Raw genomic sequence first — 56,732 nt, 5'->3', positions numbered from 1 at the left:
GGTGGCGATGGTCGCCGTGCCGATGCCGGCCCAGATCGCGTAGGCCGTGCCGACGGACACCGTCTTCAGGGTCTGGGCGAGCAGGGTGAAGGAGACGAGGTAGCCGAGCGCGGTCAGCAGGGAGGGCAGAAGCCTGCTGAAGCCTTCGCTGTACTTCATGGCGGTGGTGGCGGCCACCTCGGCCGCGATGGCTCCGGCGAGCAGCAGGTATCCCATGCGTACGAGCGTACACAGCGGTGTGTACGGGCGTACACAGCGCAGACCCCCGTCTCCTGTGGGACCTCTCAGCACGTCCGGCGGCGGTATCCCGATTCCCCCCGTGCCACCACGTCCAGGTCCCGCAGGACCACCGAAACGCGGTCGCCCCAGCCCTCGCAGGCCGCGTCGAAGCCGTCCGTCCGGTACTCGATGTCGAAGACGCGGTCGTCGTAGGCGTCCGCGTACACGTCGCACTCGTCGTACTGGCCGCACTCCTCGGCGACCGCGAAGTCGAAGCCGATACGACGCCCCTGTCCCGCCAATTCGGCGGCGTTCTTCTGGCCTATGGCGAGGCCGGCGGCGTGCGCCCGCGCGGTGATCAGCTTGCCGAAGGCGATGTTGTCGGCCGCGGTCAGCCGCCCCTCGGAGCGCTCGTGCGAGTCGAGGTTGTCCGCCTCCACGGCCTGGAAGCCGTCCTTCGCGCAGCCGTCGATCCACTCGCCGACGATCCGGGCGAGGCGTGCGCGCTTGCCCCGCGTGGAGATGTCCAGGACCAGCTCGTCCCAGTCGCGGTCGACGACCGGGTCGCCGTCGGCGTCGCGCAGCACCAGGTCCGGGTGATGCTCCTGCCACCAGTCGCCGGCGTCCGGCTGGGCCTGGAAGGCGTTGACGTAGCAGATGTTGTAGACGCCCTTCGCCGGCTCCGACGTACGGTCGCGGGACACCGCGCGCACTCCGGCCGGAGGGCGGTACGGACCGCCGATCTGGTAGTCGAACGCGAGACCCGGCTCGGGCGCCCGTACTTCGCGGGGCGCCGTCTCGCCGTCCCCGCGGCCGGAAGCACCGGACCCGCCGGGACCGCCGGACCCGCCGGAACCGGTGCAGCCGCTCAGGACCGTACCGAAGACACCGCACAGGGCCGCGGCCACCGTCAGCCGCCGCAGGGCGCGGGGGACGCGCTGGAACATGGTCGGGGCACTCCTGTCGTCACCGGGAGATGATCTCCCGCCATGATGCCGTGCGGGGCCGGAAGACGGGCACGGACAGGGTCGGCGATCATCCCGCTCACGCGTCAAGTCCCCTTTGAGGCAGGTGAGTTGCGTATGCGTGGGGAATGGGCGCAGAACTCGACACCGATCACTCCGAACAGTTACTCCGCAGCCCCCGTGTCCACTACTGTTCCACCGTTCACACACCTTTCCTGCACAGCCGCGGCCGTCGTCCTGGGACGCCGCTGGAGGAACACCCATGCCCGACAACGCATCCCGGCCCTCCCCGGACCGGCCGGTCTGGGAGGACGGCTGGACCCCGGACACGTCCCGGGCGCCGGGGACCCGCCGGCTGTGGCTGGCCGGCGCTCTGGCCGTGGCGACGATCGTCGCCTGTGCGACGGCGCTGACCGTGTCCGGCAAGGATTCTGACGCCGTGTCGGCCACACCGACGCCCTCACGCGTCGATGTCAGCGTCCCCGGACTCATCGGGTTCGCCACGCCCTCGCAGACTCCTCCCGCGGGGCGGAGCGGCATGGCCCCGGGGCAGTCGGAGAGCCCGGCACCCGGACGTACGGACACATCCCCCTCCGCGTCCACGCCGCCGACGTCCGGGTCGGCAGGGACCAGCCCGGCGGCCCGCCCCACCCACCGGCCGCCCGCCGACAGCGCCTGGCGCTCCGTCCGCGCGGTCAACTACCCCGACCGGCAGTGGCATGTGACCGGTGGTTCCGTGCGGCTCGACCCGGTCGGCTCCGGGCGGCGCTCCGACGTCGCCTTCCGGCTCGTCGCGGGCCTCGCCGACGCCTCCTGCCACTCCTTCGCCACGGCCGACGGGCGCTATCTGCGCCACCGGGACTTCGTGCTGCGCGAGGACCGCTCCGACGGCTCCGCCCTGTTCCGCCGGGACGCCACCTTCTGTCCCCGCTCCTCGCCGCACTCCGGTGCGGTCATGCTGGAGTCGGTGAACCACCCCGGCCGGTTCCTGCGGCACCGGGACTTCCGGCTGCGGCTGGACCCCTACCAGCGGGACGGGCTGTTCCTGGCCGACTCGGCGTTCCGGCTGGTCGACGCGCCGGCCGGCTGAGCCCGGACACACCTGTGGCCCCCGGCAGGGAGAGCCGGGGGCCACAGGTCCGTCGTACCGCGCGGTCTCAGACGTTGAAGCCGAGCGCGCGCAGCTGCTCGCGCCCGTCGTCCGTGATCTTGTCCGGACCCCACGGCGGCATCCAGACCCAGTTGATGCGCAGCTCGCTGACGAGGCCGTCCGTGGCGGACTTGGCCTGGTCCTCGATGACGTCCGTCAGCGGGCAGGCCGCCGAAGTCAGGGTCATGTCGAGGGTCGCGATGTTCGCGTCGTCGATGTGGATGCCGTAGATCAGGCCGAGGTTGACGACGTCGATACCCAGCTCGGGGTCGACGACGTCGTACAGCGCCTCGCGGACCTCTTCCTCCGAGGCCGGCTTCATCTCAACGGTCTCGCTCATGCCGTCTTCCTTTCGGCGTCGGCTCCGCCCAGGGCCTGGGCCGTCGCGTCCTTCCACGCCATCCAGCTGAGGAGGGCGCACTTCACCCGGGCCGGGTACTTGGAGACTCCGGCGAACGCCACCGCGTCCTCCAGCACGTCCTCCATCGCGTCGTCCGGCTCGATCTTCCCCTTGGACTGCATCAGCTCCAGGAAGGTCTCCTGGATCGTCCGCGCGTCGGAGAGGTCCTTGCCGACGAGGAGCTCGTTCAGTACGGACGCGCTCGCCTGGCTGATGGAGCAGCCCTGGCCCTCGTACGAGACGTCCTCGATGGTCGTGCCGTCGTACTTCACACGCAGGGTGATCTCGTCGCCGCACGTCGGGTTCACGTGGTGCACCTCGGCGTCGCCATCCCTCAGACCACGCCCGTGCGGGTTCTTGTAGTGGTCCAGGATGACTTCCTGGTACATCGAATCCAGCTTCATGCGATCGCTCGTCCCGTCCCGTCAGCCGAAGAAGTTCCGTACGTGCTCCAGGCCGTCCACCAGAGCGTCGATCTCGGCCGGCGTGGAGTACAGATAGAACGACGCTCGCGTGGTCGCAGGAATTCCGTACCGCAGGCACACGGGACGGGCGCAGTGGTGGCCTACCCGGACCGCGATGCCCTGCTCGTCGAGGACCTGGCCCACGTCGTGCGGGTGGATGTCGCCCAGCGTGAAGGAGATCGCGGCGCCGCGGTCCTCGGCCGTGGTGGGGCCGATGATCCGCAGGTCGGGGACCTCCAGCAGGCGCTTCACCGCGTACTCGGTGAGGGCCTGCTCATGGGCGAGGATCTTGTCCATGCCGATCGAGTTGAGGTAGTCGATCGCCGCGCCCAGGCCGATGGCCTGCGAGATCGGCGGGGTGCCGGCCTCGAACTTGTGCGGCGCCGGGGCGTACGTCGACGAGTGCATCGAGACGGTCTCGATCATCTCGCCGCCGCCGAGGAACGGGGGCAGGTCCTCCAGCAGCTCCTGGCGGCCCCACAGGACGCCGATGCCGGTCGGGCCGCACATCTTGTGGCCGGTGAAGGCCACGAAGTCGGCCTGGAGGGCCTGCACGTCCAGCGGCATGTGCGGGGCCGCCTGCGAGGCGTCGACGCAGACCAGCGCGCCGACCTCCTGCGCGCGGCGCACGATGGCCTCGACCGGGTTGTGGGTGCCGAGGATGTTCGACACCAGTACGAAGGAGACGATCTTCGTCTTCTCCGTGATCACCTGGTCGATGTTGGACAGGTCGAGACGGCCGTCGTCGGTCAGGCCGAACCACTTCAGCTTCGCGCCCGTACGCTGCGCGAGCAGCTGCCACGGCACGATGTTGGAGTGGTGCTCCATCTCCGTGATGACGATCTCGGTGTCGGCGTCCACGCGGTAGGGCTCGTCGGCCCAGCCCAGCATGTTCGCCACGAGGTTGAGCGACTCGGAGGCGTTCTTGGTGAAGATCACCTCGTCGCGCGAGGGCGCGTTGATGAACTCCGCGACCTTGTCCCGCGCGCCCTCGTACAGTGCCGTGGCCTCCTCGGCGAGGACGTGCACTCCACGGTGGACGTTGGCGTTGTGCTGCTCGTAGTACTCGGAGAGCACGTCGAGGACCTGGCGCGGCGTCTGCGAGGTCGCCGCGTTGTCCAGGTACACGAGCTTCCTGCCGTCGTGCAGGACGCGGTCCAGGATCGGGAAGTCCTTGCGCAGCGCCTCGGTGTCGAGGAGGCCCGGCAGCTGTGTCACGCGGATGCGCCACCCTTCACGTACTTGTCGTAGCCCTCGGCCTCCAGCTGGTCCGCGAGCTCGGCACCGCCGGACTCGGCGATGCGGCCGTTCGCGAACACGTGCACGTGGTCGGGCTTGATGTAGCGCAGGATGCGCGTGTAGTGGGTGATGAGGAGGGTGCCGACCTCGCCGGTCTCGCGGACGCGGTTGACGCCCTCGGAGACGACGCGCAGGGCGTCGACGTCCAGGCCGGAGTCGGTCTCGTCGAGGATCGCGACCTTCGGCTTGAGCAGCTCCAGCTGAAGGATCTCGTGGCGCTTCTTCTCACCGCCGGAGAAGCCCTCGTTGACGTTGCGCTCGGCGAAGGCCGGGTCCATGTTGAGGCGCTCCATGGCCTCGCGGACCTCCTTCACCCAGGTGCGCAGCTTGGGGGCCTCGCCGCGGACGGCGGTGGCGGAGGTGCGCAGGAAGTTGGAGACGGAGACGCCGGGGACCTCGACCGGGTACTGCATCGCGAGGAACAGGCCGGCGCGGGCGCGCTCGTCGACGGACATCTCCAGGACGTCCTCGCCGTCGAGGGTGACGGAGCCGGACGTGATGGTGTACTTCGGGTGCCCCGCGAGGGAGTAGGCGAGGGTCGACTTGCCCGAGCCGTTGGGGCCCATGATGGCGTGGGTCTCACCCTGCTTCACGGTGAGGTCGACACCCTTGAGGATTTCCTTCGTGCCGTTCTCGACCTCGACGGTGACGTGCAGGTCTCGGATTTCAAGCGTAGCCATGGGTGCCTCAGGACTCCTGGGTGAGGGAGACGAGCACGTCGTCCCCTTCGATCTTTACGGGGTATACGGGGACGGGGCGCGTCGCGGGAAGGCCGGACGGCTTGCCGGTGCGGAGGTCGAACGCGGAGCCGTGCAGCCAGCATTCGATCTGGCAGTCCTCCACCTCGCCCTCGGAGAGCGAGACGTTCGCGTGGGAGCAGATGTCGTTGATGGCGAACACCTCTCCCTCGGTACGGACGACCGAGACCGGCGTGCCGTCGAGTTCCACCCGCTTGGGGGTGTCCTCCTCCAGCTCGCTCAGCGCGCAGACGCGCACGAACACGGATGAGTCAGTCATCCGACCGACGCCTCCAGCTCCGTCTCGATCTTGGCGAGCAGGCGCTCCTCGATGTCCTCGACGCCGATCTGCTGGACGAGCTCGGCGAAGAAGCCGCGGACGACGAGGCGGCGGGCCTCGTGCTCCGGGATGCCGCGGGCCATCAGGTAGAAGAGCTGCTCGTCGTCGAAGCGGCCGGTCGCGGAGGCGTGGCCGGCGCCGACGATCTCACCGGTCTCGATCTCCAGGTTCGGCACGGAGTCGACGCGGGCGCCGTCGGTCAGAACCAGGTTGCGGTTCATCTCGTAGGTGTCCGTGCCCTCGGCCTTGGCCTCGATGAGGACGTCGCCGATCCATACGGCGTGGGCGTCCTCGCCCTGCAGCGCGCCCTTGTAGACGACGTTGGACTTGCAGTGCGGGGTGTTGTGGGTGACCAGGAGGCGGTGCTCCTGGTGCTGCCCGGCGTCGGTGAAGTACAGGCCGAACAGCTCGGCCTCGCCGCCGGGGCCGGCGTACTCGACGCGCGGGTTCAGCCGGACGACGTCGCCGCCGAAGGTGACGACGACCGACTTGAAGGAGGCGTCGCGGCCCACGAGGGCGTTGTGCTGGGCGACGTGCACGGCCTTGTCGTCCCAGTCCTGGACGGAGACGACGGTCAGCTTGGCGCCGTCGCCCAGGATGTAGTCGACGTTGGCGGCGAGCACGGCGTCACCGGTGTGGTCGATGACGACGACGGCCTCGGCGAAGGCGCCCAGTTCGATGATCTGGTGGCCGTAGCGGACCCCGCCCTCGCCGTGCACGGCGATGCGGATGGGCTCGGTGAGGACCGTCTCCTTGGGGACGGTGACCACGCCGGCCTGCTCGAAGGACGAGTACGCCTGGGCGGCGACGCGGTCCGCGGGCGTGCCCGCCCTGCCGAGCCGGGCGTCGTCGCGGCCGACGGTCTCGACGACGACGCCGTCGGGCGCCGAGACGGTGACCTTGACGCCCTCGCCGGCCGCGACGGCGGTGCCGTCGTGCAGGCCGCGCAGGCGCTCCAGCGGGGTGAACCGCCACTCCTCCTCACGGCCGTGCGGGACGGGGAAGTCCGCCACGTCGAAGGACGGGGGCGCGCTCATGCGCGAGACGACGGTCGACTCCGCGGCCACCGCGATCGAGCCGGCGGTGGTGCTGCCCACCGGGATGTTCTGGGCCTCAGCCATGGCTGTCGGTCTGCTCTCTTCCTACGTTTACGATCTTCGGCCCGCCGCTGGGGCGGGCCGCCTGCTGCCGGAGCGGAGGGCGGGTGTTAGCCGACCGCGCCTTCCATCTGCAGCTCGATCAGCCGGTTGAGCTCGAGGGCGTACTCCATCGGCAGCTCCTTGGCGATCGGCTCGACGAAGCCGCGCACGATCATCGCCATCGCCTCGTCCTCGCTCAGACCGCGGCTCATCAGGTAGAAGAGCTGGTCCTCGGAGACCTTGGAGACGGTCGCCTCGTGGCCCATGGAGACGTCGTCCTCGCGGACGTCGACGTACGGGTAGGTGTCCGACCGCGAGATCGTGTCGACGAGCAGCGCGTCGCAGAGCACGTTGGACTTCGCGCCCGGGGCGCCCTCGCCGATCTCGATGAGACCGCGGTAGGAGGTACGGCCGCCGCCGCGCGCCACCGACTTGGAGACGATGTTGGAGGACGTGTTCGGGGCCATGTGGACCATCTTGGCGCCGGCGTCCTGGTGCTGGCCCTCGCCCGCGAAGGCGATGGACAGGGTCTCGCCCTTGGCGTGCTCGCCCATCAGGTAGACGGCCGGGTACTTCATCGTCACCTTGGAGCCGATGTTGCCGTCGATCCACTCCATGGTGGCGCCCTCGTAGGCGACGGCGCGCTTGGTGACCAGGTTGTAGACGTTGTTCGACCAGTTCTGGATGGTCGTGTAGCGGCAGCGGGCGTTCTTCTTGACGATGATCTCGACGACCGCGGAGTGCAGCGAGTCCGACTTGTAGATCGGGGCGGTGCAGCCCTCGACGTAGTGCACGTAGGCACCCTCGTCGACGATGATCAGGGTCCGCTCGAACTGGCCCATGTTCTCGGTGTTGATCCGGAAGTAGGCCTGGAGCGGGATCTCGACGTGCACGCCCTTCGGCACGTAGATGAAGGAGCCGCCGGACCACACCGCGGTGTTCAGCGCGGCGAACTTGTTGTCGCCGGCCGGGATGACGGTGCCGAAGTACTCCTTGAAGAGCTCCGGGTGCTCCTTCAGGGCGGTGTCGGTGTCGAGGAAGATGACGCCCTGCTCCTCCAGGTCCTCGCGGATCTGGTGGTACACGACCTCCGACTCGTACTGGGCGGCGACACCGGCGACGAGGCGCTGCTTCTCGGCCTCCGGGATGCCCAGCTTGTCGTAGGTGTTCTTGATGTCCTCGGGGAGCTCCTCCCAGGACGCCGCCTGCTTCTCCGTGGAGCGCACGAAGTACTTGATGTTGTCGAAGTCGATGCCCGACAGGTCCGAGCCCCAGTTCGGCATGGGCTTCTTCTCGAAGAGCTTCAGACCCTTGAGGCGCAGCTTCGTCATCCACTCCGGCTCGGACTTCTTGCCGGAGATGTCGCGGACGACGTCCTCGTTCAGGCCGCGCTTCGCCGCGGCACCGGCCTCGTCGGAGTCGGCCCAGCCGTATTCGTAGTTGCCCAGGCCCTCGAGCTCAGGGTGGGCAGTCTCCGTGGGGAGAGTCATGCGGGGTTCCTCCCGGCCGTGCTTGCGGATGCGTGGTCAGTGGTGTGGGAAATCCTGGGGATGAACGTCGTGCAGACGCCGTCGCCGTGCGCGATGGTCGCCAGTCGCTGGACGTGGGTCCCGAGCAGCTCGGCGAAGATCTCCGTCTCCGCCTCGCACAGCTGCGGGAACTGCTCCGCGACATGGGCGACCGGGCAGTGGTGCTGGCAGAGCTGCTCGCCCTGCTGGGGGTGGGGCGCACTGCGCGCCGCCGCAGCGTACCCGTCGGCGCTGAGGGCCTTGGCCAGGGCCTCGGTGCGCGCGTCGGGTCCGGCCGCCTCGATCGCCTCGCGGTAGGCGCGCGCCTGGGCCTCGAGACGGGCGCGGGCGAAGGCGGCGACCGCCTCGCTCCCGCCCTCGCGCTCGGCGATCCACTTCAGGGCGTCCGCCGCGAGCTTGTCGTAGGACTGGTCGAAGGCGTCGCGGCCGCAGTCGGTGAGCGCGAAGACCTTGGCGGGCCGCCCGCGCGTGCGCGTGCCGTAGACCCGCTGTTCCCGGGCCTCCACGACGTCGTCGGCGACCAGTGCGTCGAGATGCCTACGCACGGCGGCCTGCGTGAGGCCCAGGCGGCCGGCCAGCTCGGCGACGGTCGACGGCCCGTGGTCCAGGATGGACCGCGCGACCCGGTTGCGCGTGGAGCGCTCACCGGTCGCGAGTTCCTCCTGAGGGGCCCCCGTGGGGGTCTCCCGAACCTCGCCGACGTTTTTCACAACGCCATTGTTGCGTAATTCCTCGAAGCCAGGCAAGCCGCCCCCCTCCGCGACGACGGTGCCCTACGTCACTTAGGTATACCTAATGTGACCTGCGGAAACGATCTTTGATCGATCAAACCGGTGGCGCCGGACGGGTCCGTCCGGAACACTCCCGGACCATGTCGACACCCCCTCCGACCGGCCCTCTTGTCACCCGCGACACGCTCGCGGCCCACGTGCGCGCCCTCGGCGTGCAACCGGGTGACACGCTCCTCGTGCACTCCTCGCTCAGCTCCCTCGGCTGGGTGTGCGGAGGCGCCGTCGCCGTCGTCCAGGGGCTGCTCGACGCCCTCGGCCCGGACGGCACGCTCGTGGTCCCCACCCAGACCGGCGACCTGTCCGACCCGGCCGTGTGGCACAACCCGCCGGTGCCGGAGGAGTGGTGGGAGACCATCCGGGCGACCATGCCCGCCTATGACCCCCGGACGACCCCCTCACGCGGCATGGGCGCCGTCCCGGAGGCCGTGCGGACCTGGCCCGGCGCCACGCGCAGCGCGCACCCCCAGACGTCCTTCGCCGCCCTCGGCGCCCGCGCGCGGGAGATCACCGACGGGCACGCGCAGGACTGCCGGCTCGGCGAGCACAGCCCGCTGGCCCGGCTGGAGGCGCTGCACGCGCGCGTGCTGCTGCTCGGCGCCGGCTACGGCACCTGCACCGGCTTCCACCTGGCCGAGTACCGGATCCCGTCCCCGCGGGTGCGGGTGGGACGGCCGGGGCCGAAGGGGTGGGAGGTGGTCACCGAGGTGTCGATCACCTCGGAGCGCTTCGACGAGCTCGGACACGACTTCGAACGGGACCGCCCGGTGCTGCGCGGCCGGGTCGGCGCGGCCGAGGCACGCCTGTTCCCGCTGCCGGACGCCGTGGCCTACGCGGTGCGGTGGCTGGAGACGCACCGGCCCCGCGCCGAGGAGATATGAGGCGGCGGTACGGGATGACGCGCACCCGGCCGTTCGGGGGACCCGCGGTCTCCCTAGACTCTTGAGCCATGCGAAACGAGCCCGTGGTCCAGGTCCACGCCCTGGTGAAGCGCTACGGCGGCAGAACCGCGGTGGACGGTCTCGACCTGGTGGCCCGGGCGGGCGTCACGGCCGTGCTCGGACCGAACGGCGCCGGCAAGACGACGACGGTGGAGACCTGCGAGGGCTACCGCAGACCGGACTCCGGCACGGTGCGCGTCCTCGGCCTCGACCCGGTGCGGCAGTCCGCCGCGCTGCGGCCCCGGATCGGGGTGATGCTCCAGTCCGGCGGTGTCTACTCCGGTGCGCGCGCGGACGAGATGCTGCGCCATGTCGCCAGACTGCACGCCCATCCCCTGGACGTGGACGCGCTCATCGAGCGCCTCGGCCTCGGCGGCTGCGGCCGGACCGCGTACCGCCGGCTCTCGGGCGGCCAGCAGCAGCGCCTCGCGCTCGCCATGGCCGTCGTCGGCCGGCCCGAGCTGGTCTTCCTCGACGAGCCGACCGCCGGACTCGACCCGCAGGCCCGCCGGGCCACCTGGGACCTGATCCGGGACCTGCGCGCCGACGGCGTCTCGGTGATCCTCACCACGCACTACATGGACGAGGCCGAACAGCTCGCCGACGACGTCGCCATCATCGACGCGGGCCGGGTCATCGCCCAGGGCTCCCCCGAGGAACTGTGCCGCGGCGGCGCCGAGAACACCCTGCGCTTCAGCGGGCGCCCCGGCCTCGACGTGGGCTCGCTGCTCAAGGCGCTGCCCGCCGACTGCACGGCCGCCGAGCTGACGCCCGGCTCCTACCGGGTGGTCGGCAAGGTCGACCCGCAGCTGCTCGCCACGGTGACGTCCTGGTGCGCGCAGCACGGGGTGATGCCGGACCGGATCTCGGTGGAGCGGCACACGCTGGAGGACGTCTTCCTGGAGCTGACCGGCAAGGAGCTGCGCTCATGACCACCACGAGCACCGGCACGTACGCCCCGAAGCCGGGCGCCGCGCCACTGGGGCGCATGATCGCCGCGCAGGCCGCGCTCGAGACGAAGATGCTGCTGCGCAACGGCGAACAGCTGCTGCTGACGGTTGTGATCCCGACCCTGCTGCTGGTGCTCTTCAGCTCGGTCGACATCGTGGACACCGGCGCGGGCGAGGCGGTCGACTTCCTCGCGCCCGGCATCCTGGCGCTCGCCGTACTGTCGACGGCGTTCACCGGGCAGGCCATCGCGACGGGTTTCGAGCGCCGGTACGGCGTGCTGAAGCGGCTGGCGTCCTCACCGCTGCCGCGCTGGGGCCTGATGACGGCGAAGACCCTTTCGGTGCTGGTCACCGAGGTCCTGCAGGTCGTCCTGCTGACGCTGATCGCCTTCGCGCTGGGCTGGTCGCCGCACGGCAACCCGGCGGCCGTGCTCCTGCTGCTGGTCCTCGGGACGGCCGCCTTCTCGGGGCTCGGGCTGCTGATGGCCGGGACGCTCAAGGCGGAGGCGACGCTGGCCGCCGCCAACCTGGTCTTCCTGCTGCTGCTGGTCGGCGGCGGGGTGATCGTGCCGCTGGACAAGTTCCCCGACGCGGCCCAGGACGTCCTCGCCCTGCTGCCCGTCTCCGCGCTCTCCGACGGGCTGCGGGACGTCCTCCAGCACGGCGCCGGGATGCCCTGGGGCGACGCGGCGATCCTCGCCGTGTGGGCGGTCGTGGGCCTCGCGGCGGCCGGCCGGTTCTTCCGCTGGGAGTAGCACGGATCACGCCGCGGGGCGGCCCCCTCGTGAAAGCGTGCACAAGCGGCGGCCTACGATGGTGCGCGTGCAGAACCTGACCCGCGCCGACGCCCAGGCCGCCGTGCGCAACCCGCTCGCCTTCATCGCCGCCCGCTGGACCCCGGACCCGAGGACCGTCCGGCGCGCGGCGCTCGCCGCGCTCGTGATGTCCGTGATCATCGTGGTCACGGGCGGGGCCGTGCGCCTCACCGGTTCCGGGCTCGGCTGCCCGACCTGGCCCAAGTGCACCGGGGACTCGCTCACCGCCACCCGCGAGATGGGCCTGCACGGCGCGATCGAGTTCGGCAACCGCCTGCTGACGTACGTGCTCTGCGCGGCGGTCGGCTGGGCGATCATCGCCGCCCGCTCGACCGAGCCGTACCGGCGCGACCTGACCCGGCTGGGCTGGGCGCAGTTCTGGATCGTGATGAGCAACGCCGTGCTCGGCGGCATCGTGGTCCTGGTCGGCCTGAACCCGTACACCGTCGCGGCCCACTTCGCGGTGTCGTCCGCGCTCATCGCGGTCGCCGTGGTGATGTGGCAGCGCACCCGTGAGGGGGACGCGGCGCCGCGCCCGCTGGTCGGCAAGGCCGTCCAGCAGCTGGTGTGGTTCCTGGTCGCGGCCTCGGTGCTGCTGATCCTGGTGGGCACGGTGGTCACCGGCGCGGGACCGCACGCGGGTGACTCCAGCGAGGTCGAGCGGATGCCGGTCGACTGGGAGACCGTGACGAAGCTGCACGCGGTGCTGGCCTGGATCGTCGTGACGCTGACCTTCGCGCTCTGGTTCGTGCTCAAGGCGGTCGACGCCCCGAAGGGGCCGCTGGACCGCACCCGCGACCTGTTCCTCGTGCTGCTGGCGCAGGGTGTCGTCGGCTACGTCCAGTACTTCACGGACCTCCCGGAGCTGCTGGTCGGCCTGCACATGCTGGGCTCGACCCTGGTGTGGATCGCGGTGGTGCGCGTGCTCCTCGCGCTGCGCGAGCGGCCGGAGGCGTCGGTGCCGGATCTGCCCGCTCAGCCGCTCGACGCCACCAGCGCGTCGATCGCCGGCCCCAGGTAGGCACGCGTCAGCCGGGCCCGCCGCGCCGCCCTGGCGCCGGACCGCGGCTTCGTCCGGCCGTAGCGGCGGCCGTGGACGTCGTCGACGACCTCGGCGGGCGCTCCCAGCCCGGGCAGCAGCTCCAGCGCCTCCCGTTTGGAGATGAGCCGTCCCTCGCGCGCGGTGACGCTCGCCCGCGCGAAGGTGATCAGCCCCAGGTCCACCCAGACGTCCCGGGTCCACAGCCGGGCGTCGGCCACGGCGGGCCGCCAGAAGTCCCGCTGGTCGCGCACGACGAACGCGGCCAGCTCGCGGTCCGGCACCGGCGGCAGCAGGGCGGTGGGTGCCTCGCCGTGCAGCACGCGCCCGAAGGTGTGCAGCTCCCGCCGGGTCACGGGGGTGACCGGCCGCCGGAACAGTTCCTCGTGCGCCCAGGTGAGATCGCGCCGGGCGGGCTCCTCCAGGGTGTCCGGCGTGAGGTAGGAGCAGTGCAGCAGCGGGGCGAGGGGCGCGGTCCGCAGCCGGGCGTGCAGCGTGGCCAGGCGCCAGATCGTGCGCGCGGTGAGCGGGCCGTCCAGGACGGCGATCAGGTCCAGGTCGCTGCGGCCCTCCTGGTAGTCGCCGCCGGCGAGCGAGCCGTGCGCCCAGACGGCGACGGGCCTCAGCGGTCCCAGGGCGGTGAGGAAACGGTCGAGCAGGGCGTCGGTCGGTGTCCCGTCGGTCGGCATCCCGTCAGTCTGGCCTCGGACGCACGGGGCGTACACCCCGGGTCCGCTCACTCCAGTCCGTAGACCCGGCGGGCGTTCCCCGACGACACCATCTCCGCGACCCGCTGGGCGTCGGCCGGTGACCAGGCGCCTTCGGCGACCCAGGTTCCGAGCACCCGGGCGAGGGACTCGCGGAACAGCTGTGCGCCGACGACGTGCAGTTCGGGCAGGCCCTGGGCGCCGCTGGAGAAGAGGATCTTGCCGAAGGGGGCCAGCTCCAGGATCTCGGCGAGGATCGTGGCCGCGCGGGCGCCGGTGCGCACGAGGGCGGCGCCGGAGTCGGCGTAGACGTGAGGGAAGACGCCGGCGAGATGGGCCGCGTGCCGGTGGTAGGGGTAGCCGTGCAGCAGGACCAGGTCCGTGCCGAGGCCCGCGGTGGCGCGGACGAAGTCCGTGAGGAGGACCGGGTCGGTGCGGTCGATGCGCAGGCCCGGCTGGCCCAGCCCGGCGTGCAGCTGGAGCGGCAGCCCGGAGGCCACCGCGATCCACAGCAGGTGCCGCAGGAGGACCGGGTCCGTCAGCTCGCCTCCGACGTCGCGGGCCGCGAGCCAGCGCCCGGCCGCGCCCCGCACCTCCCCCGGTCCCGGCGGCTCGGGCGCCAGCGCGAGGCCGTGCCGTACGCCGGCGACCGAGGTGAAGGCGACGGCGTGCGCGGCGGCGCCGTGCACGGACTCGGCGAGGTTGGCGAGGAAGGACTCGACGGTGCCGGAGGTGTCGGCGACCTGTTCGGCGAGGAGTTCGAGGCGGACGATCTCGCGGGCCTCGGCGGAGGCGGCGGAGGCCATCTCCGGGGGGCCGGTCAGGTCGCCGGGCAGGCCGGTGTCGACCAGGTAGGTCGTGATGCCGCTGCCCCGCAGCAGCCGCCGCCCGGCCTCCCAGACGCCGAGCTCACGGCGCCGGGCCAGATAGCGGGCGGGCGGGCAGTGCGGCTCGAGGCCGAGGAGCGGTGGGCACCAGCGCCGTACGGCGAAGCCGGTCTGGGTGTCGAAGAGCGTGGTGCCGGGGGCCGGCGGGCCTTCGGTGCGGGCCAGCTGGGCCTCGAAGGTGCCGAGGCCCAGTTCCGCTCTCAGTACGCCGTGGCAGTACTGGTCCACGAGAGACGGCGTGTCGATCATCCGGGCTCCCCGTGGGTGGACGCTGGCGTGCTCTACACGTCCTAACGGGTGAACCGGTGCCGAGGTGTTGGGGTGGAGAGGGCGGGCTCCTCAGCCGCCGATCTGGATGCCGGCCATCCGCTTCCACTCGTAGGGGCCCGTGGACACCTTCGCGGCGAACTCGCCGTCGAAGGACTCGTGCCGGGTGATCCCGGCCTTCTCGACGGCCTTCTCGGCGGTCTCGAAGGTGGGGGCCACCAGGTCGCCCCAGCCGCCGTCCTCGCCCACGAGGACGATGCGGGCGCCGCGCTCGCCGAGGTACGCGATCTGGGCCTCGGCACCGCCGTGTGACGTGGCGAAGGCGTTGATCCGGTGGGCGAGGCGGGTGACCTTGCGGTCGTCGGCCTGCTGCGTGTCGTCTGCCATGGCCAGGATGCTACCGACCAGTAGATCGCTTGGCGACGGGAGGGGTGCGTGAACTGCACCTCAGCGCGATCAGCGCGATCAGCGCAGGAAGGGGTCCAAGGCGACGGCCACGAAGAGCAGCGAGACATAGGTGATCGACCAGTGGAACAGGCGCATCTCCTTCAGCTTCGCGCCCGTCACCTCGGCCTTCGCGCGGTTCTGCAGCGCGTGCGCCTCCCACAGCCACCAGCCGCCCGCGGCGAGCGCGACCACCGTGTAGAACCAGCCCGTGTAGCCGAGCGGCGTCAGCAGCAGCGAGACCGCGACCATCACCCAGCTGTAGAGGACGATCTGCCTGGCGACGACCTTGTTGGAAGCCATGACGGGGAGCATCGGCACGCCCACGCGCGCGTAGTCCTCCTTCACCTTCATGGACAGCGGCCAGTAGTGCGGCGGCGTCCAGAAGAAGATGACCATGAAGAGGATCAGCGGGGCCCAGGACAGCGAGTTCGTGACCGCGGACCAGCCGATCAGCACCGGCATGCAGCCCGCGATGCCGCCCCACACGATGTTCTGCGAGGTACGGCGCTTGAGCAGCATCGTGTAGACGACGACGTAGAAGAGCAGCGCCCCGAGTGACAGCCAGGCCGACAGCCAGTTGACGGTGAGGCCGAACAGCAGCGTCGAGACGATCGCCAGGGTGATGCCGAAGGCGAGGCACTCGCGCGGGCTGACCATCCCGGTGACCAGGGGACGCTGGGAGGTGCGGTCCATCAGGGCGTCGATGTCGCGGTCGATGTACATGTTGAGCGCGTTTGCGCCGCCCGCGCTGAGGTAACCGCCCACACAGGTGAGGAGCACCAGACCGAGGTCGGGCACGCCGCGCTCGGCCAGGAACATCACCGGAACGGTGGTGATGAGCAGCAGCTCGATGATCCGCGGCTTGGTCAGCGCCACGAAAGCCGCGACCCGGGCCCCGATCGGCCGTCGGCTCGGGCTCTGGCTCGTCCCGACAATCCCCGCTGGACGGGATTCAACGGCCGTCACGCACACCCCTGACAGAGACATCCCAGCAAGCCCGACCGTGTGAAGTGGCGGTAAAGGCTCGCGCGTACCACGCCACTCTAGACGTTGCCCAGACCCGGACCATCGCGGGGGTCCGGTCGTGTTGGAGGTGTGGTCCGAAGGGCGCGTGGCGGCTCGATTGAGCACCCGGATGAGCGGCCGCGTATTCATGTGCCGAGCCCCGGAACGATGCGGCCGACAGGCACATCCCGAAGAGTCCCGGCAGTCTGGGATGAGTCGAAAAGACGCACGTACTTCCGGGGGTAGGCTCGACAACGGCCGGCCGACGCCGAGTACGCCGGCAGCCGGTGGGCGCGTGCCCGTGACGCCGGCAACCGACATGTGGAGAGGAGCCCTGACCCAGGGTGAGCACCAAGCCGACCACCACAGACCTCGAGTGGACCGAGCTGGACCAGCGGGCGGTGGACACCGCCCGCGTCCTGGCCGCAGATGCCGTACAGAAGGTCGGTAACGGCCATCCTGGTACGGCGATGAGCCTGGCGCCCGCCGCCTACACCCTCTTCCAGAAGGTGATGCGGCACGACCCGGCGGACGCCGACTGGGTCGGGCGGGACCGCTTCGTGCTGTCCGCCGGCCACTCGTCCCTGACCCTCTACACCCAGCTCTACCTGGCCGGTTTCGGCCTGGAGCTGGACGACCTCAAGGCGTTCCGGACGTGGGGTTCGAAGACCCCCGGCCACCCGGAGTACGGCCACACCACGGGTGTGGAGACGACGACCGGTCCGCTGGGCCAGGGTGTCGCCAACGCCGTCGGCATGGCCATGGCCGCCCGCTACGAGCGCGGTCTGTTCGACCCGGAGGCCGCCGCGGGCACCTCTCCGTTCGACCACTTCATCTTCTGCATCGCCGGTGACGGCTGCCTCCAGGAGGGCATCTCCGCGGAGGCGTCCTCGCTGGCCGCTCACCAGAAGCTCGGCAACCTGATCCTGCTGTGGGACGACAACCACATCTCGATCGAGGGCGACACCGAGACGGCCGTCTCCGAGGACACGGTCAGGCGCTACGAGGCGTACGGCTGGCACGTGCAGCGCGTGGCCCCGAAGCCGGACGGCGACCTGGACCCGAACGCGATCTACGACGCGATCGAGGAGGCGAAGAAGGTCACCGACCGCCCGTCCTTCATCGCGATGCGCTCGATCATCGCCTGGCCGGCCCCCAACGCGCAGAACACCGAGGCGGCGCACGGCTCGGCGCTCGGCGACGACGAGGTCGCGGCCACCAAGCGGGTCCTCGGCTTCGACCCGGAGAAGACCTTCGAGGTCTCCGACGAGGTCCTCGCGCACACCCGGGGCGCCCTGGAGCGCGGGCAGGCGGCCCGTGCCGTGTGGGAGAAGTCCTTCCAGCAGTGGCGGGACAACAACCCCGAGCGCGCCGCCGAGTACGACCGCGTCGCCAAGGGCGCGCTGCCCACCGGCTGGGAGGAGAAGATCCCGGTCTTCGAGCCCGGCAAGGGCCTCGCGACGCGTGCCGCGTCCGGCAAGGTGCTCCAGGCACTCGGCGCGGTCATCCCGGAGCTGTGGGGCGGCTCGGCCGACCTGGCGGGCTCGAACAACACGACGATCGACAAGACGTCGTCGTTCCTGCCCGAGGGCAACCCGCTCCCGGAGGCCAGCCCGTACGGCCGCACGATCCACTTCGGCATCCGCGAGCACTCCATGGCCGCGGAGATGAACGGCATCGCGCTGCACGGCAACACCCGCATCTACGGCGGCACCTTCCTGGTGTTCTCCGACTACATGCGCAACGCGGTGCGGCTGTCGGCCCTCATGCACCTGCCGGTGACGTACGTGTGGACGCACGACTCCATCGGTCTCGGCGAGGACGGCCCGACGCACCAGCCGGTCGAGCACCTCGCGTCGCTGCGTGCCATCCCCGGCCTGAACGTGGTCCGCCCGGCCGACGCCAACGAGACGGCGATCGCCTGGCGCGAGATCCTGCGGCGCTGGACGAAGGAGTACGGCAAGGGCGCCCCGCACGGGCTGGCGCTGACCCGGCAGGGTGTGCCGACGTACGAGGCCAACGAGGACACCGCGCGCGGCGGCTACGTGATGTTCGAGGCCGAAGGGCCCTCCGGGCAGAGCGCGGAGCCCGAGGTCGTCCTGATCGCCACCGGCTCCGAGGTGCATGTGGCGGTCGAGGCGCGCGAGCGACTCCAGGCCGACGGGGTGCCCACGCGCGTGGTCTCCATGCCGTCCGTGGAGTGGTTCGAGGAGCAGGACCAGGGGTACCGGGACAGCGTCCTGCCGCCGTCCGTGAAGGCGCGCGTCGCGGTCGAGGCGGGGGTGGGGCTCACCTGGCACAAGTACGTCGGGGACGCGGGACGCATCGTCTCCCTGGAGCACTTCGGTGCTTCGGCCGACGCCAAGGTCCTCTTCCAGGAGTACGGCTTCACCGCCGAGAACGTGGCGGCGGTCGCGCGGGAATCCCTCGCCGCGGTCCAGCGCTGACGCTCACATACGAGACGTAGGAGTTTGATTTTCCATGACAGACGCACTGAAGCGCCTCTCCGAGGAAGGCGTCGCGATCTGGCTGGACGACCTGTCGCGCCAGCGCATCACGTCCGGCAACCTCGCCGAGCTGATCGACCAGCAGCACGTCGTCGGTGTCACCACCAACCCGACGATCTTCCAGAAGGCCATCAGCGAGGGCCACGGCTACGACCAGCAGCTCGCCGACCTCGCCGCCCGCAAGGTGACGGTCGAAGAGGCGATCCGCATGATCACCACGGCGGACGTCCGGGACGCCGCCGACATCCTGCGCCCGGTCTTCGACGCCACGGACGGCCAGGACGGCCGGGTCTCCATCGAGGTCGACCCGCGGCTCGCGCACAACACGCACGCGACCGTCGCCGAGGCCAAGCAGCTGGCCTGGCTGGTGGACCGCCCGAACACGCTCATCAAGATCCCGGCCACCCGGGCCGGCATCCCGGCGATCACCGAGGTCATCGGCCTCGGCATCAGCGTCAACGTCACGCTGATCTTCTCGCTGGAGCGCTACCGCGAGGTCATGGACGCCTACCTCGCGGGTCTGGAGAAGGCGAAGGCCAAGGGCCTGGACCTGTCGCAGATCCGTTCGGTGGCGTCGTTCTTCGTGTCCCGCGTGGACAGCGAGGTCGACAAGCGCATCGACGCGCTCGGCACCGACGAGGCCAAGGCCCTGCGCGGCAAGGCCGCCATCGCCAACGCCCGGCTCGCCTACCAGGCGTACGAGGAGGTCTTCTCCTCCGACCGCTGGAGCGCGCTGGAGAAGGCGGGCGCCCGCAAGCAGCGTCCGCTGTGGGCGTCGACCGGTGTGAAGGACAAGGCCTACAAGCCGACCCTCTACGTCGACGACCTGGTGGCGCCGAACACGGTGAACACCATGCCCGAGGCCACCCTGCACGCGGTGGAGGAGAAGGGCCAGATCACCGGCGACACGGTCTCCGGCACGTACGAGCAGGCCCGTGCCGACCTCGACGCGGTCGAGCGGCTCGGCATCTCGTACGACGAGGTCGTGCAGCTGCTGGAGGACGAGGGCGTCGAGAAGTTCGAGGCGTCCTGGAACGACCTGCTCAAGTCGACCGAGGCGGAGCTGGAGCGCCTCGCCCCCTCGGAGGGCTGATCCCTTGCCACCCTTCAACGTCACTGAAGCGAACCCGCTTCGTGACGCCGCCGACCGACGGCTCCCGCGTATCGCGGGGCCGTCGGGCCTGGTGATCTTCGGCGTTACGGGCGATTTGTCACGTAAAAAGCTGATGCCCGCTGTGTACGACCTCGCGAACCGTGGACTGCTGCCGCCGGGCTTCTCGCTCGTCGGCTTCGCCCGCCGCGAGTGGGCGAACGAGGACTTCGCCCAGGAGGTCCACGACGCGGTCAAGGCCCATGCGCGCACCCCCTTCCGCGAGGAGGTCTGGCAGCAGCTCATCCAGGGCATGCGCTTCGTCCAGGGCACCTTCGACGACGACGACGCCTTCGAACGGCTGCGCGGCACCATCGAGGAGCTGGACAAGGCCCAGGGCACGGGCGGCAACTTCGCCTTCTACCTGTCGGTGCCGCCCCGCTCCTTCCCGGTGGTCATCCAGCAGCTGAAGAAGCACGGGCTCGCCGACCAGACGGGCGGCTCCTGGCGCCGCGCGGTCATCGAGAAGCCGTTCGGACACGACCTGACCTCCGCCGAGGAGCTCAACAAGGTCGTGCACGAGGTGTTCGCCCCGGACCAGGTCTTCCGCATCGACCACTACCTGGGCAAGGAGACCGTCCAGAACATCCTGGCGCTCCGCTTCGCCAACACGATGTTCGAGCCGATCTGGAACCGGTCCTTCGTGGACCACGTGCAGATCACCATGGCCGAGGACATCGGCATCGGCGGCCGGGCCGGCTACTACGACGGCATCGGCGCCGCTCGCGACGTCATCCAGAACCACCTGCTGCAGCTGATGGCGCTCACCGCCATGGAGGAGCCCGCCTCCTTCGACGCGGACGCGCTCGCCGCCGAGAAGACCAAGGTGCTCGGCGCCGTCCGGCTGCCGAAGGACCTGGGCCGCGACACGGTGTTCGCGCAGTACGCGGAGGGCTGGCAGGGCGGCGAGAAGGCGGTCGGCTACCTCCAGGAGGAGGGCATCGACCCCAAGTCGAAGACCGACACGTACGCCGCGGTCAAGCTGTCGGTCGACAACCGCCGCTGGGCGGGCGTCCCCTTCTACCTGCGCACCGGCAAGCGGCTCGGCCGGCGCGTCACGGAGATCGCGGTCGTCTTCCAGCGCGCCCCGCACTCCCCCTTCGACACGACGGCGACCGAGGAGCTGGGCCAGAACGCGATCGTCATCCGCGTCCAGCCCGACGAGGGCGTCACCGTCCGCTTCGGCTCCAAGGTGCCCGGCACCTCCATGGAGATCCGGGACGTCTCGATGGACTTCGCGTACGGCGAGTCCTTCACCGAGTCCTCCCCCGAGGCGTACGAGCGGCTGATCCTCGACGTCCTGCTCGGCGACTCGAACCTCTTCCCGCGCACGGAGGAGGTCGAGCTGTCCTGGAAGATCCTCGACCCGATCGAGGAGTACTGGGACAGGCACGGCAGGCCCGCCCAGTATTCGGCGGGCACCTGGGGGCCCGTCGAGGCGGACGAAATGCTCGCACGAGAGGGACGGAGCTGGCGCCGGCCATGAAGATAGACCTCACGGACACCACGGCCAGCAAGATCAACAAGGCGCTGGTGAAGGCGCGGCGGGCCATCGGCACGCCGGCCGTCGGCATGGTGCTGACGCTGGTCATCGTCACGGACGAGGAGAACGCCTACGACGCCCTGAAGGCCGCCGGCGACGCCTCGCGCGAGCACCCCTCGCGCACGCTGCTGGTGATCAAGCGTGTCTCGCGCTCGCCCCGGGACCGCACGCAGTCCCGGCTGGACGCCGAGGTGCGGGTGGGCGCCGACGCCGGGACCGGCGAGACGGTGGTGCTTCGCCTGTACGGCGAGGTGTCCGAGCACGCCCAGTCCGTCGTCCTGCCCCTGCTGCTGCCGGACGCCCCGGTGGTGGTCTGGTGGCCGGTGAACGCGCCCATCGACCCGGCGAACGACCCGCTGGGCGCGCTCGCCCAGCGCCGGGTGACCGACACCTACGCCTCGGAGCAGCCGGTGCGGGATCTGTCGGCGCGCGCGGGGACGTACACACCGGGCGACACCGACCTGTCCTGGACCCGGATCACGCCGTGGCGCTCGATGCTGGCGGCGGCCCTGGACCAGGTGGTCTGCGAGGTGAAGGCCGTCGAGGTGGAGGGCGAGGAGTTCAACCCGAGCTGTGAGCTGCTGGCGATGTGGCTCGCGGACCGGCTGGACGTGCCCGTGCAGCGGTCGTTGTCGTCGGGTCCCGGCCTGACGGCGGTGCGGCTGGACACCGACTGCGGCCCGATCGTCCTCGACCGGGCCGACGGCTCACTGGCGACCCTGTCCATCCAGGGGCAGCCGGACCGAGCGGTGGCGCTGAAGCGCCGGGAGACCTCCGAGCTGATCGCGGAGGAGCTGCGCCGGCTCGACCCGGACGACACCTACGCGTCGGCGCTGCGCTTCGGCGTGGAGAAGCTGCACGCCTCAGCGGTCACCCGGCCCGCCGGGAACGGGACCGGGAAGGCGGCGGAGGACGGGCCGGCCAAAGGAGAAGCGGCCGCGACTCCTGTCGAAGACGCCGCCAAGGCCCCGGCGAAGGAAGCGACGACGGGGGAACCGGTGAAGAAGGCGGCGGCCAAGTGAGCACGCACACCACCCCGCAGCTCGTCGTGCACCACGACAAGGAGCTGATGGCCCAGGCCGCGGCGGCCCGGCTGATCACGAAGATCGTGGACGCGCAGGCCTCCCGGGGCTCGGCGTCCGTGGTCCTCACCGGCGGCCGCAACGGCAACGGCCTGCTGGCCGCGCTGGCGGCGGCTCCGGCCCGGGGCGCCGTCGACTGGGGCCGCCTCGACCTGTGGTGGGGCGACGAGCGGTTCCTGCCCGAGGGCGATCCGGAGCGCAACGTCACGCAGGCCCGCGAGGTCCTGCTGGACGCGGTGCCGCTGGACCCGAAGCGGGTGCACGCCATGCCCGCCTCGGACGGCCCGTTCGGCGCGGACGTGGAGGCGGCGGCCGCCGCCTACGCGGAGGAGCTGGCGCGGGCCGCGGGCCCCGAGAACCACGGCTCGGTGCCGTCGTTCGACGTCCTGATGCTGGGCGTGGGTCCCGACACGCACGTCGCCTCCCTGTTCCCGGAACTGCCCGCGGTACGGGAGACCGAGCGCACGGTCGTCGGGGTCCACGGCGCCCCCAAGCCCCCGCCGACCCGTGTCACCCTCACGCTCCCCGCGATCCGCGCGGCGCGCGAGGTGTGGCTGCTGGCAGCCGGCGAGGACAAGGCGGAGGCCGCGGCGATCGCCCTGTCCGGCGCGGGCGAGATCCAGGCGCCGGCGGCGGGCGCGCGGGGCCGCTCCCGCACCCTGTGGCTGCTGGACGCGGCGGCGGCGTCCCAGCTGCCGCGGTCGCTGTATCCGCCGGCCATTCCCTGACCGGCACGTGAACGGCAGTCGGGCCCCCACCTTTCACGAGGCGGGGCCCGAACTCGCCCGGCGGGAGGGCTACTTGACCGAGCCCGCCATCACGCCCTGCACGAAGTGCCGCTGGAACGCGAAGAACACGACCACCGGCACCACCAGGGACAGGAACGCGCCCGGCGCGAGGACGTCGATGTTGCTGCCGAACTGACGGATCTGGGACTGGAGTTCCACGGTCAGCGGCTGGGAGGAGCTGTCGGCGAAGAGCAGCGCCACCAGCATGTCGTTCCAGACCCACAGGAACTGGAAGATCGCCAGGGAGGCGATCGCCGGGCGGCCGACCGGCAGGACCAGGCGGGTGAAGATCCGCCACTCGGTGCCGCCGTCCATCCGGGCGGCCTCCAGCATCTCCTTGGGCATCTCCGCGAAGTAGTTCCGCAGCAGGAACACCGCGAACGGCAGGCCGTAGGCGACGTGGAACAGGACGACGCCCGGGATCGTGCCGAACAGGCCGAGCTGGCCGAAGAGTTTGGCGACCGGGAGCAGACCGATCTGCACCGGCACCACCAGCAGGGCCACCACCAGCAGGAAGACCGCCTCACGGCCCGGGAAGTCCAGCCAGGCGAAGGCGTACCCGGCAAGGGCGGCGAGCACCACCACCAGGACGGTCGTCGGCACCGAGATCAGCACCGTGTTCCAGAAGGCCTGCGTGATCCCGGAGTTGCCCAGCAGGGCCGAGTAGTTGTCGAAGGACAGCTGCCCGGGGCTGGTGAAGACCGTCCACCAGCCGCCCTTCGCGGTGTCCTCGGCGGACCGCATCGACGACAGGAACAGTCCGGCCAGCGGGGTCAGCCAGACCAGGCCGATCACCACGAGGAAGGCCTGCACGAGCGAGTTGCCCAGGCCGCGCCTGACCGCGTTCATCGCTGACTCCTCTTGAAGCGGCGGACGTTGAAGACCATGGCGGGGATGACCAGCAGCAGGAGCAGGACGCCGAGGGCGCTGCCCAGGCCCTGGTTGTTGCCGCCGCCGAACGACACCAGCCACATCTGCGTCGCGAGCACGGTCGCGTCCTCCTGCACCGGGCCGGGCGCGATGATGTAGACGAGGTCGAATACCTTCATCACGTTGATGACGAGGGTGATGAAGACGACGGTGAGGACCGGCGCGAGCAGCGGCACGGTGATCCGGCGGAAGATCTGCCACTCGTTGGCGCCGTCCATCCGGGCCGCCTCCAGCGAGTCCCGGGGCAGGGCGGACAGGCCCGCCCCGATCAGGACCATCGCGAACCCGGTCCAGATCCACAGGTACGCGCCGATGATCGCCGGGGTGACGAGCGTGGGTCCGAGCCAGGAGATGCCCTCGTAGGGGGCGGCGAAGTTCGACGCGGGCAGGCGCACCGTGTACGCGCCGTCGTCCAGGCCGTCGAAGCGGAAGGAGCCGTCGGACGCCGTGGTCGTGGTGGCGACGCTCTCCCCCGCGCGCACCGCCTCGACCTTCATCCCGGGCAGGCCGTTCTCACGCCGGTCGACGACGCCCTGCTTCCCGCCCCCGCCGGGCGTGAAGTCCAGGTAGACGACGCCGCTCAGCTCGTCGGCACCCGCCGTGCGCCGGGCGGCCTCGTACGCGGGTTCGGTGCCGTCGGGCAGGTCGGCGGGCAGGACGCCGACCAGGCCCAGCGCGACGCTCTGGCCGGGCGAGACCGTGCCGGTCGTGCGGTAGGCGCCGTCGGACGCCTTCGTCAGGCCGCCCTGCCCGTCACGGGCGCGGGCCGTGGGGTAGGCCGACGTGTCCTGGAACATGTCGTGCACGGACACCGCGGCGGCGTTGAGCACGCCCTTGTCCGGGTCCTCGTCGTAGGCGAGCCGGAAGATGATGCCGGCGGCCAGGAAGGACACGGCCATCGGCATGAACAGCAGCAGCTTGAACGCGGTCGCCCAGCGGACCTTCTCCACGAGGACGGCCAGGATGAGGCCGAGTCCGGTGAGCAGGGCCGGGGCCACCACGACCCAGATCGTGGTGTTGCGGATGGCCTTGAGGGTGGCCGGGTCCCGGAACATCTCGGTGTAGTTGTCGCCGCCGACGAACCGGGTGCCGGAGGCGTCGAAGAAGCTCCGGCCGACGGAGAACAGCACCGGGTAGACGACCAGGGCGCCCAGCAGGAGCAGCGCGGGCAGGACGAAGAGCAGGGCGATGACGCGGGCGCGCCGCCGCGAGCGCCGGGCACGGGACGCGCCGGGGCTCGCGGCGGGCGGCCTGGGCCCCGCCTCGTTGACGAGGGTCGCGGTCATGGGGTCAGCCCTGGCCCTCGTACGCCTTGGCGGCCGCGGCCTCCAGCTTCGCCGCGGTCCCCTTCGGGTCGGACGGGTCGCGCAGGAAGTCCTGCAGGAGCTTCCACTCGCCGGCGCCCTTGGTGCCGCCGAAGGCCGCGGGGGCCTGGTCGGACATGTCGAAGCGGACCGAGTCACCGGCGGCGACCAGGGACTTGGCGGTCTCGCGGGTGACGTCGTCGCCGTACGAGGCGAGGTCGACGTTCTTGTTCGGCGACAGGAAACCGCCTGCCTCGGCCCACACGGCCGCGGCCTCGGGGGTGGCCAGGTACTCCAGGAGGGCCATGCCGGCCTTCTGGCTCTTGCCGTCCTTCAGCACGACGGCCGCGTCGCCGCCGCTGACGACGGGCGGCTTGCCGGCGCCGACCGCCGGGAACGGGAAGAAGTTCGCGTCCTCGCCGATCTTCCTGCCGAACTGGTCCTTGGCGACGCCCGCGACGAAGTCGCCCTCGTAGACCATGCCGGCCTCGGGCTTCGGTCCGAACACCTTCTCCACCGAGCCCGGGAAGTCGGTGTTCAGGGCGCCCTTCTGGCCGCCCGCGATCAGCTGCTTGTCCTTGAACAGCTCACCGAGGGTGGTCAGCGCCTTCACCACCGAGGCGTCGGTCCACTTCAGCTGGTGCGTGGCGAGCGCGTCGTACTTCTCGGGGCCGGCCTGGGAGAGGTAGACGTTCTCGAACCAGTCGGTCAGGGTCCAGCCGTCCTGACCGGCGACGGAGAAGGCGGCGAGCCCGGAGTCGGAGACGGTCCGCCCGGCCTTGAGCAGGTCGTCGTACGACTTCGGCGGCTCGACGCCCGCCTGGGTGAGGGCGTCGGGGCTGTACCAGACGGTCGACTTGTGCGCGGCCTTGAAATAGAGGCCGTAGAGGGTGTCGTCGACGCTGCCGTAGTTCTTCCAGACGGGCGCGAAGTTGGCGTCCACGGACTTCTGGGCGGTGGCCGACAGCGGCTTGAGCCAGCCCTTCTGCGCGAACTGCTTGAGGACGCCGACCTGCGGGACCATCACGACGTCGGGGGCGTTGCCGCCCTCGATCTTGCTGCCGACGACGGTGGAGACGTTGTCGCCGGTGGAGACGAACGTCGTCTTGGCGCCGGTCTTCTCGGTGAAGGCGTCCAGCACCTTCTGGAAGTTCTTCTGCTCGGTGCCGGTCCAGACACCGGCCACGGTGACCGTCTGTCCGTCGAGTGCCTTGTCGCCGCCGCCGGCCGAGACGGGGTCGCCGCCGCAGGCGGTCGCGCCGAGCGCGAGGACGAGGGCGGTACAGCCAGTGAGCAGGGTGGTACGGCGTCGCATCATCATCGATGTCCCTTCGGGGAATGGGAAGAACGGCCGGAGGTTCCGGAGATTCGGGAGGTGCGGGGGGGTTCAGGGAGCGGGGGACTCGGTCCCGTCGCTCATCCACCAGGCGGCCGTGGAGCCGGGCAGCACGCCGGCCGGGCAGGGGCCGCTCGACAGCAGCGGGGTGCCGGAGACCGGCGCGGAGCTGGGTGCCGTGCCGAAGTTGACGGCGCAGACCAGGCCGTCGCCGCGGGCGAAGGCCAGGACGCCGGGCGGGCTGTCCAGCCAGCGCAGCGTGCCCTCGCCCAACTGGGGCAGTGCAGCGCGCAGTTGGAGGCCGTCGCGGTACAGGTGCCAGAAGGAGCGGGTGTCGGCCAGCGCCCGGTCGGTGGCGTACTCGGCGAAGTACTCGGGCTGGGGCAGCCAGGGCTTGGCGCTCTCCACGCCGGAGGTGAAGCCGAACGGTGACGCCTGCCCCGACCAGGGCAGCGGAACCCGGCAGCCGTCGCGGATGCGGGCACGGCTCCCGGTGCGGCGGAAGATGGGGTCGGTGAGGACGTCGTCGGGCAGGTCCACGACCTCGGGCAGGCCGAGTTCCTCTCCCTGGTAGATGTACGCGGCACCGGGCAGCGCCAGCATCAGCAGCGCGGCGGCGCGGGCACGGGCGGCGCCGAGGCCGCTGCCCTCGGGCGCGGGTTCGCCGTAACGGGTGACGGTGCGGACCTGGTCGTGATTGTTGAGCACCCAGGTGACCGTCGAGCCGGTGCCCGCGATGTCCTGCATGGCCTCGGAGACGACCTTGCGGAAGGCGTCGGCGTCCCAGGGGGCGCTGAGCAGGTCGAAGAAGAACGCCTGGTGGAGTTCGTCGGAGCGGACGTACAGGGCGTGTTCGCGGGCGGTCGGCACGGACACCTCGCCGACGAGGAGCCGTTCGCGGCCGTCCCGGGCGGTGTACTCCTCGCATATGGAGCGCCAGGAGCGCCACACCGCGTGCACCTCGGGCTGGTTCCAGGCGAGCGGGTTCACCGAGTCGCGGGTGCGGGCGTCGGCCTCCGGGTCGTCGGAGTCGGGCAGCTCCGGGTGCTTGAAGAGGCCGGCGGCGACGTCGATGCGGAAGCCGTCGACGCCCCGGTCGAGCCAGAACCGCAGGACCCGGTCGAACTCGGCGCCGACCTGGGGGTCGCGCCAGTTCCAGTCGGGCTGCTCGGGGGTGAACATGTGCAGGTACCACTGGCCGGGCCGCCCGTCCGCCTCGGTCACCCGGCTCCACGCCGGGCCGCCGAACATGGCGTGCCAGTTGTTGGGCGGCTCGCTGCCGTCGGCGCCGCGGCCGTCGGCGAAGTGGAAGCGGGCGCGGGCCGCGCTGCCGGGGCCGGCGCTCAGCGCCTCCTGGAACCACGGGTGCTCGCTGGAGCAGTGGTTGGGGACGATGTCGAGCAGCACCTTGACGCCGAGCCGCCGGGCCGCCGTGACCAGCAGGTCGAACTCGGCGAGGTCGCCGAAGAGCGGGTCGACGTCGCAGTAGTCGGCGACGTCGTAGCCGTGGTCGTGCTGCGGCGAGGGGTAGAAGGGGCTCAGCCAGATCCCGTCGACCCCGAGCTTCTTGAGGTACGGCAGCCCCGCGCGGACCCCGGCGAGGTCGCCGACACCGTCGCCGGTGCTGTCGAGGAAGCTGCGGACGTAGACCTGGTAGATCACCGCGTCGCGCCACCAGTGGTACTTACTCAGCATGTATGCATGTTAGGTAGCTGTTTCAGAGGGGTGTCAATGAAATGGCGCAAGCTACCGAACAGTTGACCCGGCAAATCCGGGCATACCCATACGGGATTCGAGAGGATGAGACTCCGCCGTTACCTAACAAGTAAGTAGGCCGGGAGGGCGTGAGGGCTCAGCGTGCGATGGCGTCGAGCTCGCGCGCCAGCCGTCGCACCGCGGCCTCGGACGTGTCGTGCCCGGCCATGGCGTCCCGCACGACCGCCTGCACCACGAGGCTCACCTGGCCGTACCGCGGGCTCTTGGGGCGGGGAGCGGCCGTCCGCACGCTCTCGCGCAGCGTCGGCAGATACGGGAACCTGCGCACCAGGTCCGGGTCCTCGTACAGGTCGGCCCGCACCGGCGGAAGGGCGCCGCGGGTGAGCACCTGCCGCTGGACGTGCTCGCTGGTCAGGTACGCGAGCAGCCGGGCGGCCGAGTCCGGGTGCCGGGCGTGGGTGCTGACGGCGAGGTTGGAGCCGCCGAGCACGCTCGTGCCGGGTCCGTCGGGCCCGGGCAGCGGGACGGCGCCTATCTTCCCGGCGACCGGTGAGCCCTCGGCCGACGCGACGGCGTAGGCGTACGGCCAGTTGCGGAGGAACAGCAGGCGCCCGTCCTGGAAGGCCTGCTTGGACTCCTCCTCCTTGTACGTGAGCGCCTGCTTCGGGATCCAGCCCTCGCGCACCCCGCGGGCGAGGAAGTCGATGCCGTCGCGGGCGGCCGCCGAGTCGACGGTGACGCGTTCGCCCTCGTCGCCGAGGATGGATCCGCCCGCCGAGTAGACCGCCTCGGCGGCGTTGACGGTGAGCCCCTCGTACGGCAGGAACTGCCCCGCGTACCCGTCCAGTCCGTACTTCGGCGCGATCACCTTCGCCGCCCGTTCCAGCTCGTCCCAGGTACGCGGCGGGTCGACGCCCTCCTTGGCGAGGATGTCCTTGCGGTACAGGAGCAGGCCGGCGTTGGTGACGTACGGGACCGCGTACAGCCGTCCTTCGTAGGTCGCCGTGCCCACGACCGGCTTCAGGAAGGTGTCCAGCGGGAAGCGGTCGCGCTCCAGGGGGCGGATCCAGCCCTGGGCGGCGAACTCCGAGGTCCAGCTGACGTCGATGTTGAGGATGTCGAAGCGGCTGCGGTCGCCGCCGCGCAGGTCCGTCGTCATCTGCGCGTGGGTCTCGTCGGCCGAGTCGGGCAGTTCGACGAGGGTGACCCGCTCGTCGGGGTGCGTGCGGTTCCAGCCGTCCAGGACGGAGCCGAGATACCCGGTGAGGTCGCCCGCGGTGGCCAGGGTCATCGGCCCGCGGCCCGCTCCGGGACCGTCGTCGGCGCGGGCTCCGGAGGCGACGTACCCGGTCAGGATCACGACCAGGACGAGAAGGCCCCTACCGGCGGCGTGGATCCACCGCATAGGTTCCTCCCTGTACACCTGGCACCGGGCGTCGTCGCCCGGGACAGAGGCCATGTATACCCGTTAGGTATGCGCGATACTAGGGCCTGCGGCACATCGGCTTGGCATCGGGAGGAGAGTCACGAGTGCGGCTGCCCCTCCTGGCCCTGCTGGCGCGCGGCCCGGCGCACGGATACGAGCTGAAGCAGGACCTTGAGCTACTGCTGGGCTCCGCGTACCCTCAGCCGAACGTCGGCCAGATCTACGTCACCCTCGGCCGTCTCGAGAAGTCGGGACTCATAGAGGGCGAGGACGTCGAGCAGGCGGGCCGGCCCAACAAGAAGGTCTACCACCTCACCGACGCCGGGCGTGAGGCGCTGCACGCCTGGTTCGAGGAGACCGAGGACGAGCCTCGGGTGCGGGACGAGTTCTTCATGAAACTGGCCCTCGCCCCGCAGACCGGCCTCGCCGACCAGATCGCCCTCATCAACCGACAGCGGCGCCAGTACCTGAACACCATGCGTCACCTGTCGAAGCTGGCCGCCGCCGAGAACCGGGACAACCGCGTCGCGCATCTGCTCATCGAGGGTGCGATGCTGCACCTCCAGGCGGACCTCGACTGGCTGGAACGGTGCCAGGAGGAGCTGGAGGAGCTGGAGTGAGCGACGACCCCACTCCTGTGCTGCGCGCCGAGGGCCTGGTCAAGACGCATCACGGCGAAGGCGCTCCGGCCCGTGCCGTGCGGGGTGTCGATCTCTGTGTCCGGCGCGGCGAGTTCGTCGCCGTCACCGGCCCGTCCGGCGCCGGCAAGTCGACCCTGCTGCATCTGCTCGGCGGTCTGCAGCGCCCGGACAGCGGCAGCATCTGGCTGGACGGGGAGTGCGCGGACGGCTGGCGCGAGGCCCGGTGGGCGGTCGAGCGCCGCAGGCGCATCGGCATCGTCTTCCAGTTCTTCAACCTGGTCTCCGACCTGTCCGTCGCCGACAACGTCGAGCTGCCCGCCCTGCTGGCCGGTGTCCCGCCGAAGCGGGCCCGCGCCGAGCGGGCGGACCTGCTGGCCGAGCTGGGCCTGGAGGGCAAGGAGCGCAGCCTGCCGGGCGAGCTGTCCGGCGGTGAGCAGCAGCGCGTCGCGCTCGCCCGGGCCCTGGTGAACCGTCCGCCGCTGCTGCTGGCCGACGAGCCCGCGGGCAGTCTGGACAGCAAGGGCACGCGTGAGGTGATGCGGTTGCTGACCCGGTTCCACCAGCGCGGCCAGACCATCGTCCTGGTCACCCACGACGCGCGGCTCGCGAGCGCCGCCGACCGTGTGATCAGCTTCTTCGACGGCCGGATAGCCGACGACGCGGCGCTCGACGGCGGTGCCCCGCCCCGTCGCGCCGGCGCCTCCGGTGTGCTGGAGCTCAGGGACTGAGATGCCGGAGTCCGACCGCCGCCCCGCGCCCGGGCCGAGGGGCTGAGGCCATGCGAGCCACCCTGCGCTGGGCGCACTCCGATCTGCGCACGCACCGCGGCGAGGCGCTGTTCCTGGTGCTGGCCACGGCCGGGATCGTCGTCTCGCTGCTGCTGGCCACGGCCCTGTTCGGGTACGCCACCAACCCGTGGCAGCGGGTCTTCACCCAGGCGCACGGCGCGCACGTGTGGCTGCACACGGCGCCGTCCGCCGACACCGGCAGGCTGACCGAGCTCGACGGCGTCGAGTCCGTCACCGGCCCCTACCCCACCTCCTCCGCCACCCTGGCCTCCCGGGGCGCGCGAGCCGCCGTCGAGCTGCGCGGCACCCCCGAGGAGCCGTCCGTGGGGCGCCCCCTGCTGACGTCCGGCCACTGGCTGGACCCGTCGGACCCCGACGGAGTGGTCCTGGAGAGCCGCCTCGCCCGCGCCCTGCTGGCCGCGCCCGGCGACACCCTTGCCCTGCCCGGCACGGACCGCAAGCTGACCGTCCTCGGCGTGGCGGACAGCGCCGAGAAGCGCTACCGGCCCGGTGAGCAGCCAGGTCTGGTCTGGGCGCAGCCGTCCGCCGTGCGCGACCCGAGGGGCCAGGTGGTCGCGCTGCGCCTGGTCGACCCCGAGGACACCGACTACGCCGTCCAGCGCGCCGTGACCGTGCTGGGCGCGGGCGCGGTCAGCGAGGTCTCCACCTGGAAGCAGGCCCGGGCCGAGGCGCAGGGTGACAACCGGCTGCTCGGGCAGGTGCTCGGGCTGTTCGGCCTGGGCGCCCTGGTCGCGGCCGGACTGGCCGTGCACGGCGCGATCGGCACCCGCATCCGCGGGCATCTGCGGGACATCTCGGTGCTGAAGGCGATCGGGTTCACCCCGGGCCAGGTCGTCCGGGTCTTCCTGCTCCAGCACCTCGCGTACGCGCTGCTGGGCGCGCTGGCCGCCGCCGCCGTCGTGCAAGGGCTGGGCAGCCGGATACCGGGGCGGCTCGGGGACGCGGTCGGGGTGTGGCACGGGCTCCCCGGCCACACGCTGGCGCTGCTCGTGGTGCCGGTGGCGGTGGTGCTCTTCATCGGCGCGACCACCGGGCTCGCCGCGTGGCGGGCGGGGCGGGTCCCTCCGGTGCCGGTGCCGCGGCGGGCGTCCGCGCCCGGTGGACGGCTGTCGGGTGCGGCCCGCGGCGCGCTGGGCCTGCGGCTGCCCCCGGCGCTGGTGCTGGGCTGGCACCGGGCGTTCAGCAGGCGTCTGCGGTCCCCGGCCACGGTCGCGCGGCTGGCGCTGCCGCTGCTGCTGATCGTGGTCGCGATGAGCGCCTGGAACACCATCGAGCGCTTCGACGGGCGGCCGGAGCAGGTGGGCCTGCCGACCTCGCTCACCGTGCACGCCGACGCCGGGCTGACCGGCCGGGCCGCCCGGAGCGTGCTGGAGGGCGACCCGCAGGTTGCGGCCGCCTATCCGGGCGTCGAGGTGGCGGCGCTGGTCCCGGGGCAGACGGCCACGATCGCGCTGCGCGGGCTCGGCACCCGGCAGGACCCCTACCCGTACTCCCTGGCCGAGGGCCGTGCCGCGACGGGCCGCGACGAGGCGGTCGCCGGGCAGGGGCTGCTGGCGCTGCTGGACGCGCGGGTCGGCGACTGGGTGCGGATCACCGTGGGCGACCAGCCGCAGATCCTGCACATCGTGGGCCGCAGCATCGAGCCGGAGAACGCCGGGCGGGTCATCTCCACCTCCCTCGACACCCTCCGCGAGAACGACCCGGGGCTCGGCCCCACCCTCTACGAGCTGCGGCTGCGCCCCGGCGCCGATCCGGGCACGGTCGCCGACCGGCTGACGGCCGCCGGGCGCGGGCACCTGGACGTGCACGCGGTGCCCAACCCGGCCGACGGGCTCTCGCCGCTGCGTGGGGTGATCGTGGGTCTGATCGTCGTCCTGGCCCTGATCGGGCTGATCGAGCTGCTGACGGCGATCGGCGGGACGGTACGCGAGGGCGAGCGCGATCTGCTGGCCCTGAAGGCCATCGGTCTCTCACCGCGGCAGATCACCGCGATCACCGTGGTGTCGACGGCGTGCACCGCCCTTGCCGCGGCGGTCGTCGCCACCGGGCTCGGGGTGCCGCTCGCGCGCTGGCTCATCGACGCCCAGGGGGCTTCGAGCGGGATCGGCTCCGGCATCGCGGCGGGACCGTCGGCTCCGCTTCTGCTGCTGCTCGGCGTGGCGGCGGTGACGGGGGCGGCGGCGCTGGCCGCGCTGCCGGCGTCCCGGGCGGCCCGCCGCCGGCTCGCGGACACGCTGAGCGCGGTGGCCTGACCCGCCGGCTGCCCGCGGCGGGCGGGAGGCGGACGGCCGTACGGCACCGCCCGCTTCCCGCGCCCGGCGTCACGCCCGGCCGCGCAGCTCCCGGTACCGGGCGACGAGGGCCTGCGTCGACGCGTCGAGCCCCGGTACGTCGGCGCCCTCGGTCAGCGCGGGCTCGACGCGCTTGGCGAGGACCTTGCCGAGCTCGACGCCCCACTGGTCGAAGGAGTCGATGTTCCAGACGGCGCCCTGCACGAACACCTTGTGCTCGTACAGCGCGATCAACTGACCCAGCACGGACGGCGTCAGCTCACGGGCGAGGATCGTCGTCGTCGGGTGGTCGCCCTTGAACGTCTTGTGCGCCACCAGCTCCTCGGGCACGCCCTCGGCCCGGACCTCGTCCGGTGTCTTGCCGAAGGCCAGCGCCTGCGTCTGGGCGAAGAAGTTGGCCATGAGCAGGTCGTGCTGCGCCTTGAGCCGGTCGCTCATCTCGGCGACGGGCTCGGCGAAACCGATGAAGTCCGCCGGGATCAGCTTGGTGCCCTGGTGGATCAACTGGTAGTAGGCGTGCTGCCCGTTGGTGCCGGGCGTGCCCCACACCACCGGGCCGGTCTGCCAGTCGACCTCGCGTCCGTCCCGCCCGACGTACTTGCCGTTGGACTCCATGTCCAACTGCTGGAGATAGGCGGTGAACTTCGACAGGTAGTGGCTGTACGGCAGGACCGCGTGCGACTGGGCGTCGTGGAAGTTGCCGTACCAGATGCCCAGGAGGCCGAGCAGGAGCGGCACGTTGGACTCGGCGGGCGCGGTGCGGAAGTGCTCGTCGACGGTCCGGAAGCCGTCGAGCATCTCCCGGAAGCGGTCCGGGCCGATCGCGATCATCAGCGAGAGGCCGATCGCGGAGTCGTACGAGTAGCGGCCGCCCACCCAGTCCCAGAACTCGAACATGTTGGCGGTGTCGATGCCGAAGTCGGCGACCTTTCCGGCGTTGGTCGACAGCGCGACGAAGTGCTTCGCGACCGCTTCCGGTCCGGCCTTCAGTTCGGCGAGCAGCCATTCGCGCGCGGAGGTGGCGTTGGTGATCGTCTCGATCGTGGTGAAGGTCTTGGACGCGACGATGAACAGCGTCTCGGCCGCGTCCAGGTCGCGGGTGGCCTCGTGCAGGTCGGCGCCGTCCACGTTGGACACGAAGCGCACGGTGAGGTCCCGGTCGGTGAAGGCGCGCAGCACCTCGTACGCCATCGCCGGGCCGAGGTCGGAGCCGCCGATGCCGATGTTGACGACGTTCTTGATCCGCCGGCCGGTGTGGCCGGTCCACTCGCCGGAGCGGACCCGTCCGGCGAAGTCCGCCATCTTGTCGAGGACGGCGTGCACCGCGGGTACGACGTTCTCCCCGTCGACCTCGATCACCGCGTCGCGCGGGGCGCGCAGGGCGGTGTGCAGCACCGCGCGGTCCTCGGTGGTGTTGATCCTCTCGCCGCGGAACATGGCGTCCCGCAGCCCGAACACGTCCGTGGCGGCGGCCAGCTCGCGCAGCAGCCGCAGTGTCTCGTCGTTGACCAGGTGCTTGGAGTAGTCGATGTGCAGGTCGCCGACCTGCAGCGTGTACCCCGTGCCGCGGCCCGGGTCGGCGGCGAACAGCTGCCGCAGCCCGACACCGGCGAGCTCCTCACGGTGCTCGGCCAGCGCGGTCCACTCGGGGGTCCGGTTGAGCCTGGTACGGCCGTCTGCGTTCATGTGCGACTTCAGCCTTCTTTCGTGCCTGTCCCAGCTGTTCCAACCTAATTGATCAGCGCGGGACGTGAGCCGTCGTGACGTCGTCGTCCGGCGCATCCACAGATACGTCCCGCTCGCGCCCGGGTATCAGCGCGAGGACGGACAGGACGAAGAAGGCGGCGGTGAGCAGCGCCGGGGTGTTCGGGCCCCAGGCGGTGGCGACGGCCCCGCCGAGCAGGGCGCCCAGCGGGGCGCCGGCCACGGCCAGGGTGCGAAAGGCGGAGGCTACGCGGCCCAGCAGGTCGGCGGGGGTCCGCCGCTGCATCAGCGTGGCGGTGCTGACGTTCCACACCATGCCCATGAAGCCGAAGACCGCGAGGGCCGCCGCCAGAGCCGTCTGGCTGCGCACGGAGCCCATGACGACCAGGGCGCCGATCTGCACGAGCCCGGCGCACAGCACGGCCCGGGTCAGCCCGAGCCGGGCGGTGAGGGGCCCGTGCCCGAACCCGCCCGCGAGGCTGCCGGCGGCGTACGCGGTGGAGGCGACGGCGTAACCGGTGGTGCCCGCGTCGAGCCAGTCGGTGACCAGGAGGACCAGGGTCGCGATGAGGGCGCCCATCCCGATGTTGCACAGGGCGGTCGCGGCGCACAGGCCGCGCAGGGCCCGGTCACGCCACAGGGTGCGCAGCCCGTCGGCGATCTCCCGGCGCAGGGTGCTGCCCCCGAGCCGGGCGGCCCGGTCCGGCGCAGGGACGCGCAGGGACGCGATGAGGGCCGCGGCCAGCAGGAAGGTCGCCGCGTCGGCCAGGAAGGGAGCGGCGGCGCCGGCCGCGAGCAGCAGCGGCACCGCGGGCGCCCCGAGCAGTCCGCCGGCGATCCGCTGCCCGGTCATCAGCCGGGCGTTCGCCGTGCCGAGCGCGTCCCGGTCCACCAGGGCGGGGAGCAGGGCCGTGGAGGCGTTGTCGAACAGGGTCTGGAGCGTGGTCAGCGTGAAGGCCAGGGCGATGAGCAGTCCGATCGAGGCGTGCCCGAGGGCTACGGCGACCGCGAAGGCGGCGACCAGGGCGCCCCGCACGGCGTCCACCGTCCACATCGCGCGCCGCTGGTCGACCCGGTCGGCGACGGCGCCGCCGAGCAGGCCGAAGACGAGCCACGGCAGATAGCCGCAGGCGGTGACCGCGGCGATCAGCAGGGGCCGGTCGGTCAGCGTCACGGCGAGGAGCGGCAGGGCGGCCGTACGGAGGGAGTCGCCGAAGCTGGACAGCACGGCGGCGCCCCACAGGCGTCCGAATCCGCCGCGCCAGGCGAGCGTGGAAACGCCCGTCTCCCCCGTCGTCGCCACAGGTCCCCCTCCCGGTGCATCGACGCGTGGGCGTCGACGGGAACCACCGTAGAGGGCACCACTGACAATCACCCCGGAGCGCGGGTGAGGCGGGGGCGGTACGGCTCCGGCCGAGTGCCCAGGGCACCCGGCCGGTCGTCAATGTCTAGATCTCGCCCCGCAGTTTGGCGAGCGCCTCGGCGAGGATCGCCTCGCCGTCCGCGTCGCTGCGCCGCTCCCGTACGTACGCCAGGTGCGTCTTGTACGGCTCGGTGCGCGGCGGGTCCGGCGGGTTGTCCCGGTCCTGTCCGGCGGGGAAGCCACAGCGGGGGCAGTCCCAGGTGTCGGGAACCTGCGCGTCGCTGGCGAAGCTGGGCTGCGTCTCGTGCCCGTTGGAGCACCAGAAGGAGATGCGCAGACGCGGCGCGGACTCGCCGCGCTCGGCCTCGCCCATCGGCCCCGCCCCGACCCGGCTTCCTCGGATCGCGTTGCCACTTGCCACGGTCGTAACTCCCTGCGTGATGGTGCCGCAAAGCGAGTCGGCGTTTCGCTTCGCTGCGAGCGCCTCAGTCTACGTAAGGCCCAACGCGCGTCCAGTGATTGGAGTTACAAGCCCCCCACACCTAGACGCAAGCCCCATGATAGGCCGCGCTGAGCTGCGCGTACCGAACATGGGGCCTTACGTAAGGACGGTGTGTGCCGGTCAGTTGTTCACCTTGATCAGCATGCCCAGCACGACAATGCACGCGAACCACAGCAAACCGACCACCACGGTGATCCGGTCCAGGTTGCGCTCGGCGACGGAGGAGCCGCCGACGGACGACTGCATGCCACCACCGAACATGTCGGAGAGGCCGCCGCCCTTCCCCTTGTGCATTAGCACCAGCAGCATCAGCAACCCGCTGAAGACGATCAGGGCGATCGAGAACCCCAAAACCACGGCTGGACCAACTCTCTCGGACTCGGATGAACGACGGGGGCACGGCAGCCGCGCGGAGCGAGCCACGCATCCAGGCCTACCATGCCCCCGCAAGGGTACGACGGATCGCCGCTATGGCCTACTCACTGGTCACGGAATCGCACGATCTTGACGAACTCGTCCGCGTCCAGGGAGGCACCGCCGACCAGGGCGCCGTCGATGTCGGCCTGCGCCATGATCTCGGCGACGTTGCCCGACTTCACGGAGCCGCCGTACTGGATGCGGACCTTGGCGGCCAAGTCCTGCGAGTACAGCTCGGCGATCTTGCCACGGATGGCGGCGCAGACCTCCTGGGCGTCCTCGGCGCCGCAGACCTTGCCGGTGCCGATGGCCCAGACGGGCTCGTAGGCGATCACGATCGTCTCGGCCTGCTCGGCGGGGAGGTCCTTGAGACCGCCCTCGACCTGGGTGAGCGTGTGGGAGACGTGGTCGCCCGCCTCGCGGACGTCCAGCTCCTCGCCGACGCACAGGATCGGGGTCAGGCCGTGCTTGTAGGCGGCCTTCACCTTGGCGTTGACGATCTCGTCGGTCTCGGCGTGGTACTGGCGGCGCTCGGAGTGGCCGACCGCCACGTACGTGCACTTCAGCTTGGCCAGCATGGACCCGGAGATCTCGCCGGTGTAGGCGCCGGAGTCGTGCGCGGAGATGTCCTGGGCGCCGTACTTGATCTTCAGCTTGTCGCCGTCGACCAGGGTCTGGACCGAGCGCAGGTCCGTGAAGGGCGGCAGGACCGCGACCTCGACGGCCTCGTAGTCCTTGTCGGCCAGGGCGAAGGCGAGCTTCTGGACGTGCGCGATGGCCTCGAGGTGGTTGAGGTTCATCTTCCAGTTGCCCGCCATCAGCGGCGTGCGCGTGCTCATAGAGAGTCAGTCCTCCAGTGCGGCGAGGCCGGGGAGCGTCTTGCCCTCGAGGTATTCGAGGGAGGCGCCGCCTCCGGTCGAGATGTGGCCGAATGCCGTCTCGTCGAAGCCCAGGGTACGGACGGCCGCGGCGGAGTCGCCGCCACCCACCACGGTGAAGCCCTTGGAGTCGACGAGGGCCTGGGCGACCGCCTTGGTGCCCTCGGCGTAGTCGGGGTGCTCGAAGACGCCCATGGGGCCGTTCCAGAAGACGGTGGCGGCGTCGGCGAGCTTCGAGGCGTACAGCTTGCGGGTCTCCGGGCCGATGTCCAGGCCCTCCTGGTCCGCGGGGATGGCGTCCGCGGCGACGGTGGTGGGGTGGGCCGGGGCCTTGGTCTTCAGGTCCGGGAACTCGGACGCGACCAGGACGTCGACCGGCAGCACGATCTCCACGCCGCTCTTCTCGGCGCGCTCCAGGTACTCGGTGACGGCCGGGATCTGGTCCTCCTGCAGGAGGGAGATGCCGACCTCGTAGCCCTTGGCCTTGAGGAAGGTGTAGGCCATGCCGCCGCCGATGAGCAGCCGGTCGGCCTTGGCGAGCAGCTGGTCGATGACGGCGAGCTTGTCGGAGACCTTGGCGCCGCCGAGGGCGACGACGTACGGCCGCCGGACGTCGTCGGTGAGCTTCTTCAGGACGCCGACCTCGGTCGCGATGAGGTGGCCGGCGTAGTGCGGCAGACGGGCCGGCAGGTCGTACACCGAGGCGTGCTTGCGGTGCACCGCGCCGAAGCCGTCACCGACGTAGACGTCGGCGAGCGCGGCGAGCCGGTCGGCGAAGGCGGCGCGCTCGGCGTCGTCCTTGCTGGTCTCACCCGCGTTGAACCGCAGGTTCTCCACGACGGCGACCTGCCCGTCGGCGAGGCCCGCGACGACGCCCTGGGCGGAGTCGCCGACCGTGTCGGTCGCGAACGCCACGTCGGCACCGAGGAGTTCACCGAGGCGCGCGGCGGCCGGGGCGAGGGAGAAGGCGGGGTCCGGGGCACCCTTGGGGCGGCCCAGGTGGGAGGCGACGATCACGCGGGCGCCCGCCTCGGCGAGGGCCTTGACGGTGGGCAGCACGGCGCGGATGCGGCCGTCGTCGGTGATCGTGGTGCCGTCCAGCGGCACGTTCAGGTCGGCGCGGACGAACACCCGCTTGCCGGCGACGCCTTCGGAGAGAAGTTCGTCGATCGTCTTCATGTAGGGGACTCCTGGGAAGAGCTCGTGATCGCTCGGAAGCGCTCGTGATCCAACAGGTCTGTTCTGTACGTGAGTCAGGGCTCGGGCGACGCGTCCTTGCGCCGCCCGAGCCCTGAACCTCACATCGAGGTGCCTGCTCTGGATATCAGAGCTGGTCGCCGACGAAGACCGTCAGGTCGACGAGGCGGTTGGAGTAGCCCCACTCGTTGTCGTACCAGCCGATGACCTTCACGTTCTTGCCCTCCTGGACCATGGTCAGGGAGGAGTCGAAGGTGCAGGACGCCGGGGCGTTGACGATGTCCGAGGACACGATCGGGTCCTCGGTGTACTCGATGATGCCCTTGAGCTCACCCTCGGCGGCCTTCTGGAAGACCGCGTTGACCTCTTCCTTGGTGACCTCGCGGCCGAGCTCCAGGACGAGGTCGGTGACCGAGCCGGTCGGGACCGGGACGCGCATCGCGATGCCGTCCAGCTTGCCCTTGAGCTGCGGGAGGACCAGCGCGGTCGCCTTGGCGGCACCCGTGGTGGTCGGGATGATGTTCTCCGCGGCGGCACGGGCGCGGCGCAGGTCCTTGTGCGGGAAGTCCAGGATGCGCTGGTCGTTGGTGTACGCATGGACCGTCGTCATGAGGCCCCGGACGATGCCGAAGTTCTCGTCGAGGACCTTCGCCATCGGCGCCACACAGTTGGTGGTGCAGGAGGCGTTGGAGATGACGTGGTGGTTCGCCGGGTCGTACTTGTCCTGGTTGACGCCCATCACGATGGTGATGTCCTCGTCCTTGGCCGGAGCCGAGATGAGGACCTTCTTGGCGCCGCCCGCGATGTGCTTGGCGGCGTCGTCCTTCTTCGTGAAGATGCCGGTCGACTCGATGACGATGTCGACGCCCAGCTCGCCCCACGGGATGTCGGCGGGGTTGCGCTCGGAAAGGACCTTGATGGTGTGACCGCCCACGGTGATCGTGTCGGCGGTGTGGCTGACCTCCTGCTTCAGACGACCCAGGATGGTGTCGTACTTCAGCAGGTGAGCGGTGGTCGCGGTGTCACCCAGGTCGTTGACAGCCACGATCTCGATGTCTGCACCCTGCTCCAGCAGCGCGCGGAAGTAGTTGCGACCGATACGACCGAAGCCGTTGATGCCTACGCGGATCGTCACGAACCGATCTCCTCGTTGGTACGCCGGCCATGCGGTGCCGGCGAGCTCTGTTTGGGATGTCCCCGACCGCCTCCGACCCTACCTCCCTGAAGCCGCCGTGGTGACATCCAGATGCCTCATACACGGCACGGCGGCCCGTACCCGTCAGTAGGGTACGGACCGCCCCGCCCGGGAGCCCGGATCGGCCGATCCGGTCATGCTCCGCCGGGCGTGTGCCGCCTCGGCGGGTCACCTCTCAAGTGAGGAAAATGCCTTTCTGATGAGCGCCGTTCGATCGGCCGCCGAGGACAGGTGCTCCAGGCCGAAGCCGAGGAGGACCGTGTCGCGCGTGGTGACCGCGCCGTAGGTCTGGAACAGCGCCCCGGTGCGCGCCCAGTCCTTGAGGACGGCCGGGCTGCCGGGGGGCGGTCCGGTCGGGCTCCAGGCGCCGAGCGACGTCTCGAAGCCCTCCGTGTCGACCGCGGTGCCGCCGACGACGAGCGAGGCCTGGTCGGCGAGGACGCCGCGTCCACCGGAGCCCGGGTCGGAGACATAGCTGATCGAGACCTGGACGGACTTGCCGGCGTACGCGCTGAGGTCGAACTCGACCTGCTGCCAGCCGGCGGAGGCGCCGGTGAGCGCGTTCCAGCTTCCGCTGCTGCCGGACGCGGTGCAGCTCTGCGGCGACCGCGTCAGGTAGTGCGCGAGCCAGGGGTGCTCGTTCATGTAGAAGCCGGCCTCGCACTCCTCGGGCACGGCGGCGCTGGACGCTCCGTTCTTCTCCGGGAGTGTCGTCCAGTCCTCGGCCCCGGTGGTGTGGGCCTCGATCAGGACGTTGTCGTAGCCGGGCTCGACGTCCCACAGCAGCTGGGTGCGCAGTGTGGGCTGCTGGGCCGCGGTCACCCCGGTGAGGTCGACGGTCCTGGTCAGCCGCTTCCAGGCGTCGTCGGTGTGCACGGCGGCCGCCATCCAGGAGCCCGCGAACGGCCCGTAGGGGTTGACTGTCCCCGCGAACTGGCCCGCTCCCGCGCTCGCGAACTGCGGGAACGTGACGGCGGGCAGCTGGTCGGAGGTGACGCTGTAGCTCCCGGCCCGGTCGAGCGGGTTGCCGGGGGCGTCGGCGAGCGCGCCGGAGAACCCGGCGAGCGCTCCGGACCCGGTGAAGCCGGTGGCTCCGGGCAGGGACGTACGGGAGTAGGCGCCCAGGTAGTACTGGCTGAAGTCGTTCGACAGGGTGCCGTCGCCCAGGTTGACGTTGCCGCCGGCCTGCTCACCGGCCTCCAGGAGCTTGCCGCCCTCGTTGAGGTAGGCGCGCAGTTGGAGCTGGGTGGCGTTGCCGGGGACGCCGGCGCCCGTGTAGTGGACGACGGTGTCGAAGTGGCCGAGTACGCCGAGGGCGTCGGGCGCGCCCTGCGCGGCGACGTCCCAGACGACCGCCCGGTGCCCATCGGCCTTCAGGGCGTCCACGTACTTCTGCGCCTGCGGGGCTCCGGTGCCCTCCTCGGCGACCACGAGGACGTCCGCGCGCGGGCGTTTCGCGATCGTGTAGGTGAAGTGGCTGCTGGAGACCTTCTTGCCGTCGCGGGTCTCGCCGGTGAACCACACCTCGACCTTGTCGCCCTGGTCACCGTCCAGGACCTTGGCCCGGTACTCGTCGAAGTAGAGGTTGTCCTCGCCGCCGAAGGTCTCGCCGCCCTTCCAGGGCCGCAGCGCCACGTCCCACGTACGGCCGCCGTTGACGCGGTACTTGAGCTCCTTGTCGCGCAGCGCCTTGCGGACGACGACGGAGACCTCCTGGTCCGCACCGCGCGCGTACGACGTGGTGAACGGCGCCGGGGTGAAGTCCGCGGCCTTCAGGCCGAGCGAGGAGGCGGGCTGGTCGGGACGGTCGGCGCTCTCGGCGACGGAGAGCGCGAAGGGCACGTTCTTCGCGAACTCGTCCTGGATCAGCTTCTCGTCGTCGGGGAAGTTGAAGACGGACTGGCAGTCCGCCGCGTTCCACTGGTCGTTCGGGTCGATGTTCGACGCGGTCTGGCAGGTCGACATCTCGGGGGTGAACATCGCCAGCCCGTTGACGTTCGACGCGTGCCCGTCCGCCTCGCCGTTGGTCGTGTACAGCTCCGAGGAGACCTGCGGGTGGTAGCCGGGGATCGCGGAGTTCTCGGGGGTGCCGGCGAGCGCCTTGTACATCACGTCGTCGGGGGTGTTCGTGGCCACCTGCCAGCCGACGCCGTAGAGCAGGAGTTCGGCGGCGGAGTGGTAGTTGATGCCGTAGGTGAAGCCGACGCGCTTCTGCAGGGCGTCCAGCGCCTTGGTCTCGGGCTCGGAGCCCGGGGACGCGCCGCGGTAGGTCTCACTGGTCGGGTTCGGGGACGAGCCCTCGTCGTCGTAGCCCCACTTGTAGGAGAAGTTGCGGTTGAGGTCGACGCCGTCGCCGGTGCTGATGACGCCGTCGCCGTTGACGTCCCGCAGGTTCTTGCGCCACAGACGGGTGCTGGAGTCCTTGAAGGTGTGGTCGTAGCCGTCAGGGTTGGCCGAGAGGACGAACCACAGCTCGGTCGAGTCGACGATCTTCCGGACCCGCTTGTCCTTCTTGTAGTTGTCCAGGTAGTAGTGCATCAGGCGCCGGGTCATCTCCGGCGTGATCCACTCGCGGGCGTGCTGGTTGGACATGTACAGGACGGCGGGCTTGGAGCCGTCCTTGGACTTCGCGGCGTGCTTGGTCAGCTTCAGGGCCAGGATGTCCTGGCCACGTGACGTCTTGCCGATGGAGACGACCTTGGTGAGGCCCGGGTTCTGCTGCCCGGCCCGGACGATCTCCTCCTTGAGCCCGCCGCTTCCGCTGTACGGGCGGAACACGCCCTCGGCGGCCTTCTCGGTGCGGGCCTCGGCTCGGGCGGTGACCTGGTGCTCGGTCAGGTCGACGCCCTGCTTGCGCAGTTTCCCGGCCTGTTCGTCGGTCAGGTAGACCTCGACGGTGGCCTTGCCCTTGTCGGGTGCCTGCTCACTGAGTTCGTGGCCGTCCTGACCGGCCGCCAGCAGCAGGGGTACCTGCTGTTTGGTGACCTCGGCCCGGAAGACCTTCACTTCGCTCGGGTCGGTGTGGGGCGAATTCCCCGGTTGTGCCTGGGCGATGGGTGCGATACTCGCTCCCCCGACGAGGAGCGCGCCGACAGCGAGGATCGATCTCGCTCTGGGTCTCATGTACCCCCCTAGCAGTGTTTCGCCACAGCGGCGAATGACTGCCAGGCTCATGCCACATCATGTCCTAGTCAAGAGTGCCGCAAAGAGCGACAAATGACGGTGCCGATGTCCCAAGTGGTCATCGGCACCCATCTTCTGACATCGGGTCAGCTCAGACCGTCATCCCACGAGGTTGTCGGCGAGTTCGTCGCTGAGATTGGCCTCGGTGCCCGGGATGCCGAGATCCTGCGCCCGCTTGTCGGCCATGGCCAGCAGACGGCGGATACGGCCCGCGACCGCGTCCTTGGTCAGCGGCGGGTCGGCGAGCGCGCCCAGCTCCTCCAGGGACGCCTGCTTGTGCTCCATGCGCAGCCGCCCGGCCGCGGCGAGGTGCTCGGGAACCTCTTCGCCGAGGATCTCCAGAGCGCGCTGCACACGGGCCCCGGCGGCGACGGCCGCGCGGGCGGAGCGGCGCAGATTGGCGTCGTCGAAGTTCGCGAGGCGGTTGGCCGTGGCCCGCACCTCGCGGCGCATCCGGCGCTCCTCCCAGGCCAGCACCGACTCATGGGCGCCGAGCCGGGTCAGCAGCGCGCCGATCGCGTCGCCGTCCCGGACGACCACGCGGTCCACGCCGCGCACCTCGCGGGCCTTGGCGGCGATGGACAGCCGGCGGGCGGCGCCGACGAGGGCCAGCGCGGCCTCGGGACCCGGGCAGGTCACCTCGAGCGAGGAGGAGCGGCCGGGCTCGGTCAGCGAGCCGTGCGCGAGGAAGGCGCCGCGCCACGCGGCCTCGGCATCGCACGTGGCCCCCGAGACCACCTGCGGCGGCAGCCCGCGGATCGGGCGTCCGCGCCCGTCGACCAGGCCGGTCTGCCGGGCCAGCTGGTCACCGCCCGCGACCACCCGAACGACGTAACGCGAGCCGCGTCGCAGCCCGCCGGGCGCCATGACGATCAGCTCGGAGCTGTGCCCGAAGATCTCCAGGATGTCCCGCTTGAGTCTGCGGGCCGCCATCGCCGTGTCGAGCTCCGCCTCGATCACGATGCGTCCGCTGACCAGGTGGAGGCCGCCGGCGAACCGCAGAATGGCGGAGACCTCCGCCTTCCTGCAGCAGGTCCGGGTGACGGGGAGCCGGGAGATCTCATCCTTCACCGCTGCCGTCATCGCCATGGGCCGATCCTTCCATGCATCCGAAAAATACGGTCGTACGCGGCGGCGAGGAGCTCCGGGTCGTGCCGGGGCGTCCCGTCCGTCCGGGCCACCGGGGCCAGCTCGACCGCGGCACCGAGCCGCTTCGCGGCCTCCGTGAGCACTTCGCGGTCGGGCACGGCGGCCTCGTCGGCCAGCACCACGTCCAGGGCGAGTTTAGGGGCGTGTCGTCCCAAAACCTCCAAATGACGCTGCGGGGAGAACCCTTCGGTTTCTCCCGGCTGCGGGGCGAGGTTCAGGGAGAGTACCCGGCGCGCCTTCGTCTCGGTGAGGGCGTCCAGGAGTTCCGGCACCAGCAGGTGCGGAATGACGGAGGAGAACCAGGAGCCGGGACCGAGCACCACCCAGTCCGCGTCGCGCACTGCGGCGACGGCCTCGGGGACCGCGGGCGGGTCGGGCGGCACCAGGTGCACGGACTGCACCTCGCCCCGGGTGAGGGCGACGGTGGCCTGGCCCCGGACGGTGTCGACCTCGTCGGGCCGCTCCGGGTCGTGCCCCTTGACCAGGGCCTGGAGCTCCAGCGGCACGGCCGACATGGGCAGCACCCGGCCGTGCGCGCCGAGCAGCTTGCCGACCAGGTCGAGGGCCTGGACGTGGTCGCCTAGCTGCTCCCAGAGGGCGACGATCAGCAGATTGCCGACGGCGTGGTCGTGCAGGTCGCCCTGGGAGTGGAAGCGGTGCTGGATGACCCGGGACCAGGTCTGGCCCCAGTCGTCGTCGCCGCACAGCGCGGCCAGCGCCTTGCGCAGGTCGCCGGGCGGCAGCACGCCCAGCTCGTCGCGCAGGCGCCCGCTGGAGCCGCCGTCGTCGGCCACGGTGACGACGGCGGTGAGGTCGCCGGTGATCCGGCGCAGCGCGGCGAGCGACGCCGACAGGCCCATGCCGCCGCCGAGGGCGACGACCTTGGGCTGGGCGCCGCGGCGGCGCGGCCGGCCGCCCCGGGTCTCGGTGGTTCGGCCGGCGCGGCTCGCACGCCCTTCCGGCACCGCCCGGCGCAGCCTGCTCAGCCGCGGAGTACGTCCGGTCATTCCCGTCCCATGTCCCGGTGCACGACCACCGTCTCCACGCCCTCGGCCGCGAGGCGCGCGGCGAGCTTCTCCGACATGGCCACCGAGCGGTGCTTCCCGCCCGTGCAGCCGACGGCGATCGTCACATAGCGCTTGCCCTCACGACGGTAGCCCGCGGCAACGAGCTGGAGCATCTCGGCGTACCGGTCGAGGAACTCCTTGGCGCCGGGCTGGTTGAAGACATAGGCCGCGACCTCCTCGTTCAGACCGGTGAAGGGGCGCAGCTCCGGGACCCAGTGCGGGTTGGGCAGGAACCGCATGTCCACGACCAGGTCGGCGTCGACGGGCAGGCCGTACTTGAAGCCGAAGGACATGACGGTGGCCCGCAGCTCGGGCTCCTCCTCGCCGGCGAACTGGGCGTCCATCTTCGCCCGCAGCTCGTGCACGTTCAGGCTGGAGGTGTCGATCACCAGGTCGGCGTCGCCGCGCAGCTCGCGCAGCAGCTCCCGTTCGGCGGCGATGCCGTCGACGATCCGGCCGTCGCCCTGCAGGGGGTGCGGGCGGCGCACCGACTCGAACCGGCGCACCAGGGCGTCGTCCGAGGACTCCAGGAAGACGATCCGCCGGGTCACGCCGCGCGCGTCGAGGTCGGAGAGGGACTCGCGGAGGTTGTCGAAGAACCGCCTGCCGCGGACATCGACGACGACCGCGATCCGCGCCACGTTGCCCTGGGAGCGGGCGCCGAGCTCCACCATGGTGGGGATCAGCGCCGGCGGGAGGTTGTCGACGACGAACCAGCCGAGGTCCTCCAGGCACTTCGCGGCCGTGGAGCGGCCGGCTCCGGACATGCCGGAGATGATCACCAGCTCGGGGATGGCCGCGTCCGGGACTCCGGCCTTCTCGCTGCCCGTACTCACCTGTGCTCCGTCTTCCTGGCGTGCGTCCTGCTGGGCGGGGTCGTCTCCGGGACTCCTGTGCGGGTCCCGGGGCTCGGGATCTCGGTCGGCCGTGGCCCCGGTGTCGTGCTCGTTCATCTCTCCTGCCCCCGTCGTTCGTCCGGGGCGCCCGCGGACACGGGCTCCCCCGAGGCCCCCGCCGTGGGGTCGGGTGCCTCGTCCTCCATGATCTCTCCCGTCGCGGTGTTCACGGCGGGGGCGGCCGGGGCCGCCTGCGCGAGGGCCACGGCGATGGTCTCGGCCGTCTTGCGGCCTATGCCCGGCACCTCGCAGATCTGGTCGATGGTCGCGGACCGCAGTCTCTTCAGCGAACCGAAGTGCTTGATCAGCGCCTGCCTGCGGGTGTCGCCCAGACCGGGGACGTCGTCCAGCGGGCTGGAGCGGAAACGCTTGGAGCGCTTGGTCCGCTGGTAGGTGATCGCGAACCGGTGCGCCTCGTCGCGGATGCGCTGGAGCAGGTAGAGGCCCTCGCTGGTACGGGGCAGGACGACCGGGTCGTCGTCGCCGGGGACCCAGACCTCCTCCAGCCGCTTGGCGAGGCCGCACACCGCGATGTCGTCGATGCCGAGCTCCTCCAGGGCCCGCTGGGCGGCCGCGACCTGCGGCTGCCCGCCGTCCACGACGACGAGCTGCGGCGGGTAGGCGAAGCGCTTGGGACGCCCGTCCTCGTCCTTGAGGCCGTCGGACAGCGGTGCCGACGAGATGTCCGTGAGCGGGCCCGAACCGTCGCTCGCGCCGTCCCCGGCGGCACCGTCCGGAGTGTCGCCGTCGGCCCACTCCCCCGTCCGCTCCTTCTCCGCGAGGTAGCGCTTGAAGCGGCGGGTGATCACCTCGTGCATGGAGCGGACGTCGTCCTGGCCCTCGAAGCCCTTGATCTGGAACCTGCGGTACTCGCTCTTGCGGGCCAGGCCGTCCTCGAAGACGACCATGGAGGCCACCACGTCGTCGCCCTGGAGATGCGAGATGTCGTAGCACTCGATCCGCAGCGGGGCGCTGTCGAGCTCCAGGGCGTCGGCGATCTCCTCCAGCGCGCGGGAGCGGGTGGTCAGGTCGGAGGCGCGCTTGGTCTTGTGCAGGACGAGGGCCTGCTGGGCGTTGCGCTCGACGGTCTCCATCAGGGCGCGCTTGTCGCCGCGCTGCGGCACGCGCAGCGAGACCTGGGCGCCCCGCCGCCCCGACAGCCACTCCTGCACGGGCTCCAGCGGGTCGGGCAGGGCCGGAACGAGGACCTCCTTGGGGACCGCGTCGCCGGTCTCCTCGCCGTACAGCTGCTGGAGGGCGTGCTCCACGAGCGCGCCGGTGGTGATCTCCTCCACCTTGTCGGTGACCCAGCCGCGCTGGCCGCGCACGCGTCCGCCGCGGACGTGGAAGATCTGCACGGCCGCCTCCAGCTCGTCCTCGGCGACCGCGATCAGGTCGGCGTCCGTCGCGTCGGCGAGCACGACGGCGCTCTTCTCCATGGCCTTCCTGAGCGCCCCGATGTCGTCCCGGAGACGCGCGGCGCGCTCGTACTCCATCGCCTCGGCCGCCTCCCCCATCTGCCGCTCAAGTCGGCGCAGGTAGGTGCTGGTCCGGCCGGTCATGAAGTCGCAGAACTCGTCGGCCAGCTCCCGGTGGTCCTCCGTGGAGATCCGGTCCACACAGGGCGCGGAGCACTTGCCGATGTAGCCGAGGAGGCAGGGCCGGCCGGTGCGGCGGGCGTTCTTGAACACGCCGGCCGAGCAGGTGCGTACGGGGAACACCCGCAGGAGCAGGTCGACGGTGTCGCGGATCGCCCACGCGTGCGCGTACGGACCGAAGTACCTGACGCCCTTCTTCTTGTGACCGCGCATCACCTGCACGCGCGGATACTCCTCGTTCATCGTGACCGCGAGGTACGGGTAGCTCTTGTCGTCGCGGTACTTGACGTTGAACCGGGGGTCGAACTCCTTGATCCAGGAGTACTCCAGCTGCAGCGCCTCGACCTCGGTGGAGACGACGGTCCACTCCACGGACGCGGCGGTGGTGACCATCGACCGGGTGCGCGGGTGCAGGCCCGCCAGGTCCTGGAAGTAGTTCGCCAGGCGCTGGCGCAGGCTCTTCGCCTTTCCGACGTAGATCACCCGGCGGTGCTCGTCGCGGAACCTGTACACCCCGGGGGAGTCCGGGATCTGTCCCGGCTTGGGGCGGTAGCTGGAGGGGTCGGCCATGTCTCACACCCTACTGGCGCGCGGTGACACTCCGGCGAGCCTGTGGACAACCGGACACCGTGATCATCGCGGCCGGGCAGCAGGTGGGCGACCCGCCCCGACGCCGGGCGACCTCGCCCCGTCACCCTCCGTCATCGGGGGCGGCATCCGGAAGCCGATGCGTCGGGACTCGGCCAGGACCGCACCGCCGTTGCGGCGCAAGTGTTGTCGGGGCCTGGCCGACACGCTTCAATGCGGGGGAACCCGGGGCCCTGAACGACGGCTTACGGATGTGAAGACCCCCGCCCCGCCCTCGCCGACGGGTGCCCCGGGCCGCGTGAACGGTCCGACCAGCCGTGTGACTCCACAGAAAGGCCCCTGCATGCCGCACGCCCCTCAGCACGCGGACATCGCCGCCGTCAGCACCGCGGAGCTGGACACGGCCCTGAGAGGCGGCCCCTTCCACGTCGCCCTGCGTGCCGCGATCGCGGCACGGGGCCTGCCCCTGCAGCGGGTCCAGCACCATCTGTCCCGGCGCGGGGTGAAGGTCGGCGTGACCAGCCTGAGCTACTGGCAGCAGGGAGCCCGCCGGCCGCAGCGCCCGGAGTCCCTGCGTGCGGTGCGGGCGCTGGAGGAGATACTCCAGCTGCCCGAGGAGTCCCTGATCCGGCTGCTCGCCGAGGTGGACGGCCAGAGCGCCCACCAGCGTCCGGCGGCCCGCTCCTACCGGGCCCTGGTGGAGGCGTCCGGCGCCCTGGAACAGCTGCTGTCCGAACTGGACAGTGCGCGCGACGGCGGCCTGCACACGCTGGCCCACCACGAGCGGGTGCGGATCGGGCGGCGCCGGGAGCTGGCGGAGTGCGAGTCGCACCACATCGTGCGGGCCCACCAGGACGGCGTGGACCGCTTCGTGGCGGTCCACCACGGCGACCCGGGCTCCCTGCCGGAGCACATGCGGGTGCACGCCCTGGAGAACTGCCGCACCGGACGCGTGCGCCGGCACCAGGAGACCGGTGTCCTCGTCGCCGAACTGCTCTTCGGCACGCGACTGCGGGCGGGTGAGACGCATCTCTTCCGGTACGGCGTGGAGGACGGCACGGCCGGCGTCTCCCACGAGTACGCGCGGGGTTTCCCGCTCGCGGGCGGACAGTACGCCCTGCAGGTCCGCTTCGCCGACGACGCCCTGCCCGTGCACTGTCACCGGTTCTCGCAGCACTCGGCGGCGGCGCCCCGCGGAGGCCGGCAGCGGCTGGCCCTGAGCGCCCAGCACCGTTCGGCCCACCTGGTCGAGCAGCGGGTGCGGACGGGGATCGTAGGCATCGGGTGGACCTGGGAGTGACGCCGCTGCCCGTTTCCGGGGTTCGGCATGCCCGGGTGGCGTAGAAGCTTGCCCGGGTGACGTAAACGCTTGCGCAAGCGTTTACGTCGTCTCCGTCGTGCGTTAGCGTCCCGGGCGGAAGCAACGGGAGCGGGCCACAGGAGCGGGAGGAGTCACCATGGCGACCATGGCCGACGTCGCGCGCAGCGCCGGTGTGTCCGTGGCGACCGTCTCCCATGTCCTGAACGGCACCCGGCCGGTGCTGCCCCACACCCGCCAGGCCGTGCTGGACGCGGTGGACGCGCTCGGCTACACGCCCAACACCCTCGCGCGCTCCCTGGTGACCTCGCGCACCCGCTCCATCGGGCTCGCCGTGTCGGCGATCAGCAACCCCTACTTCACGGAGATCCTCCAGGGCGTCGAGGCGGCGGCCCTGGAACGCGGGTACGGCCTGCTCATCGCCGACCCGCACGACGATCCGCGCCATGAACGCGAGGTCGTCCAGCTGCTGCACGAACGCCGGGTCGACGGCATGATCGTCGCCCCGTCGCCCGACCCGCGCGAGCTCCTCTCCTACCTGGCGCGCCACAAGGTGCCGGCCGTCCTGCTCGACCGGGTCGTCGACCTCTCTTCGGACGGCTCCCTGGTGTGCGACCAGATCTGTGCCGAGAGCGCCGCGCCGACAGCCCGGCTCGTCACCCATCTCGCCGGACTCGGTCACCGTCGGATCGGCATGGTCGCCGGTCTTCCGGGCCTGAGCACGACCGTGGAGCGGCTCGCCGGGTACCGGGACGGGCTGGCGGCCGCCGGGCTCGCGTACGACGAGGATCTGGTCGTGCAGGGCGACTCCGAGTCCCCGGGCGCCGAGCAGGCGACCGCCGCGCTGCTGGCGCTCGCCTCGCCACCGACCGCGCTGGTCACCGCCAACAACGCGATGACCATCGGCGCCCTGCGCGCCCTGCGCGAGCACCGGCTGTCGGTGCCCGGTGACATCGCCCTGTGCTGCTTCGACGACTTCGCCTGGGCCGATCTGTTCTCCCCCCGGCTCACCGCGATCGCCCAGCCGAGCAGGGAGATCGGCGCCGAGGCGGTCCGGGTGCTCCTGGACCGCCTCGCCGAGCCGGACGGACCCGCCCGGACCCTGCGTCTGCCCTGCACCTTCGTGCACCGCACCTCGTGCGGTTGTGCCGAACAGCCCCTGACATCCGTGAAAGGAACCCCCTCGTGATCGTCGTCGCCGGTGAGGCCCTGATCGATCTGGTGCCGCAGGGCACGGGCGCCCTCGCCCCTCTGCGGCCGGCGCTCGGCGGGGGCCCGTACAACACCGCCGTCGCCCTGGGCCGCCTCGGCTCCCCCACCGCCTTCCTCTCCCGGACGTCCCTCGACGCCTTCGGGGAGGCCCTGCTCGACGGGCTGCGGGAGGCGGGTGTGGACGTGTCGGCCGTGCGGCGCGGCCCGGAGCCGACCACGCTGGCGGTCGCGACCATCGACGCCGACGGGTCGGCCGCCTACTCCTTCCATGTCGAAGGCACCGCCGACCGCCTCTTCTCGGCGCCTTCGGAACTGCCGGAGGGCACCCGCGCGGTGTCGTTCGGGACCTGCTCGCTCGTCCTGGAACCGGGGGCGAGCGCCTACGAGGAGCTGATGCGCCGGGCGGCCGGGCAGGGGGTGTTCACCGCGCTCGACCCGAACATCCGGGCCGTGCTGATACCGGACCCGGACGCCTACCGGGCCCGGTTCCGGAGCTGGCTGCCCTCGGTGTCGCTGCTCAAGCTGTCCGAGGAGGACGCGGCGTGGCTGGGTGGGACGCCGCGTGAGTGGCTGGCCGCGGGCCCGGCGGCCGTCGTGATCACCCGGGGCGGGGACGGGCTCACCGTCCATACGCGGGACGGCGCGGTGCACTCCGTGCCGGGCGAGGTCGTCGAGGTCGTGGACACGATCGGTGCGGGCGACACCGTGAACGCGGCCCTGCTGCACGGGCTGGCCGCAGGCGACGCGCTGTCCGCCGACGCGCTCGTGGGACTGGGCGCGGAGGGCTGGACGCGGCTTCTGCGGTTCGCGGCGCTCGCTGCCGCGATCACCTGCTCCCGGGCGGGGGCGGAACCGCCGTACGCCGCCGAACTGGCGGACTTCGGCGGGGCTCCGGCCGGGGGCTCTCCCGGGAGGGTCTGAGAAGGGCGTCCTCGTGGGCCGCTGTCTCTCGTCTCGTGCGCTGTTGAGAAGTCAAAGACCGGTGCGTCCCCTGGATGGGGCCGCTGATGATCCAACGGGCGGCGCCCCGCGGGAAGTTCCCGCGGGGCGCCGCCCGTTCCGGAATCATCCGGTCCGGCCCTAGGAAGGACCGGACCCGTCGCTCAGGCCTTGGGAGCCCGCGTCGTCTTCTTCGCCGCGGTCTTCTTCGTGGCCGTCTTCTTCGCCGCCGTCTTCTTCGCGGCCGCGGCGCCGGTGGCCTTGTCGGCCGTCCTGGCGGTCGCGGTCCTGCGCGTCGCCGAGCCGGCCGCGACGGTCTTCCTGGCCGTCTTGCGCGGGGCCTTCACCGAGGCGGCGTCGCTGATCCGGTCGGCGTCGAGGATCTCGCGCAGGAACTTGCCGGTGTGGCTGGCAGGAACCGCGGCGACCTCCTCGGGCGTGCCCTCGGCGACGACGAGGCCGCCTCCGGCACCTCCCTCGGGACCCATGTCGACGAGCCAGTCGGCGGTCTTGATCACGTCGAGGTTGTGCTCGATGACGATGACCGTGTTGCCCTTGTCGACCAGGCCGGAGAGGACCTTCAGCAACTTGCTGATGTCCTCGAAGTGCAGACCGGTGGTCGGCTCGTCGAGGACGTAGACCGTACGGCCGGTGGAGCGCTTCTGGAGCTCGCTGGCGAGCTTCACACGCTGCGCCTCACCGCCTGACAGCGTGGTCGCCGCCTGGCCGAGCCGGACGTAGCCGAGACCGACGTCGTTCAGCGTCTTGAGGTGCCGGTTGATCGCCGGGACGGCCTCGAAGAAGTCCATGGCCTCCTCGATCGGCATGTTCAGGACCTCGGCGATGGACTTGCCCTTGTAGTGGACCTCCAGGGTCTCCCGGTTGTACCGGGCGCCGTGGCAGACCTCGCACGGGACGTAGACGTCCGGGAGGAAGTTCATCTCGATCTTGATGGTGCCGTCGCCCGCGCAGTTCTCGCAGCGGCCGCCCTTGACGTTGAAGGAGAAGCGGCCGGGCAGGTAGCCGCGGACCTTCGCCTCGGTCGTCTCGGCGAACAGCTTGCGGATGTGGTCGAAGACGCCGGTGTACGTCGCCGGGTTGGACCGCGGCGTACGGCCGATGGGCGACTGGTCGACGTGCACGACCTTGTCGACGAGGTCGTCGCCGTCCACGCGCGTGTGCCGTCCGGGGACGCTGCGGGCGCCGTTCAGCTCGCGGGCCAGGTGCGTGTACAGGATGTCGTTGACCAGGGTCGACTTGCCCGAGCCGGAGACGCCCGTCACCGCGGTGAAGACGCCGAGCGGGAAGGAGACGTCGATGTCCTGGAGGTTGTTCTCCCGGGCGCCGTGGACGGTGAGCTGCCGCGACGGGTCGAGCGGGCGCCTGATGTCGGGCAGCGGGATGGCCTTCTTGCCCGCCAGGTACTGACCGGTCTGCGACTCGTCGTTGGCGAGCAGCTCCTTCAGGGAGCCGCTGTGCACGACCTTGCCGCCGTGCTCGCCGGCGCCCGGGCCGATGTCGACGATCCAGTCGGCGACCTTGATGGTGTCCTCGTCGTGCTCGACGACGATGAGCGTGTTGCCCATGTCGCGCAGGCGGACGAGGGTCTCGATCAGCCGGTGGTTGTCCCGCTGGTGCAGACCGATGGACGGCTCGTCGAGGACGTACAGGACGCCGACGAGTCCGGAGCCGATCTGGGTGGCGAGCCGGATGCGCTGGGCCTCGCCGCCGGACAGGGTGCCGGCCGCGCGGTTGAGCGAGAGGTAGTCCAGGCCGACGTCGACCAGGAACCGCAGCCGCTCGTTGACCTCCTTCAGCACGCGCTCGGCGATCTTCTTGTCGCGGGCGGTCAGCTTCAGCTCGCCCAGGAAGTCCGCGCAGTCGCTGATGGACATGGCCGAGACCTCGGCGATGGACTTCCCCATGACCGTGACGGCGAGGACGATCGGCTTCAGCCGGGTGCCCTCGCACGAGGGGCAGGGCACCTCGCGCATATAGCCCTCGAAGCGCTCGCGGCTGGCGTCGCTCTCGGCCTCGCTGTGCCGGCGCTTGACGAAGGGGACGGCACCTTCGAACGGCGTCGTGTAGACGCGCTCACGGCCGTAGCGGTTGCGGTACCGCACCTCGATCTGGGTCTTGTGGCCGTACAGGAGGGCCTTCTTGGCCCGCTGCGGCAGACCGGCGAACGGGATGTCCGTCCGGAATCCGAGGGCGTCCGCGAGGGCGCCGATCAGACGCCCGAAGTAGTCCTTGGTGTGCCCGTGCGACCAGGGGTGGATGGCGCCCTCGTCGAGGGACTTGTCCTCGTCCGGGACGATCAGCTCGGCGTCGACCTCCATGCGCGTGCCGATGCCGGTGCACTCGGGGCAGGCGCCGAAGGGCGAGTTGAAGGAGAAGGAGCGGGGCTCCAGCTCCTCGAAGGACAGGTCGTCGTACGGGCAGTACAGGTGCTCCGAGTACATGCGCTCGCGCTCGGGGTCGTCCTCGGGGAGGTCGACGAAGTCGAGCACGACCATGCCGCCGGACAGGCCGAGGGCGGTCTCGACGGAGTCGGTGAGGCGGCGCTTGGCGGAGTCCTTGACCGTGAGGCGGTCGACGACCACCTCGATGGTGTGCTTCTCCTGCTTCTTCAGCGTGGGCGGGCTGGACAACTGGATCGTCTCGCCGTCCACGCGTGCGCGTGAGTAGCCCTTGGTCTGGAGGTCGGAGAAGAGGTCGACGAACTCGCCTTTGCGCTCGCGCACCAGCGGCGACAGTACCTGGAAGCGGCTGCCTTCCGGCAGCTCCAGGACCCTGTCGACGATGGCCTGCGGCGACTGGCGCGTGATGGGGCGGCCGCACTCGGGACAGTGCGGCTTGCCGATGCGCGCGAAGAGCAGCCGGAGGTAGTCGTAGACCTCGGTGATGGTGCCGACCGTGGAGCGCGGGTTGCGCGAGGTCGACTTCTGGTCGATGGAGACGGCCGGGGACAGACCTTCGATGAAGTCGACGTCCGGCTTGTCCATCTGGCCGAGGAACTGCCGTGCGTACGACGACAGCGACTCGACGTAGCGCCGCTGCCCCTCGGCGAAGATGGTGTCGAAGGCCAGCGAGGACTTGCCCGACCCCGACAGGCCCGTGAAGACGATGAGCGAGTCGCGCGGCAGCTCGAGCGAGACGTTCTTGAGGTTGTGCTCGCGCGCGCCACGGATGATGAGACGGTCGGCCACGCCGGTCCGCACCTTTCTTGAGAAGAGTGACAGGGGCGGGGCCCCCGTCATTTCCAGACTAGGGGGAGCCACTGACAACGCCGGTCGGATTACGTGAGGGAGAACAATCCCGAGGCATCCAGCATGCCCGACGCCGGGATCGAGCCTATAGCACGCGCATTCGATTTACGGTCCCCGTTCACCACCTTCACCCAAAGGTGTGGTGGAGCTAATGTCAGGCCCATGATTGATCACGCTCGTGACCTGGAGTCTGTACGTGAGGCGACCGAACGGCTGCTCACCGCAGCCGCCAAGGTGGACAGCGCCTCTGTGACCGAGCCGTCACGGCTTCCCGGCTGGAGCCGCGGTCACGTCCTCGCCCACCTCGCGCGCAACGCGGACGCCCTGGTGAACGTCCTCGAGGGACGCCCCATGTACGTCTCCGGCGCCGCCCGCGACGCCGACATCGAGCGGGACGCGTCCCGCCCGCTGGGCGTCCAGCTCGCCGACGTCCGGCAGACCGCCGACCGCTTCCAGCGGGCGGCGGCCGTGCCCGCCGACTGGTCCCGCACGGTGGAGCTGCGCAACGGCGTGACGGACGCGGCGGCCCGCCTGCCCTTCCGCCGGTGGGTCGAGGTCGAGCTGCACCACGTCGACCTGGGCATCGGATACGAGCTGGAGGACCTGCCCGCGGAGTTCGTGGAACGGGAGACCGACTTCCTCGCGG

At 71.1% G+C, this 56,732-nt stretch carries 49 protein-coding genes (2 of these 49 cut by a window edge); 17 read left to right on the top strand and 32 right to left on the bottom strand.

Annotated features, from left to right (window positions below; genetic code table 11):
* A protein-coding gene (locus tag ADL34_RS07845) for a DMT family transporter (protein ID WP_062674586.1) crosses the window boundary here: on the bottom strand, nucleotides 1-216 show its 5' portion. The gene continues 105 nt to the left of window position 1, outside the view; only the first 216 of its 321 coding nucleotides appear in the window; its start codon is at nucleotides 214-216; the stop codon falls past the left edge of the window.
* 68 nt (nucleotides 217-284) lie between these two features.
* Nucleotides 285-1,166 carry an endo alpha-1,4 polygalactosaminidase gene (locus ADL34_RS07840; RefSeq protein ID WP_062674588.1) on the bottom strand — a complete coding sequence of 294 codons (882 nt, stop codon included), beginning with the start codon at nucleotides 1,164-1,166 and terminating at the stop codon, nucleotides 285-287.
* A gap of 280 nt (nucleotides 1,167-1,446) precedes the next feature.
* Here ADL34_RS07840 and ADL34_RS07835 point away from each other — a divergent pair, with 280 nt between their 5' ends.
* Entirely contained in the window at nucleotides 1,447-2,274 is an 828-nt protein-coding gene (locus ADL34_RS07835) for an AbfB domain-containing protein (protein ID WP_062674590.1), read from the top strand.
* A gap of 67 nt (nucleotides 2,275-2,341) precedes the next feature.
* Here the strand turns inward: ADL34_RS07835 and ADL34_RS07830 are convergent, their stop codons facing one another.
* From ADL34_RS07830 to ADL34_RS07795, 8 genes are all read right to left on the bottom strand, one after another.
* Nucleotides 2,342-2,674, bottom strand: a complete 333-nt coding sequence (locus ADL34_RS07830) for a metal-sulfur cluster assembly factor (RefSeq protein WP_028809645.1) — start codon at nucleotides 2,672-2,674, stop codon at nucleotides 2,342-2,344.
* Complete coding sequence (gene sufU / locus ADL34_RS07825) at nucleotides 2,671-3,138, bottom strand: Fe-S cluster assembly sulfur transfer protein SufU (protein ID WP_062674592.1); 468 nt, start codon at nucleotides 3,136-3,138, stop codon at nucleotides 2,671-2,673. The genes ADL34_RS07830 and sufU overlap by 4 nt, the downstream gene beginning before the upstream one ends.
* Nucleotides 3,139-3,159: 21 nt before the next feature.
* Nucleotides 3,160-4,416, bottom strand: a complete 1,257-nt coding sequence (locus tag ADL34_RS07820) for a cysteine desulfurase (protein ID WP_062674594.1) — start codon at nucleotides 4,414-4,416, stop codon at nucleotides 3,160-3,162.
* Nucleotides 4,413-5,177: a Fe-S cluster assembly ATPase SufC gene (sufC, locus tag ADL34_RS07815; RefSeq protein WP_062674596.1), complete on the bottom strand. Its 765-nt coding sequence runs from the start codon at nucleotides 5,175-5,177 to the stop codon at nucleotides 4,413-4,415. The genes ADL34_RS07820 and sufC overlap by 4 nt, the downstream gene beginning before the upstream one ends.
* Before the next feature lie 7 nt (nucleotides 5,178-5,184).
* Entirely contained in the window at nucleotides 5,185-5,514 is a 330-nt protein-coding gene (locus ADL34_RS07810) for a bifunctional 3-phenylpropionate/cinnamic acid dioxygenase ferredoxin subunit (protein WP_062674598.1), read from the bottom strand.
* The gene (gene sufD, locus ADL34_RS07805; RefSeq protein ID WP_062674601.1) at nucleotides 5,511-6,695 is read right to left on the bottom strand and encodes a Fe-S cluster assembly protein SufD; all 1,185 of its coding nucleotides are present in this window, start codon (nucleotides 6,693-6,695) and stop codon (nucleotides 5,511-5,513) included. Before sufD ends, ADL34_RS07810 begins: the two co-directional genes overlap by 4 nt.
* A gap of 86 nt (nucleotides 6,696-6,781) precedes the next feature.
* The gene (sufB, locus tag ADL34_RS07800; RefSeq protein ID WP_062674603.1) at nucleotides 6,782-8,203 is read right to left on the bottom strand and encodes a Fe-S cluster assembly protein SufB; all 1,422 of its coding nucleotides are present in this window, start codon (nucleotides 8,201-8,203) and stop codon (nucleotides 6,782-6,784) included.
* Complete coding sequence (locus ADL34_RS07795; protein WP_062674605.1) at nucleotides 8,200-8,952, bottom strand: helix-turn-helix transcriptional regulator; 753 nt, start codon at nucleotides 8,950-8,952, stop codon at nucleotides 8,200-8,202. Before ADL34_RS07795 ends, sufB begins: the two co-directional genes overlap by 4 nt.
* Nucleotides 8,953-9,113: 161 nt before the next feature.
* On the opposite strand from ADL34_RS07795, the gene ADL34_RS07790 reads away from it, so the two are divergent.
* From ADL34_RS07790 to ADL34_RS07775, 4 genes are all read left to right on the top strand, one after another.
* On the top strand, nucleotides 9,114-9,911 hold the full coding sequence (locus tag ADL34_RS07790; RefSeq protein WP_062674607.1) for an aminoglycoside N(3)-acetyltransferase: 798 nt from the start codon (nucleotides 9,114-9,116) through the stop codon (nucleotides 9,909-9,911).
* Between the two features lie 68 nt (nucleotides 9,912-9,979).
* Nucleotides 9,980-10,903 (top strand): ABC transporter ATP-binding protein, encoded by a 924-nt coding sequence (locus ADL34_RS07785; protein ID WP_079034504.1) that lies wholly within the window; start codon nucleotides 9,980-9,982, stop codon nucleotides 10,901-10,903.
* On the top strand, nucleotides 10,900-11,676 hold the full coding sequence (locus ADL34_RS07780) for an ABC transporter permease (protein WP_062674611.1): 777 nt from the start codon (nucleotides 10,900-10,902) through the stop codon (nucleotides 11,674-11,676). Before ADL34_RS07785 ends, ADL34_RS07780 begins: the two co-directional genes overlap by 4 nt.
* Nucleotides 11,677-11,734: 58 nt before the next feature.
* Complete coding sequence (locus ADL34_RS07775) at nucleotides 11,735-12,757, top strand: COX15/CtaA family protein (protein ID WP_062674613.1); 1,023 nt, start codon at nucleotides 11,735-11,737, stop codon at nucleotides 12,755-12,757.
* On the opposite strand, the gene ADL34_RS07770 is transcribed toward ADL34_RS07775, so the two are convergent.
* From ADL34_RS07770 to ADL34_RS07755, 4 genes are all read right to left on the bottom strand, one after another.
* Nucleotides 12,712-13,464, bottom strand: coding sequence for a nucleotidyltransferase domain-containing protein (locus ADL34_RS07770; RefSeq protein ID WP_062674615.1), 753 nt, complete (start codon nucleotides 13,462-13,464; stop codon nucleotides 12,712-12,714). The two genes, ADL34_RS07775 and ADL34_RS07770, sit on opposite strands and share 46 nt — an antisense overlap.
* Nucleotides 13,465-13,511: 47 nt before the next feature.
* On the bottom strand, nucleotides 13,512-14,618 hold the full coding sequence (locus tag ADL34_RS07765; RefSeq protein WP_062739779.1) for an amidohydrolase family protein: 1,107 nt from the start codon (nucleotides 14,616-14,618) through the stop codon (nucleotides 13,512-13,514).
* A gap of 90 nt (nucleotides 14,619-14,708) precedes the next feature.
* On the bottom strand, nucleotides 14,709-15,023 hold the full coding sequence (locus ADL34_RS07760; RefSeq protein WP_062674620.1) for a hypothetical protein: 315 nt from the start codon (nucleotides 15,021-15,023) through the stop codon (nucleotides 14,709-14,711).
* A gap of 78 nt (nucleotides 15,024-15,101) precedes the next feature.
* Nucleotides 15,102-16,070 carry a heme o synthase gene (locus ADL34_RS07755; RefSeq protein ID WP_420714285.1) on the bottom strand — a complete coding sequence of 323 codons (969 nt, stop codon included), beginning with the start codon at nucleotides 16,068-16,070 and terminating at the stop codon, nucleotides 15,102-15,104.
* 362 nt (nucleotides 16,071-16,432) lie between these two features.
* On the opposite strand from ADL34_RS07755, the gene tkt reads away from it, so the two are divergent.
* The 5 genes from tkt to pgl are packed head-to-tail and all read left to right on the top strand — an operon-like array spanning nucleotide 16,433 to nucleotide 23,098.
* Complete coding sequence (gene tkt / locus ADL34_RS07750; RefSeq protein ID WP_062674623.1) at nucleotides 16,433-18,535, top strand: transketolase; 2,103 nt, start codon at nucleotides 16,433-16,435, stop codon at nucleotides 18,533-18,535.
* 34 nt (nucleotides 18,536-18,569) lie between these two features.
* Nucleotides 18,570-19,688, top strand: coding sequence for a transaldolase (tal, locus tag ADL34_RS07745; RefSeq protein WP_062674625.1), 1,119 nt, complete (start codon nucleotides 18,570-18,572; stop codon nucleotides 19,686-19,688).
* 4 nt (nucleotides 19,689-19,692) lie between these two features.
* Nucleotides 19,693-21,231, top strand: coding sequence for a glucose-6-phosphate dehydrogenase (gene zwf, locus ADL34_RS07740; RefSeq protein WP_062674628.1), 1,539 nt, complete (start codon nucleotides 19,693-19,695; stop codon nucleotides 21,229-21,231).
* Nucleotides 21,228-22,310 (top strand): glucose-6-phosphate dehydrogenase assembly protein OpcA, encoded by a 1,083-nt coding sequence (gene opcA / locus ADL34_RS07735; protein WP_062674629.1) that lies wholly within the window; start codon nucleotides 21,228-21,230, stop codon nucleotides 22,308-22,310. Before zwf ends, opcA begins: the two co-directional genes overlap by 4 nt.
* Entirely contained in the window at nucleotides 22,307-23,098 is a 792-nt protein-coding gene (pgl, locus tag ADL34_RS07730) for a 6-phosphogluconolactonase (protein WP_267891526.1), read from the top strand. The genes opcA and pgl overlap by 4 nt, the downstream gene beginning before the upstream one ends.
* A 69-nt stretch (nucleotides 23,099-23,167) precedes the next feature.
* On the opposite strand, the gene ADL34_RS07725 is transcribed toward pgl, so the two are convergent.
* The 5 genes from ADL34_RS07725 to ADL34_RS07705 all read right to left on the bottom strand — a co-directional run bounded on the left by ADL34_RS07725 (nucleotide 23,168) and on the right by ADL34_RS07705 (nucleotide 29,849).
* Complete coding sequence (locus ADL34_RS07725; protein ID WP_062674632.1) at nucleotides 23,168-24,007, bottom strand: carbohydrate ABC transporter permease; 840 nt, start codon at nucleotides 24,005-24,007, stop codon at nucleotides 23,168-23,170.
* The gene (locus tag ADL34_RS07720; protein ID WP_062674633.1) at nucleotides 24,004-25,374 is read right to left on the bottom strand and encodes an ABC transporter permease subunit; all 1,371 of its coding nucleotides are present in this window, start codon (nucleotides 25,372-25,374) and stop codon (nucleotides 24,004-24,006) included. Before ADL34_RS07720 ends, ADL34_RS07725 begins: the two co-directional genes overlap by 4 nt.
* Before the next feature lie 4 nt (nucleotides 25,375-25,378).
* Nucleotides 25,379-26,710, bottom strand: a complete 1,332-nt coding sequence (locus ADL34_RS07715; protein ID WP_062674791.1) for an ABC transporter substrate-binding protein — start codon at nucleotides 26,708-26,710, stop codon at nucleotides 25,379-25,381.
* 69 nt (nucleotides 26,711-26,779) lie between these two features.
* A complete protein-coding gene (locus ADL34_RS07710) occupies nucleotides 26,780-28,423 on the bottom strand; it encodes a glycoside hydrolase family 13 protein (protein WP_062674635.1) in 1,644 nt (547 codons plus the stop codon).
* Between the two features lie 157 nt (nucleotides 28,424-28,580).
* Complete coding sequence (locus tag ADL34_RS07705; protein WP_062674637.1) at nucleotides 28,581-29,849, bottom strand: ABC transporter substrate-binding protein; 1,269 nt, start codon at nucleotides 29,847-29,849, stop codon at nucleotides 28,581-28,583.
* A 125-nt stretch (nucleotides 29,850-29,974) separates the two neighbouring features.
* On the opposite strand from ADL34_RS07705, the gene ADL34_RS07700 reads away from it, so the two are divergent.
* Genes ADL34_RS07700 through ADL34_RS07690 form a run of 3 tightly spaced genes read left to right on the top strand, consistent with a single transcriptional unit; the run spans nucleotide 29,975 to nucleotide 33,572 of the window.
* Nucleotides 29,975-30,490, top strand: coding sequence for a PadR family transcriptional regulator (locus tag ADL34_RS07700; protein ID WP_062674639.1), 516 nt, complete (start codon nucleotides 29,975-29,977; stop codon nucleotides 30,488-30,490).
* Complete coding sequence (locus tag ADL34_RS07695; RefSeq protein WP_062674642.1) at nucleotides 30,487-31,239, top strand: ABC transporter ATP-binding protein; 753 nt, start codon at nucleotides 30,487-30,489, stop codon at nucleotides 31,237-31,239. The genes ADL34_RS07700 and ADL34_RS07695 overlap by 4 nt, the downstream gene beginning before the upstream one ends.
* Before the next feature lie 50 nt (nucleotides 31,240-31,289).
* Nucleotides 31,290-33,572: an FtsX-like permease family protein gene (locus tag ADL34_RS07690; RefSeq protein ID WP_062674644.1), complete on the top strand. Its 2,283-nt coding sequence runs from the start codon at nucleotides 31,290-31,292 to the stop codon at nucleotides 33,570-33,572.
* Nucleotides 33,573-33,641: 69 nt separating this feature from the next.
* Here ADL34_RS07690 and pgi read toward each other — a convergent pair whose 3' ends face one another.
* The 12 genes from pgi to uvrC form a co-directional block, all read right to left on the bottom strand.
* The gene (gene pgi / locus ADL34_RS07685) at nucleotides 33,642-35,297 is read right to left on the bottom strand and encodes a glucose-6-phosphate isomerase (protein ID WP_062674646.1); all 1,656 of its coding nucleotides are present in this window, start codon (nucleotides 35,295-35,297) and stop codon (nucleotides 33,642-33,644) included.
* A 52-nt stretch (nucleotides 35,298-35,349) separates the two neighbouring features.
* A complete protein-coding gene (locus ADL34_RS07680; RefSeq protein ID WP_062674648.1) occupies nucleotides 35,350-36,618 on the bottom strand; it encodes an MFS transporter in 1,269 nt (422 codons plus the stop codon).
* Between the two features lie 145 nt (nucleotides 36,619-36,763).
* Nucleotides 36,764-37,099, bottom strand: coding sequence for an RNA polymerase-binding protein RbpA (locus ADL34_RS07675; protein ID WP_003957010.1), 336 nt, complete (start codon nucleotides 37,097-37,099; stop codon nucleotides 36,764-36,766).
* Between the two features lie 201 nt (nucleotides 37,100-37,300).
* A complete protein-coding gene (gene secG / locus ADL34_RS07670) occupies nucleotides 37,301-37,531 on the bottom strand; it encodes a preprotein translocase subunit SecG (RefSeq protein WP_055621472.1) in 231 nt (76 codons plus the stop codon).
* A 128-nt stretch (nucleotides 37,532-37,659) separates the two neighbouring features.
* On the bottom strand, nucleotides 37,660-38,436 hold the full coding sequence (gene tpiA, locus ADL34_RS07665; RefSeq protein WP_062674652.1) for a triose-phosphate isomerase: 777 nt from the start codon (nucleotides 38,434-38,436) through the stop codon (nucleotides 37,660-37,662).
* Nucleotides 38,437-38,442: 6 nt separating this feature from the next.
* The gene (locus tag ADL34_RS07660) at nucleotides 38,443-39,654 is read right to left on the bottom strand and encodes a phosphoglycerate kinase (RefSeq protein ID WP_062674655.1); all 1,212 of its coding nucleotides are present in this window, start codon (nucleotides 39,652-39,654) and stop codon (nucleotides 38,443-38,445) included.
* A 145-nt stretch (nucleotides 39,655-39,799) separates the two neighbouring features.
* On the bottom strand, nucleotides 39,800-40,807 hold the full coding sequence (gap, locus tag ADL34_RS07655; RefSeq protein WP_062674656.1) for a type I glyceraldehyde-3-phosphate dehydrogenase: 1,008 nt from the start codon (nucleotides 40,805-40,807) through the stop codon (nucleotides 39,800-39,802).
* Nucleotides 40,808-41,035: 228 nt separating this feature from the next.
* The gene (locus ADL34_RS07650) at nucleotides 41,036-43,990 is read right to left on the bottom strand and encodes a M14 family metallopeptidase (RefSeq protein WP_062674657.1); all 2,955 of its coding nucleotides are present in this window, start codon (nucleotides 43,988-43,990) and stop codon (nucleotides 41,036-41,038) included.
* Between the two features lie 159 nt (nucleotides 43,991-44,149).
* Nucleotides 44,150-45,139, bottom strand: coding sequence for a DNA-binding protein WhiA (whiA, locus tag ADL34_RS07645; protein WP_055621477.1), 990 nt, complete (start codon nucleotides 45,137-45,139; stop codon nucleotides 44,150-44,152).
* Nucleotides 45,130-46,206, bottom strand: coding sequence for a gluconeogenesis factor YvcK family protein (locus tag ADL34_RS07640; protein ID WP_062674658.1), 1,077 nt, complete (start codon nucleotides 46,204-46,206; stop codon nucleotides 45,130-45,132). Before ADL34_RS07640 ends, whiA begins: the two co-directional genes overlap by 10 nt.
* Nucleotides 46,203-47,219: an RNase adapter RapZ gene (rapZ, locus tag ADL34_RS07635; RefSeq protein ID WP_062674659.1), complete on the bottom strand. Its 1,017-nt coding sequence runs from the start codon at nucleotides 47,217-47,219 to the stop codon at nucleotides 46,203-46,205. The genes ADL34_RS07640 and rapZ overlap by 4 nt, the downstream gene beginning before the upstream one ends.
* Nucleotides 47,216-49,330: an excinuclease ABC subunit UvrC gene (uvrC, locus tag ADL34_RS07630; protein WP_062674662.1), complete on the bottom strand. Its 2,115-nt coding sequence runs from the start codon at nucleotides 49,328-49,330 to the stop codon at nucleotides 47,216-47,218. The genes rapZ and uvrC overlap by 4 nt, the downstream gene beginning before the upstream one ends.
* Before the next feature lie 361 nt (nucleotides 49,331-49,691).
* Between uvrC and ADL34_RS07625 the strand changes: the two genes are divergently transcribed.
* The 3 genes from ADL34_RS07625 (at nucleotide 49,692) to ADL34_RS07615 (ending at nucleotide 52,799) form a co-directional block, all read left to right on the top strand.
* Nucleotides 49,692-50,648: a hypothetical protein gene (locus ADL34_RS07625; protein ID WP_062674664.1), complete on the top strand. Its 957-nt coding sequence runs from the start codon at nucleotides 49,692-49,694 to the stop codon at nucleotides 50,646-50,648.
* 157 nt (nucleotides 50,649-50,805) lie between these two features.
* Nucleotides 50,806-51,855, top strand: coding sequence for a LacI family DNA-binding transcriptional regulator (locus ADL34_RS07620; protein WP_062674666.1), 1,050 nt, complete (start codon nucleotides 50,806-50,808; stop codon nucleotides 51,853-51,855).
* Nucleotides 51,852-52,799, top strand: coding sequence for a carbohydrate kinase family protein (locus ADL34_RS07615; protein WP_062674668.1), 948 nt, complete (start codon nucleotides 51,852-51,854; stop codon nucleotides 52,797-52,799). The genes ADL34_RS07620 and ADL34_RS07615 overlap by 4 nt, the downstream gene beginning before the upstream one ends.
* Nucleotides 52,800-52,981: 182 nt before the next feature.
* Here ADL34_RS07615 and uvrA read toward each other — a convergent pair whose 3' ends face one another.
* Nucleotides 52,982-56,026: an excinuclease ABC subunit UvrA gene (uvrA, locus tag ADL34_RS07610; protein ID WP_062674792.1), complete on the bottom strand. Its 3,045-nt coding sequence runs from the start codon at nucleotides 56,024-56,026 to the stop codon at nucleotides 52,982-52,984.
* Nucleotides 56,027-56,248: 222 nt separating this feature from the next.
* On the opposite strand from uvrA, the gene ADL34_RS07605 reads away from it, so the two are divergent.
* Nucleotides 56,249-56,732 carry the 5' portion of a maleylpyruvate isomerase family mycothiol-dependent enzyme gene (locus tag ADL34_RS07605; RefSeq protein ID WP_062674670.1) on the top strand. The gene runs 203 nt beyond the window's last position, so the window shows 484 of its 687 coding nt (coding positions 1-484); it begins with the start codon at nucleotides 56,249-56,251; its stop codon lies beyond the right edge, outside the window.

The sequence above is a fragment of the Streptomyces sp. NRRL WC-3605 genome (assembly GCF_001509795.1).
GTDB lineage: Bacteria > Actinomycetota > Actinomycetes > Streptomycetales > Streptomycetaceae > Streptomyces > Streptomyces viridochromogenes.
This window is presented reverse-complemented; position numbering and strand designations above follow the sequence as displayed.

What these genes read in the sequence shown, in the direction of transcription:
- ADL34_RS07705 (WP_062674637.1), bottom strand. Translation starts at nt 29,849, where the DNA reads ATGCGGTGGATCCACGCCGCCGGTAGGGGCCTTCTCGTCCTGGTCGTG.
- ADL34_RS07790 (WP_062674607.1), top strand. Translation starts at nt 9,114, where the DNA reads ATGTCGACACCCCCTCCGACCGGCCCTCTTGTCACCCGCGACACGCTC.
- ADL34_RS07780 (WP_062674611.1), top strand. Translation starts at nt 10,900, where the DNA reads ATGACCACCACGAGCACCGGCACGTACGCCCCGAAGCCGGGCGCCGCG.
- ADL34_RS07690 (WP_062674644.1), top strand. Translation starts at nt 31,290, where the DNA reads ATGCGAGCCACCCTGCGCTGGGCGCACTCCGATCTGCGCACGCACCGC.
- uvrC (WP_062674662.1), bottom strand. Translation starts at nt 49,330, where the DNA reads ATGGCCGACCCCTCCAGCTACCGCCCCAAGCCGGGACAGATCCCGGAC.
- ADL34_RS07785 (WP_079034504.1), top strand. Translation starts at nt 9,980, where the DNA reads ATGCGAAACGAGCCCGTGGTCCAGGTCCACGCCCTGGTGAAGCGCTAC.
- ADL34_RS07660 (WP_062674655.1), bottom strand. Translation starts at nt 39,654, where the DNA reads ATGAAGACGATCGACGAACTTCTCTCCGAAGGCGTCGCCGGCAAGCGG.
- ADL34_RS07720 (WP_062674633.1), bottom strand. Translation starts at nt 25,374, where the DNA reads ATGACCGCGACCCTCGTCAACGAGGCGGGGCCCAGGCCGCCCGCCGCG.
- pgi (WP_062674646.1), bottom strand. Translation starts at nt 35,297, where the DNA reads ATGAACGCAGACGGCCGTACCAGGCTCAACCGGACCCCCGAGTGGACC.
- ADL34_RS07760 (WP_062674620.1), bottom strand. Translation starts at nt 15,023, where the DNA reads ATGGCAGACGACACGCAGCAGGCCGACGACCGCAAGGTCACCCGCCTC.
- sufU (WP_062674592.1), bottom strand. Translation starts at nt 3,138, where the DNA reads ATGAAGCTGGATTCGATGTACCAGGAAGTCATCCTGGACCACTACAAG.
- sufD (WP_062674601.1), bottom strand. Translation starts at nt 6,695, where the DNA reads ATGGCTGAGGCCCAGAACATCCCGGTGGGCAGCACCACCGCCGGCTCG.
- ADL34_RS07640 (WP_062674658.1), bottom strand. Translation starts at nt 46,206, where the DNA reads ATGACCGGACGTACTCCGCGGCTGAGCAGGCTGCGCCGGGCGGTGCCG.
- sufB (WP_062674603.1), bottom strand. Translation starts at nt 8,203, where the DNA reads ATGACTCTCCCCACGGAGACTGCCCACCCTGAGCTCGAGGGCCTGGGC.
- ADL34_RS07620 (WP_062674666.1), top strand. Translation starts at nt 50,806, where the DNA reads ATGGCGACCATGGCCGACGTCGCGCGCAGCGCCGGTGTGTCCGTGGCG.
- ADL34_RS07625 (WP_062674664.1), top strand. Translation starts at nt 49,692, where the DNA reads ATGCCGCACGCCCCTCAGCACGCGGACATCGCCGCCGTCAGCACCGCG.
- tpiA (WP_062674652.1), bottom strand. Translation starts at nt 38,436, where the DNA reads ATGAGCACGCGCACGCCGCTGATGGCGGGCAACTGGAAGATGAACCTC.
- ADL34_RS07765 (WP_062739779.1), bottom strand. Translation starts at nt 14,618, where the DNA reads ATGATCGACACGCCGTCTCTCGTGGACCAGTACTGCCACGGCGTACTG.
- rapZ (WP_062674659.1), bottom strand. Translation starts at nt 47,219, where the DNA reads ATGAACGAGCACGACACCGGGGCCACGGCCGACCGAGATCCCGAGCCC.
- ADL34_RS07840 (WP_062674588.1), bottom strand. Translation starts at nt 1,166, where the DNA reads ATGTTCCAGCGCGTCCCCCGCGCCCTGCGGCGGCTGACGGTGGCCGCG.
- ADL34_RS07835 (WP_062674590.1), top strand. Translation starts at nt 1,447, where the DNA reads ATGCCCGACAACGCATCCCGGCCCTCCCCGGACCGGCCGGTCTGGGAG.
- ADL34_RS07725 (WP_062674632.1), bottom strand. Translation starts at nt 24,007, where the DNA reads ATGAACGCGGTCAGGCGCGGCCTGGGCAACTCGCTCGTGCAGGCCTTC.
- opcA (WP_062674629.1), top strand. Translation starts at nt 21,228, where the DNA reads ATGAAGATAGACCTCACGGACACCACGGCCAGCAAGATCAACAAGGCG.
- ADL34_RS07810 (WP_062674598.1), bottom strand. Translation starts at nt 5,514, where the DNA reads ATGACTGACTCATCCGTGTTCGTGCGCGTCTGCGCGCTGAGCGAGCTG.
- ADL34_RS07770 (WP_062674615.1), bottom strand. Translation starts at nt 13,464, where the DNA reads ATGCCGACCGACGGGACACCGACCGACGCCCTGCTCGACCGTTTCCTC.
- ADL34_RS07830 (WP_028809645.1), bottom strand. Translation starts at nt 2,674, where the DNA reads ATGAGCGAGACCGTTGAGATGAAGCCGGCCTCGGAGGAAGAGGTCCGC.
- sufC (WP_062674596.1), bottom strand. Translation starts at nt 5,177, where the DNA reads ATGGCTACGCTTGAAATCCGAGACCTGCACGTCACCGTCGAGGTCGAG.
- ADL34_RS07710 (WP_062674635.1), bottom strand. Translation starts at nt 28,423, where the DNA reads ATGCTGAGTAAGTACCACTGGTGGCGCGACGCGGTGATCTACCAGGTC.
- ADL34_RS07775 (WP_062674613.1), top strand. Translation starts at nt 11,735, where the DNA reads ATGGTGCGCGTGCAGAACCTGACCCGCGCCGACGCCCAGGCCGCCGTG.
- tal (WP_062674625.1), top strand. Translation starts at nt 18,570, where the DNA reads ATGACAGACGCACTGAAGCGCCTCTCCGAGGAAGGCGTCGCGATCTGG.
- ADL34_RS07650 (WP_062674657.1), bottom strand. Translation starts at nt 43,990, where the DNA reads ATGAGACCCAGAGCGAGATCGATCCTCGCTGTCGGCGCGCTCCTCGTC.
- ADL34_RS07755 (WP_420714285.1), bottom strand. Translation starts at nt 16,070, where the DNA reads ATGTCTCTGTCAGGGGTGTGCGTGACGGCCGTTGAATCCCGTCCAGCG.
- whiA (WP_055621477.1), bottom strand. Translation starts at nt 45,139, where the DNA reads ATGGCGATGACGGCAGCGGTGAAGGATGAGATCTCCCGGCTCCCCGTC.
- ADL34_RS07715 (WP_062674791.1), bottom strand. Translation starts at nt 26,710, where the DNA reads ATGATGCGACGCCGTACCACCCTGCTCACTGGCTGTACCGCCCTCGTC.